Below are 56872 nucleotides of genomic sequence, written 5' to 3'. Positions count from 1 at the left end.
CCTCGGCCGGCTGCGGCACGGCGTGCAGCGAGCCGTCCTCGATGCCGTCCATGGTGGCCGCGAGCAGCCGGGCCCCGGAGAGCGAGAGCCGGGTGAGCAGCTCGCCGCTGGTGTCGGTCGGGCGGATCTCCTCGGTGATCACGCCGTAGACCGGGCCGGAGTCCAGGCCCTGCTCGATCAGGAAGGTGGACGCGCCGGTGACCTCGTCGCCGGCCAGCACCGCGTGCTGGACCGGGGCCGCGCCGCGCCAGGCGGGCAGCAGCGAGAAGTGCAGGTTGACCCAGCCGCGCTCGGGGATCTCCAGGGTGCCGGGGCGCAGCAGGGCGCCGTAGGCGACCACCGGGCAGCAGTCGGGGGCGAGTTCGGTGAGGCGGGCGACGAAGTCCGGGTCGCTGGGCTTCACCGGCTTGAGGACCTCGATCCCGGCCTCCTCGGCGCGCTGGGCGACGGGGCTGGCGACCAGCTTGCGCCCGCGCCCGGCCGGAGCGTCGGGGCGGGTGACCACCGCGACGACCTCGTGCCGGTCCGAGGCGAGCAGGGCCTCCAGGGCGGGAACGGCGACCTCGGGGGTGCCGGCGAAGACGAGACGCATCAAGTGCCTTTCTACAAGCGGAATTCAGGAAACCAGCGGAAGTCAGCGGGCGGAGCCGAAGGTGCTGTGCGGCGAGACCTTGACCACCGGGGCCGGCCCGCCGCCCCAGTCCGCCTCCCGGATCGCCTTCAGCGCGGCCTTGCGCTGCTCACGGTCGAGCCGGTCGATGAAGACGATGCCGTCCAGGTGGTCGGTCTCGTGCTGGATGCACCGGGCGAGCAGCTGGGTGCCTTCCAGGGTCACCGGATCGCCGTACATGTTGAAGCCCTTGGCCACCACGCCGTACGCGCGCCTGGTGTCGTAGCGCAGACCGGGCAGCGACAGGCAGCCCTCGGGGCCGTCCTGCTCCTCCTCGCTCAGCGACAGGTCCGGGTTGATCAGGTGCCCGGTGACACCGTCCACGTGGTACGTGAACACCCGCAGGGACACCCCGAGTTGGGGCGCGGCGAGGCCTGCGCCAGGGGCGTCCAGCATGGTGTCGGTGAGGTCGGCGACCAGCTTGCGCAGTTCCTTGTCGAAGGTGGTCACCGGCTTGGCGGTGGACCGCAGGACGGGGTCTCCGAAGAGACGGATCGGCTGGATCGCCACGGGGTACGGGCTCCTGTCCGTAGGGGCGCGGGCTGCGGTCGGCCGCTGGTTCACCCGCCAGTCTATGCAACCCGCGCGGCCGCCCGCCGAGGGCTTCCCGGCGCCCGGATCCGCGGCCGGTACGGCCCGACTGTGCCGAGCCGCGTTACCCCGGCCCCCGCTTCGGCGTTGGTCAAGAGAGATTGACCGGGGCCGGGCGCACGGGACACCGCGCCCGGCCGAGCTGAACCGTACGGAAGGTGGCACGTAGGCCATGGCCGAGCAGATCAACCACGACGCCCGGGCGCGGGCGAGCCTGCACCTGCTGGTGCGGGACATCGAGCGGGTGAGGCGGCAGGTCGACGCGCTGCGGACGCTCACCGCTCAACTGGGCAACGTCTACCGTCCGCGCCGACCGAGCACCTCGGCCGGCTTCGTGGTGTACGGGCGGGCGCCGGCGCCGACCGTGCGCCTGGCGCAGGAGCTGCGGGAGAGCGTGGAGACGCTGGTGGCGGCGGCGGTCGAGTTCGACCGGGCGCTGGGCTTCTCCTGGGACTCGGTGGGCTCCGCCCTCGGGGTCACCAAGCAGGCGGTGCACCGGCGCTACGGCATGCGTCGCCCGACCAGCGAGCTCCTCGCCGCGAGCGGCGCCGTCCCGGGCCAGAGCCGCCCGGACCGCTCCGAGGAGCTGCCCACCGGCGCCGAGCGCACCGGTCTGGCCACGACCGTCCCGGCGGCCCGCCAGGGCGGCCTGGACCGCAGCGCCCTGGAGCGCACCACGATCGACCGCACCGCCCTGGAGCGCACCCCCCTGGAGCGCACCACGATCGACCGCACCCCGCTGGACCGCACCACGATCGACCACGCCACGACCGACCGCGCCACGACCGCCGACCGCCCCCAGGCGGACCGAACCGGCATCCCGCTGCGCGGCTGACCGAACCGCCGCAGCCGGGCCGTCCGGGGCGGGGTGGCCCACTCACCCCGCCCCACCGGCCCCGGCCCCGGCCGTCCTCGCCCCGGCCCGCCCGTGCCCCGGGCCCAACAGCCCCCTCAGCCGATGTCCGTCGGATCCACCCGCACCCGCACCGCCTCCGCCGTCCGCAGCGCGATCCGCGCGATCTGCGCCGCCTTGAGCGCCGCCGCCAGCGCGGCCCCCTGCCCGGGCGCCACCCGCAGCAGCGCGCGCTCCTGCTCCTCCCCCCGCAGCGCCGGCACCGGCACCGGGCCGAGCACGTCCGCCCCCTCCGGCAGCCGGATCAGGTTCAGCAGGTCCGCGACCGCCGCCGGGCTCCCGCTCACCGAGGCCATCCGGGACACCGGCGGGAAGTGCAGCTGCGCCCGTTCGTCCCGCTCCATCCCGGCGTGCCCCAGCGGGTCCCAGCGCACCAGCGCCTGCACCGGCCGGGCCGAGGGCTCGGCGACCACGACCACCGTCCCGCCCTCCGTCGAGGGCCGCACCAGCGCGGCCGCCGCGAGCCAGAGCCGCAGCGCCTCCTCCCCCGCCCGCAGGTCGGGCCGGCTGAGCAGCGCCCAGCCGTCCAGCAGCAGCGCGGCCCCGTACCCGCCGCCGCCCTCGACCACCGGCTCCGCGCCGGGTGTGGAGATCACCAGGGAGGGCTCGTCCGGCACGGTGGTGAGCACCGCCTCCCGGCCCGAGGTCCGCACCGGGATGCGCGGGAACGCCTTGCCCAGCTCCTCCGCCGTCCGCCGGGCCCCGACCACCTGGGCCCGCAGCCGGAAGGACCCGCACTCGGGGCAGTGCCAGTCGTTCTCCGGCTCCCCGCACCAGCCGCAGCACAGCGAGGCGTCCGCCGAGGGCGCCTCCAGCGGCCCCTCGCAGCGCCGGCAGCGGGCGGGGGTGCGGCAGCGCCCGCAGGCCAGCCGGGGCACGTAGCCGCGCCGGGGCACCTGGATGAGCACCGGGTGCCCGGCGGCCAGCGCCTCCCGGGCGGCCTCCCAGGCCACCGAGGGCAGCCGGGCGGCCTGGGCGGCGGCGTCCCGGTGCTGGTCCTGGTCGGTGACGGTCCGCACCCTGGGCGCGACCTGCCGCACCGTCTCGCGGTCCGCGACCAGCGGGCGCGCCCAGCCGGTGCTGACCAGCTGCGCGCCCTCCACCGTCACCGCGTGCCCGCCGAGCAGCACCGCCGCGCCCTCCTCGGCGGCGCGCAGCAGCGCCACCTCGCGCACGTGCGGGTGCGGGGCGCGCGGGTCGCTGTGGCTGCCGTCCCCGTCCGACCAGACGACGACCAGCCCGAGGTCCCGGACCGGCGCGAACATGGTGGCCCTCGTCCCGACCACGGCGTGCACCGAGCCCCGGCTCACCGCGAGCCAGCGCCGGTAGCGCTCGCGCGGGCCGAGGTCGGCCTCCAGCGCCACGTGCATCCCGGCGCCGAGCAGTTCGGTCAGCGCCTGGTCGACCCGGGCCACCGAGCGCCCCTCCGGGAGCACGACCAGCGCCCCGCGCCCGCTCGCCAGCGTCGCGGCCACCGCCCGCGCGATCTCGTACGGCCAGCCGGGCCCGGGCAGCGCCGACCAGACGGCGCGCGGCGAGCCGCCCGCGGCGAGCGAGGCGAGGAAGTCGGGCCCGGCCGGGTAGCGCTGCCAGCCGCCGGGGGCCGGGGCGGCCGGGCGCGGCAGCGGCGGCGGGGAGGGTTCGGCCTCGGCCTTGGCGTGCCGGGGCGGGATCGCCAGTTGGAGCACGTCGGCCAGCGTCCCGGCGTACCGGTCGGCGACGGTCCGGCACAGCCGCAGCAGCTGCGGGGTGAGCACCGGTTCGGGCGAGAGCACCTGGGCCAGCGGGGCGAGCGGGCCGGCGAAGTCGCTCTTCTCCAGCCGGGCGACGATGAACCCGTCGTGCAGTTCCCCGCCCTCGCGCTGGCCCTTGACCACCCGCGCCCCGAACCGCACCCGGACCCGGACGCCGGGCTGGGCCTCCTCGGCCATGTCGGCCGGCACCTCGTAGTCGAAGAACTTGTCGATGGTGAGCACGCCCTTGTCCACCACGACCCGGGCCACCGGCAGGTGCTCGGCCCGCTTGGCCCCGCGCCAGGTGCGCGGCTTGGCCCGCTTGACCGTCTCCCGGATGAACGCCAGCTGCTCCGGCTCGGCGGCCCCGTTCTCCCCTGTGCTGCTCATCGCCACCAAGTACTACCAGGTCACACCGACAATGCACGAAGCGGCGCCCGCCCCCGTACGGAGGCGGGCGCCGCTCGGGGCGCTCCGGGACGTCAGTCCTGGACGGCGGCCTTCAGCTGCTCGACCCGGTCGGTGCGCTCCCAGGTGAAGTCCGGCAGCTCACGGCCGAAGTGGCCGTACGCGGCGGTCTGGGAGTAGATCGGGCGCAGCAGGTCCAGGTCGCGGATGATCGCGGCCGGACGCAGGTCGAAGACCTCGGAGACGGCCTTCTGGATGCTGAGGACCGGCACGGTCTCGGTGCCGAAGGTCTCCACGAACAGGCCGACCGGCTCGGCCTTGCCGATCGCGTACGCGACCTGCACCTCGGCGCGGCGGGCGAGGCCGGCGGCGACGATGTTCTTCGCCACCCAGCGCATCGCGTACGCGGCCGAGCGGTCCACCTTGGACGGGTCCTTGCCGGAGAAGGCGCCGCCGCCGTGGCGGGCCATGCCGCCGTAGGTGTCGATGATGATCTTGCGGCCGGTGAGGCCGGCGTCGCCCATCGGGCCGCCGATCTCGAAGCGGCCGGTCGGGTTGACCAGCAGGCGGTAGCCCTCGGTGGTCAGCTTGATGCCCTGCTCGGCCAGCGCCTTCAGCTCCGGCTCGACCACGAACTCGCGGATGTCCGGGGTGAGCAGCGACTCCAGGTCGATGTCGCTGGCGTGCTGGGTGGAGACGACCACGGTGTCTAGGCGGACGGCCTTGTCGCCGTCGTACTCGATGGTGACCTGGGTCTTGCCGTCGGGGCGCAGGTACGGGATGGTCCCGTTCTTGCGCACCTCGGTCAGGCGGCGGGAGAGGCGGTGCGCCAGGGTGATCGGCAGCGGCATGAGCTCGGGCGTCTCGTCGGACGCGTAGCCGAACATCAGGCCCTGGTCACCGGCGCCCTGCTTGTCCAGGTCGTCCTCGTCGCCCTCGACACGGGCCTCGTACGCGGTGTCGACACCCTGCGCGATGTCGGGCGACTGGGCCCCGATGGACACCGAGACGCCGCAGGAGGCGCCGTCGAAGCCCTTCTTGGAGCTGTCGTACCCGATCTCCAGGATCTTGTCCCGGACGAGCTGGGCGATCGGCGCGTACGCCTTGGTGGTCACCTCGCCGGCCACGTGCACCTGGCCGGTGGTGATGAGCGTCTCCACGGCGACCCGGGACGTCGGGTCCTCCCGCAGGAGAGCGTCAAGGATGGTGTCGCTGATCTGGTCAGCGATCTTGTCGGGGTGTCCCTCGGTGACGGACTCCGAGGTGAACAGGCGGCGAGACACAGCGCTCCCTGGGGTTGCAGCGGCTGCTGACTGAAGTGCCCCGGGGGAACCGGGGAACTCCGGAAAGACTTGATTCCTGGAGTCTAACGGTCTGGTTCCACCGAACGTCACCCGCTTCCGGAATTCCTGATCGCTGCCTGACCGGTTCCGATCAGTTGCCGCCCGTTTCCAACCGCTTTGCGACCAGGTCCCAGACCACGTCCGCGAGCGCCTCCTTCGGGCCCACCGGAACGGCCGTCTCACTGCCGTCGGAGCCCAGAACCACGGCCTCGTTGACGTCCGTGCCGAAGGCCTTGCCGTCGCCCACCTCGTTCACGACGAGCAGGTCGCAGCCCTTGCGGGCGAGCTTGGCCCGGCCGTTGGCGAGCACGTCGTCGGTCTCCGCCGCGAAACCCACCACGAGTTGACCCGAACGGGCCCGGTGGGCCGACAGCTCGGCCAGGATGTCGGGATTGCGGACCAGCGCGACCGGCGGCTGGTCGACCCCCTCGACCTTCTTGATCTTGCCGGTGGCGTACTCGGCGGGCCGGAAGTCGGCCACCGCCGCGGCCATCACCACGGCGTCCGCGTCCCGGACCGCCTCCAGCGCCGCCTCGCGCAGCTCCAGGGCGGTCGAGACGTGCACCACGTCCACCCCGGCCGGGTCCGCCAGCTCGGCGTTGGCCGAGAGCAACGTCACCCTGGCACCCCGCGCCGCGGCCGTCACGGCGAGCGCGTAGCCCTGCTTGCCGGAGGAACGGTTGCCCAGGTAGCGCACCGGGTCCAGCGGCTCCCGGGTGCCGCCGGCCGAGACCACCACGTGCCGGCCGGCCAGGTCGGTCGGCACCGCCCCGCCGCGGCGCAGCACGGCCCGGCAGGCGTCGAAGACCGCCGAGGGCTCGGGCAGCCGGCCCTTCCCGGTGTCCTTGCCGGTCAGCCGCCCGACGGCCGGCTCCAGCACGATGACGCCCCGGCGGCGCAGCGTGGCCACGTTGTCCCGGGTGGCCGGGTGCTCCCACATCTCGGTGTGCATCGCGGGCGCGACCACGACCGGGCAGCGGGCGGTGAGCAGGGTGTTGGTCAGCAGGTCGTCGGCGAGGCCGTGGGCGGCCTTGGCGATCAGGTCGGCGGTGGCCGGGGCGACCACGACCAGGTCGGCCTGCTGCCCGATCCGCACGTGCGGCACCTCGTGCACGCGCTCCCAGGTCTCGGTGGCGGCCGGGCGCCCGGACAGCGCCGCCCAGGTCGCCTCGCCGACGAAGTGCAGCGCGGCCGCGGTCGGCACCACGGTGACCTGGTGGCCGGACTCGGTGAAGCGGCGCAGCAGCTCGCACGCCTTGTACGCGGCGATCCCGCCGCTCACGCCGAGGACCACGCGGGGGGCGTCCGCACTCACAGCCATCAACCGGCCTTTCTCCGCATCGGGTGTCCGCATCGGGAACGCGCCCACCCTACGGCCCCTCAGCCGGCGCCCGCGCGCCGCCCTCCCCGCCACGGAACGCCGAACGGCCACGGAAATGCCGAAGGGCCCGGCGGAAACGATTCCGCCGGGCCCTTCCGGAGTTCAGCGACCGCCTCAGGCAGCCTCGACCGCCTCGGCGGTCAGCATGCCCGCGTTGATCTCGCGCAGCGCGATCGACAGCGGCTTCTCGTGCACGTGGGTGTCGACCAGCGGGCCGACGTACTCCAGCAGGCCCTCGCCGAGCTGGGAGTAGTACGCGTTGATCTGACGCGCGCGCTTGGCGGCGTAGATCACGAGGCTGTACTTGGAGTCGGTGGCCTCGAGCAGCTCGTCGATCGGCGGGTTGATGATGCCCTCGGGCGCGGTCATCGAAGAGGACACGCTAAAACCTTCCGAAAGGATGGAAAAGACAGACAGGTCAGGCTACACCGAGCAAGGCTAGCAGTTCGGCCGCTACCTGCTCGACGGAGGTGTTGACAAGGGTCGTGTCGAACTCGGGCTCCGCCGCGAGCTCGACCCTGGCCGCCTCCAGCCGCTTCTCGATCACGTCCGGCGACTCGGTGCCCCGGCCGGTCAGCCGGCGGACCAGCTCGTCCCAGCTCGGCGGGGCCAGGAAGACCAGCTGCGCCTCGGGCATCGACCCGCGCACCTGCCGGGCGCCCTGGAGGTCGATCTCCAGCAGCACCGGCTCGCCGCGCTCCAGCTTCTCCAGCACGGCCGCACGCGGGGTCCCGTAACGGTTCCCGGCGAACTCGGCCCACTCCAGCAGTTCGCCGTTGGCGACCAGCTTGTCGAACTCGTCGTTGTCGACGAAGTGGTACTGGACCCCGTCCTTCTCGCCGGGCCTCGGGTGGCGGGTCGTCGCCGACACCGAGAGCCAGACCTCGGGGTACATCTTCCTCATATGAGCGACGACCGTGCTCTTGCCGACCCCCGAAGGGCCGGAGAGCACGGTCAGCCGCGGACGCTCACTCATGCACCGATTATCCCGGATCGCGGGGGATCCTGGGACCACGGGGCACGCTCAGGCGGCGCCACCGCCGAACTCCCGCTCCAGGGAAGCGATCTGGTTCGTGCCGAGGCCGCGGACGCGCCGGCTCTCGCTGATGCCGAGGCGCTCCATGATCTGCTTGGCGCGGACCTTGCCGACGCCCGGAAGAGACTCCAGCAGTGCCGAGACCTTCATCTTGCCGATGACGTCGTTGTCGGCCTTGCCGGCCTTGATCACCTCGTGCAGGGAGGCGCCGGAGTGCTTGAGCCGGTTCTTCACCTCGGCGCGCTCCCGGCGAGCCTCGGCGGCCTTGGCGAGCGCGGCGGTGCGCTGTTCAGGGGTAAGGGGCGGAAGAGCCACGCCGTTCACCTCAGGGTGTGGATGGATGGATTGAGCTAGGACTGGTTCGGTACCGAGGACACCGTCCGCAAGGGGAACCACAAGGCCCTGACCTGCGGGAGCCACGGAAATCGCGACTCGCCGATGACCTATCGCCGGACACTACCCGGATTGCGGCGCCACGTCAGGAAAAGAACACGAAAAGTCCTGGTCAGCCAAGGCCGACCAGGACTTTCCAGGGCAAAATGACCGCGATTGCGAGACTTTGGCGGGGCCGATGTGACGGCGCTCACGTCCGTTCCGCGGCCACCGCGCGGGGCTGCGGACACTCCGCAGGGTCACCGCGCGGCTACCTGAAGGGCGGGTTCCGCTTCTTGACGCCCCGCCGCCCGACCGCCCCCGCCGCCCGACCGCGTCCGCTACTGGACCGCGTCCGCTAGGCGACCGCGTCCGCGAACTCCCCGACGAAGCGCTCCGCCGCCTCCCGCAGCGCCGGCACCGAGGGGCCGTGCCTGAGGACGTCCCGGCTGACGCTCGGCACCACGTTGATCACCGAGGCGCCGAACACCCGCGGCAGGTCCGCCATGGTCGCGCCCTGGGCGCCGATCCCCGGAGCCAGCAGCGGGCCGTTGACGGCCAGGTCCACGCCCGCGTCGGCCAGCGTCGCGCCGACCACCGCGCCGAAGGAGCCGAGCGGCGCCGCGCCCTCGTTCTCGGCCGCCAGCCGGCGCAGCACCGTGGCCGCGACCGGCTCGCCGTCCGCGCCCACCGCGCGCTGCACCTCGGCGCCCTCCGGGTTGGAGGTGAGCGCCAGCGCGAACACGCCGCAGCCCTGCTCCCGGGCCAGGTCCAGGGCCGGGCGCAGCGAGCCGAAGCCCAGGTACGGGCTGACCGTCAGCGCGTCCGAGAACAGCGGGCTGCCCGGCGACAGGAAGGCCTCGGCGTACGCGGCCATGGTGGAGCCGATGTCCCCGCGCTTGGCGTCCATCAGGACCAGCGCACCCGCCGCCCGGGCCTCCTCGACGGTCCGCTCCAGGACCGCGACGCCCTTGCTGCCGAACCGCTCGAAGAAGGCGGCCTGCGGCTTGAGCACGGCCACCCGGTCGGCCAGCGCCTCGACCACGGTGCGGCTGAAGGTCTCCAGCCCGGCGAGGTCGTCGCCGAGCCCCCAGGCGGCGAGCAGGGAGGCGTGCGGGTCGATGCCGACGCAGAGCTGGCCGCGGGTGTCGAGGGCCCGGCGCAGCCGGGCGCCGAACGGGGCGAGAGTCATGTCGTCCTTTCCAGAACGGGTTCCAGAACCGATGGGGGTGTTCACGAGCTGCGCACGGCGCTGCCGACGGCGTCGGCCAGGCTGCGGAAGCCGCCCGCGCGGACCCTGGCGGACAGGCCCCGGTGGATCCGCCGGCACCAGAACGGTCCCTCGTAGATGAAGGCGCTGTAGCCCTGGACCAGGTCGGCGCCGTGGACGATCCGCTGCCAGGCGTCCTCGGCGGTCTCGATGCCGCCGACCGAGACCAGGGTCAGCCGGCCCCCGGTGCGGGCGCGCAGCCGCTGGAGCACCTCCAGGGCGCGGGCCTTGAGCGGGGCGCCGGACAGGCCGCCCATGCCGATCTCCTCGACCCGCCCGGCGTCGGTGCGCAGGCCCTCGCGGCCGATCGTGGTGTTGGTGGCGATGATGCCGTCCAGGCCCAGCTCCAGGGCGAGGTCGGCGACCGCGTCGACGTCCTCGTCGGCCAGGTCCGGGGCGATCTTGACCAGCAGCGGCACGTGGTGCGCGGTGGTGCGGTCGGCGGCCTCGCGGACGGCGGCGAGCAGTGGCCGCAGGTGGTCCACGGCCTGGAGGTTGCGCAGCCCGGGGGTGTTCGGCGAGCTGACGTTGACCACCAGGTAGTCGGCGTACCTGGCCAGCCGCTCGGTGGACTTCACGTAGTCGGCGACCGCGTCGGCCTCCTCGACCACCTTGGTCTTGCCGATGTTGACGCCGATCACCGGGGTGGAGCTGGTGTGCGGGCGGGCCGCCAGGCGGGCGGCGACCCGGGCCGAGCCCTGGTTGTTGAAGCCCATCCGGTTGATCAGCGCGCGGTCCTCGACCAGGCGGAACAGCCGGGGCGCCGGGTTGCCGGGCTGGGGCTCGCCGGTGATGGTGCCGATCTCGACGTAGTCGAAGCCGAGCATCGACAGGCCGTCGATGCCGACGCCGTTCTTGTCGAAGCCGGCCGCCAGCCCGAACGGGCCGGGCAGGTCGAGCCCGAGGGCGCGGGTGCGCAGGGCCCGGTCGCGCGGGGCGAGCACCAGCCGCACCAGGGTGCGCAGGCCGGGCACCGAGGAGCCGAGGCGGATCCAGAAGAAGGCGAGGTGGTGGGCCTTCTCGGGGTCCATCTTCTTGAAGACCAGGTCGAACAGAAGCTTGTACAAGGGTGGTTCAACTCCCGGAGCGGAGACCGTACGTACGGGGGCATGGAAGTGGGGGGCACCCGACTGGTTTCGGTGCCCCCCACTGCGATGGTGCTACTTGCGGCCGGCGTTGATCCGCTCGGCGTGCTCCTGGAGCGACATCACCCCGACCTCGTCGCGCAGCAGCCGGTCGATGCCCTGGACGGCCGCGCCCATCGCCTGGACGGTGGTCAGGCAGGGCACCGCGCGGGCCACGGCCGCGGTGCGGATCTCGTAGCCGTCGAGACGGCCGCCGGTGCCGTACGGCGTGTTGATGATGAGGTCGACCTCACCGTCGTGGATCAGCTGGACGATGGTCCGCTCGCCGTTCGGGCCCTCGCCCTCGCTGTGCTTGCGCACCAGCGTGGACGGGATGCCGCCGCGCTGCAGCACCTCGGCGGTGCCGGCGGTGGCGAGCAGCTCGAAGCCGAGGCCGACCAGCGCCCGGGCCGGGAAGACCAGGTTGCGCTTGTCGCGGTTGGCGACCGAGACGAAGACCTTGCCCTTGGTCGGCAGCGCGCCGTAGGCACCGGTCTGCGCCTTCGCGTACGCGGTGCCGAAGACCTTGTCGATGCCCATGACCTCACCGGTCGAGCGCATCTCCGGGCCGAGCACGGTGTCCACCCCGCGGCCGTGGATGTCGCGGAAGCGGCTCCACGGCATCACGGCCTCCTTGACCGCGATCGGCGCGTCGGCGGGCAGCGTGCCGCCGTCGCCCTCGGCCGGGAGCAGGCCCTCGGCGCGCAGCTCGGCGATGGTGGCGCCGAGCGAGATCCGGGCGGCGGCCTTGGCCAGCGGCACGGCGGTCGCCTTGGAGGTGAACGGGACGGTCCGGGAGGCGCGCGGGTTGGCCTCCAGGACGTAGAGGATGTCCCCGGCCAGCGCGAACTGGATGTTGATCAGACCGCGGACGCCGACACCGCGCGCGATGGCCTCGGTGGAGGTGCGCAGGCGCTTGATGTCGAAGCCGCCGAGGGTGATCGGGGGCAGCGCGCAGGCGGAGTCGCCGGAGTGGATGCCGGCCTCCTCGATGTGCTCCATGACGCCGCCGAGGTAGAGCTCGGTGCCGTCGTAGAGCGCGTCGACGTCGATCTCCACCGCGTCGTCCAGGAAGCGGTCGATGAGCACCGGGTGCTCGGAGATCAGGCCGGCGTGCCGCTCCAGGTACGAGGCGAGCGAGGCCTCGTCGTAGACGATCTCCATGCCGCGGCCGCCGAGCACGTAGGACGGGCGGGCGAGCACCGGGTAGCCGATCTCGTCGGCGATCGCCTTGGCCTCCGCGAAGGAGAAGGCGGTGCCGTGCTTGGGCGCCGGCAGGCCGGCGTCGCGCAGGACGCGGCCGAAGGCGCCGCGCTCCTCGGCGAGGTCGATCGCCTCGGGCTGGGTGCCGACGATCGGCACGCCGTTGTCCTTGAGCGCCTGGGCCAGGCCCAGCGGGGTCTGGCCGCCGAGCTGCACGATCACCCCGGCGAGCGGGCCGGCCTGCTGCTCGGCGTGGACGATCTCCAGCACGTCCTCCAGGGTGAGCGGCTCGAAGTAGAGCCGGTCGGAGGTGTCGTAGTCGGTGGAGACGGTCTCCGGGTTGCAGTTGACCATGACGGTCTCGTACCCGGCGTCGGCGAGCGCGAAGGAGGCGTGCACGCAGGAGTAGTCGAACTCGATGCCCTGGCCGATGCGGTTCGGGCCGGAGCCCAGGATGATCACGGCGGGCTTGGTGCGCGGGGCGACCTCGTTCTCCTCGTCGTAGGACGAGTAGAAGTACGGGGTCTTGGCGGCGAACTCGGCGGCGCAGGTGTCGACGGTCTTGAACACCGGGCGGATGCCGAGGGCGTGGCGCACCTCGCGGACCACGTCCGGCCGCAGGCCGCGGATCTCGCCGATCTGCTGGTCGGAGAAGCCGTGCCGCTTGGCGTGGCGCAGCAGCTCGGGGGTGAGCTCCTCCGCCGCGGCGAGCTCGGCCGCGATCTCGTCCAGCAGGAAGAGCTGGTCGACGAACCACGGGTCGATCTTGGTGGCCTCGAAGACCTCCTCCGGGGTGGCGCCGGCCCGGACGGCCTCCATCACGGTGTTGATCCGGCCGTCGGTCGGCACGACCGCCTTGGCCAGCAGCTCGGCCTTGTCCCCCACCGGGCCGGCCCAGGAGAACTGGGAGCCCTTCTTCTCCAGCGAGCGCAGGGCCTTCTGGAGCGCCTCGGGGAAGTTGCGGCCGAGGGCCATGGCCTCGCCGACGGACTTCATGGTGGTGGTCAGCGTGGCGTCGGCGCTCGGGAACTTCTCGAACGCGAACCGCGGGACCTTCACCACGACGTAGTCGAGGCTCGGCTCGAAGGAGGCCGGGGTCTCCTCGGTGATGTCGTTGGGGATCTCGTCCAGGGTGTAGCCGACGGCCAGCTTGGCGGCGATCTTGGCGATCGGGAAGCCGGTGGCCTTGGAGGCGAGCGCCGAGGAGCGGGAGACGCGCGGGTTCATCTCGATGACGATGACCCGGCCGTCCTCGGGGTTGACCGCGAACTGGATGTTGCAGCCGCCGGTGTCGACGCCGACCTCGCGGATCACGGCGATGCCGATGTCGCGCAGGATCTGGTACTCGCGGTCGGTGAGGGTCATCGCCGGGGCGACGGTGATCGAGTCACCGGTGTGCACGCCCATCGGGTCGAAGTTCTCGATGGAGCAGACGACCACGACGTTGTCGTGCTTGTCGCGCATCAGCTCCAGCTCGTACTCCTTCCAGCCGAGGATGGACTCCTCCAGGAGCACCTCGGTGGTCGGCGAGAGGGTCAGGCCCTGGCCGGCGATGCGGCGCAGGTCCTCCTCGTTGTGGGCGAAGCCGGAGCCGGCGCCGCCCATGGTGAAGGAGGGGCGCACGACGACCGGGTAGCCGCCGAGCGTGTCGACGCCGGCCAGCACCTCGTCCATGGTGTGGCAGATGACCGAGCGGGCGGACTCGCCGTGGCCGATCTTGGCGTTGACGGCCTCGACGACGCCCTTGAACAGGTCGCGGTCCTCGCCCTTGTTGATCGCCTCGACGTCGGCGCCGATCAGCTCGACGCCGTACTTCTCCAGCGTGCCCGCCGCGTGCAGCGAGATCGCCGTGTTCAGCGCGGTCTGGCCGCCCAGGGTCGGCAGCAGCGCGTCGGGGCGCTCCTTGGCGATGATCTTCTCGACGAACTCCGGGGTGATCGGCTCGACGTAGGTGGCGTCGGCGATCTCCGGGTCGGTCATGATCGTGGCCGGGTTGGAGTTGACCAGCACGACCCGCAGGCCCTCGGCCTTGAGGACCCGGCAGGCCTGCGTACCCGAGTAGTCGAACTCGGCGGCCTGGCCGATCACGATCGGGCCGGAGCCGATCACCAGGACGGACTTGATGTCAGTGCGCTTAGGCACGCTGGCCCTCCATGAGCTTCACGAAGCGGTCGAACAGGTAGGCGGCGTCGTGCGGACCGGCGGCCGCTTCGGGGTGGTACTGCACGCTGAAGGCCGGGACGTCGAGCGCCTGGAGGCCCTCGACCACGTCGTCGTTGAGGCAGACGTGGGAGACCTCGACCCGCCCGTAGGGGGTGTCGCTCACCTTGTCCAGCGGGGCGTCCACGGCGAAGCCGTGGTTGTGGGCGGTCACCTCGACCTTGCCGGTGGTGCGGTCCTGCACCGGCTGGTTGATGCCGCGGTGGCCGTACTTGAGCTTGTAGGTGCCGAAGCCCAGGGCGCGGCCGAGGATCTGGTTGCCGAAGCAGATCCCGAAGAACGGGGTGGCGCGCTCCAGCACGCCCTGCGCGACGGCGACCTGGTGGTCGGCGGTGGCCGGGTCGCCCGGGCCGTTGGAGAAGAACACGCCGTCCGGGTCGACGGCGTAGACGTCCTCCAGGGTGGCGTCGGCCGGCAGGACGTGCACCTCGATGCCGCGCTCGGCCATCCGCTGCGGGGTCATCGCCTTGATGCCGAGGTCCAGCGCGGCGACGGTGAACCTCTTCTCGCCGATCGCGGGCACCACGTACGGCTCGGTGGTGGCGACCTCGGCGCACAGGTCGGCGCCCTTCATCTCGGGCGACTGCTGCACCCGGGCGAGCAGGGCGGCCGGGTCGGCCAGCGCCTCGCCGGAGAAGATGCCGCAGCGCATCGCGCCGCGCTCGCGCAGGTGGCGGGTCAGCGCGCGGGTGTCGATGCCGCTGATGCCGACGACGCCCTGCGCGACCAGCTCCTCGTCGAGCGAGCGGCGGGAGCGCCAGTTGGAGGCGACCCGGGCGGGGTCGCGCACCACGTAGCCGGCGACCCAGATCCGCTTGGACTCGTCGTCCTCGTCGTTCCAGCCGGTGTTGCCGATCTGCGGGGCGGTCATCACGACCACCTGGCGGTGGTACGACGGGTCGGTGAGGGTCTCCTGGTAGCCGGACATGCCGGTGTTGAAGACCGCCTCGCCGAAGGTCTCGCCGAGGGCGCCGTAGGCCTGTCCGCGGAAGGTCCGGCCGTCCTCCAGGACGAGCACGGCAGGCACTCGTTCCCGCCGTTGGCGCTGCGTGGTGGGGGCAGGTGCGGTCATTGCGCGGCCTCTTCCGTCTTCGTCTTCGTACGTGTTGCGAGTTGGGCGACCGCCTCGACCCAGGCGGCGTGCTCATCGGGGTGGTCGGCCCGGAAGCCGGAGTCCAGCTCGATGGTGCCCATGGGGGTCCCCCCGGCCGAAGGCTGGGGGAGCGTCCAGGTGACGACGAGCAGTCCGGAGGGGACGACCTTGCCGGCGATCCCGGAGTCGGTGCGGGCGCCGGTCAGGTGCCCGGCCGGGATCCAGAAGTCCTCGGCGCCGGGGCGCTGCACCAGCAGGCCGTCCTCGCCGAGGGTGAGGTCGGCGCGGCTGCGGGTGCCCAGGCCGTGGGCGACGACCCGGTCGAGCCAGTTCCCGGCGGTGGTCGTGCCGTGGTACCGGCCGCTGGTCTCCAGGATGGTGCGCCCGGCACGGGCCGGCACGGCCGGCAGCGGCGGGATGCCGGACTGCAGGGTGCGCCGCCAGTTCCAGCCCTGGCGCATCAGCCAGTAGACGAGGCCGATCACGATCAGCAGGCCGACGGACCAGCCGATGTAACCGGGCCAGTTGGTGACCCTGGCCTGCTCCTGGGCGAGCGCGGCGTGGTCCATCACCGCGTGCCGTCCTGCTCGGCGAGCTCACCGGCCAGCACGGTGGCGCGGCCCCGCAGGAAGGTGGCGTGCACCCGTCCGGGCAGGTCCAGGCCCTTGTAAGGGGTGTTGCGGCTGCGGGTGGCGAAGCTGTCCGGGTTCACGGCACCACGGTACGCGGGATCGAACAGCACCAGGTTGGCCGGCTCACCCACCGAGATCGGCCGGCCCTGGCCGCTGAGACGGCCGATCCGGGCCGGGCGGTGCGACATCCGGTCCGCGACGCCCTCCCAGTTCAGCAGGCCGGTGTCGACCATGGTCTGCTGCACGACCGACAGCGCGGTCTCCAGGCCGACCATGCCCATCGCGGCCACGGCCCACTCGCAGTCCTTGTCCTCGGCCGGGTGCGGCGCGTGGTCGGTGGCGACGGCGTCGATGGTGCCGTCGGCCAGCGCCTCGCGCAGCGCCTGGACGTCCGCGGCGGTGCGCAGCGGCGGGTTCACCTTGTACACCGGGTCGTAGCTGCGGACCATCTCGTCGGTGAGCAGCAGGTGGTGCGGGGTCACCTCGGCGGTGACGTCCCAGCCCTTGGACTTGGCCCAGCGGACGATCTCGACCGAGCCGGCCGTGGAGAGGTGGCAGACGTGCAGCCGGGAGCCGACGTGCGCGGCGAGCAGCACGTCGCGGGCGATGATCGACTCCTCGGCGACGGCCGGCCAGCCGCCGAGCCCGAGCTCGCCGGAGACCTGGCCCTCGTTCATCTGGGCGCCCTCGGTCAGCCGCGGCTCCTGGGCGTGCTGGGCGACGACGCCGTCGAAGGCCTTGACGTACTCCAGGGCGCGGCGCATCAGCACCGCGTCGTCCACGCACTTGCCGTCGTCGGAGAAGACCCGGACGCCGGCGGCCGACTCGTGCATCGCGCCGAGTTCGGCGATCTTCTTGCCCTCCAGACCGACGGTGACGGCGCCGACCGGCTGCACGTCGCAGTAGCCGGCCTCCTGGCCGAGCCGCCAGACCTGCTCGACCACGCCGGCGGTGTCGGCCACCGGGGTGGTGTTGGCCATCGCGTGGACGGCGGTGAAGCCGCCCATCGCCGCGGCCTGGGTGCCGGTGAGCACGGTCTCGGCGTCCTCGCGTCCGGGCTCGCGCAGGTGGGTGTGCAGGTCGACCAGGCCGGGCAGGACGATCAGGCCGCCGGCGTCGATCTCGATGTCCGCCTCGACCGTCAGGCCGGTGCCGATCTCCTTGATCACGCCGTCGGCGAGGTGGAGGTCCTGCGGGGCGCCGCCCAGGATCTCGGCGTTGCGGATCAGGTAGCTGACCGTGTCGCTGGTTCGCTCGCTGCGCTCGTTCACTGGGCGGTCTCCACGGAGTCGGTACGGGGGGCGTCGGCGGGGGCGTCGGCGAAGACGGCGCCGCCGAGGAGCAGGTAGAGGACGGCCATCCGGACGGAGACGCCGTTGGCGACCTGCTCGACCGCGGTGCAGCGCGGCGAGTCGGCGACCTCGGCGGTGATCTCCATGCCGCGGACCATCGGGCCGGGGTGCATCACGATCGCGTGGTCCGGCAGCTGGGCCATCCGGCGGCCGTTCATGCCGTAGCGACGGCTGTACTCGCGCTCGGTCGGGAAGAACGCGGCGTTCATCCGCTCGCGCTGCACCCGCAGCATCATCAGCGCGTCCGTCTTGGGCAGCACGCTGTCCAGGTCGTAGCTGATCTCGCAGGCCCAGTTCTCGATCCCGATCGGCAGCAGCGTGGGCGGGGCGACGAAGGTGACCTGCGCGCCGAGGGTGTTCAGCAGGTGGACGTTGGAGCGGGCGACCCGGCTGTGCAGGACGTCGCCGACGATGGTGACCCGGCGCCCGTCCAGCCCTCGCCGAAGGGCGTTCGCCGCCGGTCCCGGGTTGAGGTGGCGGCGCATGGTGAAGGCGTCGAGCAGCGCCTGGGTGGGGTGCTCGTGGGTGCCGTCACCGGCGTTGATCACACTGCCGTGCAGCCAGTCGGACTGGGCCAGCCGGGCCGGCGCGCCGGAGGCGTGGTGGCGGATGACCACCGCGTCGGCGCCCATCGCCTGGAGGGTCAGCGCGGTGTCCTTGAGGCTCTCGCCCTTGGAGACCGAGGAGCCCTTGGCGGAGAAGTTGATGACGTCGGCCGAGAGTCGCTTCTCGGCGACCTCGAAGGAGGTCTTCGTCCGGGTGGAGTCCTCGAAGAAGAGGTTGACGACGGTGCGGCCGCGCAGCGTGGGCAGCTTCTTGACGGCCCGGCCGGAGAGCTGGGCCAGCTCCTCGGCGGTGTCCAGGATCAGCAGCGCGTCGTCGCGGCTGAGATCGGCGGCGGAGACGAGGTGGCGCTTCACGCGGGCTACTCCGGGAGGTGCGGTTCGGACGGCTGGGGGGCCAGGGCCTGCGTCGAGCGCGCGGTGAAGTCGCGGTCGCCGACCAGGACGGCGTCCACGCCGTCGCTGTCGGACAGGCGCACCTGCACGGCCTCGCGCAGCGAGGTGGGGAGGTTCTTGCCCACGTAGTCGGCGCGGATCGGCAGCTCGCGGTGGCCTCGGTCGACCAGGACGGCGAGCTGCACGGCGCGCGGGCGGCCGATGTCGTTCAGCGCGTCGAGCGCGGCGCGGATGGTGCGCCCGGAGAAGAGCACGTCGTCGACCAGGACGACGAGCTTGCCGTCGATGCCGCCGGGCGGGATCTCGGTGTGCTCCAGGGCGCGGGCGGGCTTCAGCCGCAGGTCGTCCCGGTACATGGTGATGTCCAGGGTGCCCAGCGGGATCTCGCGCCCGGTGATCTGGGCCAGCCGGCCGTGCAGGCGGCGGGCGAGGTGGACGCCCCTGGTGTGGATGCCGAGCAGCACGACGTCCTCGGCGCCCTTGGCGCGTTCGACGATCTCGTGCGCTATCCGGGTGACGACCCGGGCGATGTCCGTGCCGTCCAGCACCTGGTGCGGCGGCCGGGGCGTCGGTTCATGGTGTGTGGTCATGCCGAAGCGGACCTCCTTCCCCGCCTCACGGGACGGGTCTTAAAGGATGTCTGGGACAGCCCCCGCCGACCGGGCGCGGGCTTCGGGTCATCCTACCAGCGCGCGGGACGGCAAACAGACGTCCATCATTCCGCTTCCGGGGGTTAACACTCCGGACGCGCCGACGATGCGGGCCATTCGCACGACTGCCCCATTCGGCTTGACGCAACTACTTTACTCTACGTAACCTCACAGTGAGTTACGAGACGGACGTCGGACCCACCGGTAACGGCGTCGGCAATCGCCCGTGACCCACCACTGAACGCGAAGCAATCTCGTCCGGGGAGATCAATGTCCAGCGACTACGCGAAGCAACTCGGAGGCAAGCTCCGAGCGATCCGCACTCAGCAGGGTCTCTCCCTGCACGGTGTCGAGGAGAAGTCCCAGGGCCGCTGGAAGGCAGTCGTCGTCGGCTCGTACGAGCGTGGTGACCGTGCGGTCACCGTGCAGCGTCTGGCCGAGCTGGCGGAGTTCTACGGCGTCCCGGTGCAGGAGCTGCTGCCCGGCGGCACGCCGGGCGGTGCGGCCGAGCCGCCGCCGCGCCTGGTCCTCGACCTGGAGAGACTGACCCAGGTCCCTTCCGAGAAGGCCGGCCCGCTGCAGCGCTACGCGGCGACCATCCAGAGCCAGCGCGGCGACTACAACGGGAAGGTGCTGTCGATCCGTCAGGACGACCTGCGCACCCTGGCCGTCATCTACGACCAGTCGCCGTCGATCCTCACCGAGCAGCTGATCTCCTGGGGCGTGCTGAACCCCGACGCGCGCCGTGCGGTGCGCGAGGAGGACGCGGGCTGAGGCTCACCGCACCGGCTCCCGCCAGCGGATCCAGGCACGGCCCAGCACTCGTTCCGGTAGTGCCGACAAGCAGAAACGTCACGGCGCGGCTCCCTCGTCCGGGGGGCCGCGCCGCGGTGTCCGGCGGCGTTCCCGGGTGGCGGCCTCAGCAGACCGTGCCCAGGCTGTAGCCGGGCTGCGCCGCCACGCCGTCCAGCCGGACCGGCCGGTCCGCCGGCGCCCAGTCCTGCCCGCCGCTCGACCAGGCCCAGGAGGCCTGCAGGTACTCCCCGCAGGACGCCGCCGAGCCCTGCGAGCCGTGCAGCACCGCGACCCCCGGCAGCTCCAGGGCCAGCCCGGTGCAGAGCACCGCGCAGACCAGCTCCAGGTCCTCGTCGTTGATCCGGACCACGCCGTCCTCCCACTGGAGCACCCGCGCCGCGGCGGTCAGCGCCCCGCCGGGCGCGTCCACCCGCAGGCGCAGCTCGTACACGCCGGCGCCCGCGCCGACCAGCATCCGCCGGAAGACCTCGCCCCCGCGCTGGTAGGCGGCGCGCACCCAGGCGGTGTGCTCCTCGTCGGGCGCGCCCGCGCCCCCGTACAGGCCCCCGTCGAGCAGCAGGTCGGCGTGGCAGAGCGTCAGCCCGTTCTCCCGGGCGCGCACCAGTCGGGGCAGGAAGTCCCCGGCCAGCTCCTCGCCCTGGTAGGCGAGCAGCTGGGTCTGCAGCGCCGGGTTGGCCAGGTAGCGGTCACGCGCGGCGGGCTCGGCCGGGTCCAGCCCGTGCAGCACGCAGAACTCCTCGAAGTCCTGCGGGTGGAACATCCGGGCCCGGACGCTGTCGAACCGCTCCAGCGCCTCGGCCAGCAGGTCGGCGGTGTCGGCCAGGTAGCGCTCGTGGTCGGGGGCGTCGCAGACCCCCCAGGCGCGGGCCCGGGCGAAGTCCGCGGCGTTGGTGAGCACCCCGATGACGAACGCCTGCTCGGCGCCCTCCGCCCGCCGCGGCCGGTGCGACGCCCGCACCACGGGCCGCGAGCCGCCGGCGGTGCAGTCGGAGTTACGGCGGGCGCGACCCTTTTGACTCATCGATGGCTCCTGGCTTCGGCGTCGGCGGTGAGGGTGACGGTCAAGCGGCGGGCTCGCCGCTTGACCGTCTTCATCCCCATCCGCGCGCGCCGCACACGTACGGCGTGTCACAGGAATGTAACCACCGGTAATGCGGAGCCCGGGGGGTCAGGCCTGCCGGGGCGCCCGGGCCAGCTGACGGGACTGCGCGACCAGGCGGCCGGACTCGTCCCAGACCTCCGCGTCCTCCTCGAAGTAGCCGCCGGCCAGGTTGCGCGTCGCGTGGGTGACCCGCAGCCAGCCGGGCACCGGCCTGGCGCGCAGGTGCACGGTCAGCTCGACGGTGGGGGCCCAGCCCGGCAGGCCGAGGTCGAAGGTGACCGGCGGCAGCGCGTCGGCGACCAGCAGGAGCAGCAGCGGGTCGGGCTCGCGGCCGTCGGCGAGCCGGAACCAGCCCTGGATCCGCCCGTTGCCGGAGGGCTGCCCGAGCGCCCAGCCGATGGTGGCCGGGTCCAGCCGGAGGTCGAACCGCTCCAGCAGGGCGGCCTGGGCGATCAGCTCCTTGGGCGCGTGTTCGACGCCGACGCACTGGTCCGGCGGCGGCAGCTGCGGCGGCCGCGCGCTGGTGCGCACCTCGCCGTCGGCGGCGGCGAGGTCGCCGTGGCTGGCCACCACGCGCAGCCGCTCGACGCCGTCCTGGCTGAGCGAGGCGGTGCCGGTGGACAGGCCGCGGCCGGTGCGCAGCACCTCGGTGCGGACGGTGGCCGGGCCGGGGGTGGAGGCGGACAGGTAGTAACCACTGATCGACACCGGGTCCGGGTGGGTGCCGTGCTCCAGCGACAGCGCGTGTCCGGCCACGGCGAGCAGCAGTCCGCCGTTCACCCCGCCGCCGATCTGCCAGCCGGCGCCGAGCTCGGCCTCGTAGCGGCCGGCCTCCTCGGGGTGCCTGGTCAGGGCGATGCCCTGGTCGAACTCGCTGCGGATCGCCGTGGTCATGTGGGGGGACCTGCCCTTCGCGCGTGCTTCCGGACGTCAAGTTACTGACGAGTAGGAACCACCCTACGCCGCCCGGGTGAAACGCGGAACGGCCGCCGGACACCTGTTCGGGTCCGACGGCCGTCCGGGAGGTCGATCCGCCTACCGGCGGATGCCCGGCTTCAGCTCCAGGAAGCGGGCGAGCATGCCGTTGACGAAGGCCGGGGAGTCGTCCGTGGAGAACTCCTTGGCGATCTCGACGGCCTCGTCCAGGACGACGGCGTCCGGGACGCCGTCCTCCCAGATCAGCTCGTACGCGCCGAGCCGCAGGACGTTGCGGTCCACGATCGGCATCCGGTCGAGCGTCCAGCCCACGGCGTACTGCTCGATCAGGTCGTCGATGCGACGCGCGTGCTGGACGTACCCCTCGATGAGCTCCATGGTGTACTCACCGACCTGCGGGGTGCCCTCGTCGGGCTTGGGCTCGCGGGCGCGGGCCACCCAGTCGGCGAGGACCTGCTGCGGGTCGACCCCGCGGTGGTCGGCCTCGAAGAGGATCTGGAAGGCCCGGGTACGGGCCTTGCTGCGTGCGGCCGACACGGACTTACTTCACCCGGCCGAGGTAGCTGCCGTCGCGGGTGTCGACCTTGACCTTCTCACCGGTGGTGACGAAGAGCGGCACGGCGATCTCGGCACCGGTCTCCAGGGTGGCCGGCTTGGAGCCGCCGGTGGAGCGGTCGCCCTGGACGCCCGGCTCGGTGTGGGCGATGGTCAGCTCGACCGCGGCCGGGAGCTCGATGTACAGGACGGCGCCCTCGTTGGTGGCGACCAGGGCCTCGAAGCCCTCCAGCAGGTACTTGGCGGCGTCGCCGACGACCGACGGCTCGACGGTCAGCTGGTCGTAGGTGTCCATGTCCATGAACACGAAGTTCTCGCCGTCCTTGTACGAGAACTGCATGCCGCGCTTGTCGACGTTCGCGGTCTCGACCTTGGTGCCCGCGTTGAAGGTCTTGTCGACGACCTTGCCGGTCAGGACCTCCTTGAGCTTGGTACGCACGAAGGCCGGGCCCTTGCCGGGCTTGACGTGCTGGAACTCGACGACGGACCAGAGCTTGCCGCCCTCCAGCTTGAGGACCATGCCGTTCTTGAGATCGTTCGTGGAAGCCACGGGCGCACTAACTCCTGTATAGCTGTCAAGGAACCAAGGGTTTGCGTCCTGCCGCCCGCGGCCCCCGGGGGCCGCGGTCACAGGGCGAGGAGCTCCTTGGTGGTGATGGTGAGCAGCTCGGGCCCGCCCTCCTCGAGGGGGCGCACGACGAGCGTGTCCTCGATCCGGACGCCGCCCTTGCCCGGGAGGTGGACTCCTGGGCCGACGGTGACCGGCACGCGGCTGTCCAGTTTACCCATGTCCGCCGGGCCGAGGCGCGGCGCCTCCCGCATCTCCAGCCCGATGCCGTGGCCCACCGGGTGCGGAGAGGCCTCGGCGTGGCCGGCCGCCTCCAGGACCTGCCGGGCCGCCCGGTCGGGTACGCACTGCTCCACGCCCGGTCCGAGTGCCTCCCGCCCGGCCCGCTGGGCCCGGAAGACCAGCCGGTGCAGCTCCACCTGCCAGGGCGCCGGCGCGGCGCCGATCACGAAGGTGCGGGCGGTGGAGACGCCGTAGCCGCGGTACTGGGCGCCCATCACCACGGTCAGGAAGTCGCCCTCCTCCACCCGGCGGTCGGTCGGCTGGTGGGCGGCCTGGCCGGAGTGGCTGCCGGTGCCGACCGAGACCGGGAAGGCCGCCCGGTCGGCGCCGTGGTCGATCATCCGGCGCTCCAGCTCCATCGCCAGGTGCCGCTCGGTGCGGCCGACCAGGATCGACTCCAGCAGCTCGCCCAGCGCCTGGTCGGCGATCTCCGCGGCGATCCGCAGGTCCGCGATCTCGCGCTCGTCCTTGACCACCCGCAGCCGCTCGACCGTCTGGCCGAGGTCCACCAGCCGGGCCCCCTCGGTCAGGCCGGCCACCGCCCGGTGCCGGGTGACGGTCAGGTCGTGCTCCTCCACGGCCAGGCCCGACACCCCGGACCGCGCGGCGGCGGTCGCGGCGGCCAGTGCGGTGTCCGAGCCGGCCGCCACCGGCAGCCTGGTGACGTCCGGAGCGATCAGGTGCTCCCCGGAGTCGTCCGGCGGCAGGTCGTCCGGCAGCGCGAGCAGGGCGCGCTCCCTGGTCAGCAGCAGGCTCGCCCCGCAGGGCGCGCAGCCCGTCAGGTACCGCACGTTCGCCGCGCGGGTGATCAGCGCCGCATCGGCCCCGGCCGCACTGCAGTGCTCCCTCACCCGCTCCCGCCGCCCCGCGTACGCATCCGCCATGCGTCGAGCCTACGAACCCCCGGCCCGAAGCGCCCGCCGAGCACCCCCGGCCGAACCCCCGGTGCTCCTTGCGCGCCCCCCGCGCGACCGCGCCGTCACCTCCGGGCGCGCGCCGTGCGCCCCGCCCCCGCCCGGGGCCGTGCCGCGGCCCCGGGGACGACCCGCGGGACGGGTGCTCAGGCCTCCTGGCCCGGCGTCCAGCGCTGCTCGACCCGGGCGAGCTTCCAGTACCCGATCGCGATCGCCCAGACCAGCACGAACAGCCCGGCGATGCCGTAGCCGACGTTGTCCAGCGAGATGTCCGCGATGAACCCGGAGACCGGGTCGGTCAGGTCGAGCTTCTCGTGCAGCACCCCGACCAGCTCGATGGTGCCGATGACGAAGGCGACCGCGATCGACAGACCGGTGATGGTCAGGTTGTAGTACACCTTCCGGACCGGGTTGGCGAAGGCCCACTGGTACGCGAAGTTCATGAACGTCCCGTCCAGGGTGTCGAACAGGCTCATCCCGGCCGCGAACAGCAGCGGCAGGCAGACGATCGCGTACCAGGGCAGCCCGGAGGCCGCGCCCGAGCCGGCCATCACCATCAGGGTGACCTCGGTCGCGGTGTCGAAGCCCAGGCCCAGCACCATGCCCACCGGGAACATCTGCCCCGGTCGGGTGATCGACCGGGTCGCCCGGTTCAGCACCCGGGCCATGAAGCCGCGCGAGTCGAGGTGCGCCTCAAGCTCCCGCTCGTCGAACTGCCCGGCCCGCATCGCCCGGAACACCTTGAGGATGCCGAGCAGTGCCGCCAGGTTGAGCGCGCCGATCAGGTAGAGGAAGACGCCCGAGGTGGTCGTCCCGATCATGCCGAGCCACTTGTGGGTGGTCGACTCGTCGTCCATCAGCGTGTTCGCCAGCTGCGCGCCGCCCGCCACCAGGGCGGCCATCACGACCACCATCGAGGAGTGCCCGAGGGCGAACCAGAACCCCACCGAGACCGGCCGCTTGCCGTCCGCCATCAGCTTGCGGGTGGTGTTGTCGATCACCGCGATGTGGTCGGCGTCGAAGGCGTGCCGCATGCCGAGGGTGTACGCGGTGATACCCAGGCCCACCCCGAAGGCCTGGGTACCGACCGCGTACCGCTCGGGTGCGACCAGGAAGACGAGCGTCCCGAAGGCCACCACGTGCATGGCCAGGATCACCCCCATCAACCCGGCCGTACGGATGGTGTCCTCGCGCCGCCACCGGAAGCTCGGCAGCGCGGAGGGGGCCGTCTTCGCCCCGGTGGCGACGGTTTCGGGCAGGGTCATCTGCGGATCACGCTCCAGCACCTCGTGGAAAACCTCGTGAGATGCCGTGGCCGGTCTCCTGGCTGACGGGACGCCCGTACCCGCCTTCCCAGGCGCGCGGGGCGCCCAGTGGCTTCATGGGTACGGACGACGTTCCTCCGTGGGCGGAGGAACGACCCGATCACAGTGGCGAGGGCCGCTCCGGGCTGGGATCCCTGAGGATCCGTCACCGGTCTTCCCGAGCACCACGGCGGGGAACACCGTAGGGGCCGGGCCCCACGGGTGCAAGGCTGCGCACCTGCGCAGGTGTCCAGGATCACAGGGCGCCGCCTGCAAGAATGTCCGCATGCATCTCGTACCGGCCGACCGCGCGGGCCACCGCACCATCGACGGGCACCGGGTCTGCGAGGCCATCGCCGCGATCGGCGAGCCCGCGCACGTCCGGTCCTGGGCCGAGCGGTTCTCGCTGCTCGCCGACCCCGGGCGGCTCGCCCTGCTGCTCGCCCTCCACCGGGCCGGCCCGCTCGCCGTCACCGACCTCGCGGTCGCCACCGGCATGCGCGACCCCGCCGTCTCCCAGGCCCTGCGGCTGCTCCGCACGGCCGGCGTGGTGACCGGCGACCGGGACGGACGGGTGGTGCGCTACCGGCTCGTGGACGAGGCCATGCGCCCCCTCCTCGACGAGTGCACCGCCGCCGAGCACCACGAGCCCACCGCGGCCGCCGGCTGACACCCGCAAACCCCGGCCGGGACCGGGCCCGACCAGTACGATCATGGTGTGCCGTCCCATCCCCACGTCTGGCCCGCCGACCGCTGGAACACCCGACCGGTCAGGGCCCGCGTGCTGGCGGTCGCCCGCACCCTCACCTCGGCCACCCGGGTCCTGGACGTCCTCACCCTGCTGAGCCCGGACGGCATCGAGCGGTACTTCACCGTCAACCCCGGCTCCGCCTTCGCCGACCGCGCCCTGGACGAGTACCTGCGCGGCCTGCCCGGCTTCACCGTGCTGGACTGGGAGGACGCCGTCCGCCGCCGCTTCGACCTGGCCGTCGCCTGCGCCGTCCACTCCTCCATGCACCGCCTGGACGCCCGCCTCGTCGTCCTCCCGCACGGCGCCGGCTACAACCGCCTGGTCACCGAGTCGACCGGCGACACGGTCACCGCCGCCGGCCTGTCCCGCAACGAACTCACCCACCGCGGACGGGTGTTCGTGGACGTCCTCGGCCTTTCCCACCCCGAGCAGCTGGACCGGCTGCGGGACTCCTGCCCCGAGGCGCTGGACGTCGCCCGGGTCGTCGGCGACCCGTGCTTCGACCGGATGCTCGGCAGCCGGCGCTCCCGCGACGGCTACCGCGCCGCGCTCGGCGCCACCTGCGGCCGACGGCTCGTCGTCGTCAGCTCCACCTGGAGCGAGCACTCGTTATTCGGCCGCCGCCCCGACCTCCCCCAGCGGCTGGTCCGCCGGCTCCCCGCCGACGAGTACACGGTGGCCGTCGTCCTGCACCCCAACGTCTGGAGCCGCCACGACCCCGAGGCGCTGCTCGACGGCGCCCGCCGGATGGGCCTGCGCCTGATCCCGCCCCACCAGGGCTGGCAGGCCGCGCTCGTCGCCGCCGACTGCGTGATCGGCGACCACGGCTCGGTCACCGTCTACGGCGCCGCCCTGGAGCGCCCCACCGTGCTCGTCGCCACCGGCGCCGCCGAACTCGACCCGCGCTCCCCCGGCTACGCCTTCGGCCAGGCCGCGCCCGTCCTCGACCCGGACGGGGACCTCGCCGCCCAGCTCGAACTGGCCCTGGCCCAGGACCCGGCCGGCCTGAGCGGCGTCACCGGCCGCTCACTCGCCCACCGCGGCGAGTCCGCCCGGCTGCTGCGCCCGCTGCTCTACTCCTTCCTGGACGGACTGGACGAACCCGGGGACGAGCCGGCCCTGCCGCCCTACCCCAGGCCGCTCCCCGCGACCACCGAGGGGCCCACCGCGTACGACGTCGAGGGCAGCAGCGACGGCACCGAGGTCAGCCTCCGGCGCTACCCCTTCGCCCCGGACGGCCACCCCCCGCGCGGCTTCCACGCCCTCACCGACGAGCACCCGGGCGACGCCCTGCGCTACACCGCCGAGGTCCTCGCCCGCACCGAGGCCCACGCCGAACGCCCGGCCACCCGCTGGCTCGCCGACACCGCCGCCGAACTCCCCGGCCTGGCCGTCGCGGTGGCCGCCCTCGGCCCGGCCCGCCACCTGCTGCGGCTGCGCACCGGCCTGCTGCTGGAGGCCCGCGCCGAACCGGACTGGGACCGCCCCGACCCCGGCATCGACCCGCTGCTGCTCGGCTCCGCCGTCGCCACCTGGCTCGCCGACGGCGGCGAGCCGGCCGGCCTCGCCGAGCACGGGCTCACCGTCCGCACCGGCGAGCACCGCGCCCGGGTGTCGTTCCGTACCAGGTCGTAGCCGTACCGGTCCCTCGGCCCGTCCCGGGTCCTGGCCGTACCGGGGTCCTACTCCGACAGCTCCCGCAGCCGCGCCCGGCTGCGCTCGGCCAGCTCCGCGTCGTCCAGCTCCTCGGCGAGGGAGACGATCAGGGTGTGCGCCTGCGCCTCCTTGGCGTACTGGCTGCGCTCCCTGGCCTGCCGGGCGCAGTCGTCCGCGTGGGCGACGGCGAGGTCCAGCTGTCCGAGGGCCCGGTGCGCCCTGGCGCGGACCAGCGGCAGCTTCATCAGCATGTCGTCGTCCCCGGTCCGCCCGGCGTGAGCCGTGGCCTCGGCCAGCAGGGCCAGCGCCTGCTCCGGACGGCCGTCGGCGATCAGCGCCTGCGCCAGGTTGTAGCTCTGGACGATCTCGCCGTGGTCGTCGCCCCGGTTCTCCGCCAGGGCCAGGGTGAACCGCCGCACCGCGTCGGCCGGGCGCCCGTCGGCCAGGCAGAGCAGCCCGTCCGTCTCGTAGAGCACCCCCACCACCTGGCGCTCGGTCACCAGCGGCACCTGCTCGGTGGCGAGCGCCAACTGCTCGGCGGCGAGCCGGTACTCGCCGCGGTCGACGTGGGCGCGGGCGAGCTGGTTGCGCATCCGCACCACGGCCGCCGGCCGGTTGTCCCACTGGGCCGACTCGACGCCGAGCCGGTGGGTGGCGATCCAGTCCTGGTACAGCTTGCGGCCGTGGTAGAGCGGCCAGAGCGACTCGCAGAGCCGCCACACCTCGCCGTGCCAGCCCTGCTCGGCCGCCTCCGCCACCACCGCGCGGAAGTTGGCGCGTTCGGCGTACAGCCACTCCAGGGCCGCGGCCCCGGAGGCGAAGCGGGGCAGCTCGTCACCGCTCGGGTCCTGGAGGCGCAGGCGATTCCCGGCCATCGCGCGGTCGGCGGCCGACGCCCGGCCCCGGTAGTACGCCACGACCTCGGCGAGGAGGGGCCCGCGGTCCGGCAGCTCCCGGGTCCGGCCGTAGGCGTGCAGCCGCACCACGTCGTGGGCCCGGAAACGGTCCTCGCGGTCGCCGTCCACCACCTCGTCCAGCAGGTGGGCGCCGCGCAGCTCCCCGATCGCCCGCTCGGCCCGCTCGACGCCGACCGCGCGCGCCAGTTCGGCGGACACGAAGGGGCCGGGGTGCACGCCGACCAGGTGGTAGAGCGCCCGGCCCTGAGCCGACAGCCGTTCGTAGACCAGGTCGTAGGTCGCGCCGAGATCGCTCTCCTCGTCCTCCAGCATCGCCAACCTGCCCTCGCGGTCGTGGAGTTCGGCCACCACCCGGCCGACCGGCAGGTTGTCCCGGTCCAGCAGCTGGCTGCCGACCGCGTTCAGCGCGAGCGGCAGCCCGCCGCACAGCTCGACCAGTTCCGCCAGCTCCCCGTCGGTGCCCCGCCCGGAGCCGACCCAGCCGCGCACCAGCTCGGCGCCCGCCGTCGCGCTCAGCGGCCCGAGCCGGCGCACCTCGGCGCCGTCCACCGCAGCGCGGGCAACCGCCGCCGGCTCGCGACCACCACCAGCCCGCCGGACGGGAGCAGCGCGCGGACCTCCGCGGCGTGCTCGACGTTGTCCAGGAAGAACAGGCACCGGCGCCCGGCGGTGGCGGTGCGGAACGCCGTGAACCGCTCGGCCTCCACGGCCGGGGGCTCGGTGCCGAGGGCGCGCAGGAAGCCGGCCAGCAGTTCGGGGAGGTCCACCCCGCCCTGGTGCCGGTAGGCCTTCAGGTCGGCGTAGAGGTCCCCGCCCGGGAAGTGCTCCCGGTGGTCCTCGGTGAACTTGGCGATCAGTTCGGTCTTCCCGACCCCGCCGAGGCCGGTGAACACCACGACCCCGAGCCCGTCCTCCTCGACCCGGCGCAGCGCGGCGGCCAGTGCGGCGATCTCCGGCTCGCGGTTGACGAACGGGCCGTGCGGCGCGCGCACCTGACGGGGCCTCGGCACCTCCCGCGGCTGGTGGAGGTGGAGCGTCCCGATGTTCCCGGCCTGCACCAGGTGGCCGCCCACCGTGGCGCCTGACACGGTGTTGGCCACCTCGTGCCGTTCCATCCGCCTGCTCCCTCCGGCCGGTCGGCCCCAGCCTACGGGCTGGGCGCCGCACCGGTGGGGCACTCGGATGTCACCGGGGGGTGATCTCGCCCATCTCCGCCCAGCCGTCCATGCCGGGGATCTCGGTCGACACGATCCGCGGCTTGGCGGCCACCGCGTAGGACAGGTCCTCCATGGCCTTGGCGAAGTGCGCGGACTCCACGTGCTCCCGGCCCGCGTCGCCGTCGCGGAACGCCTCGACCAGGACGAACTCGTTGGGGTCCTCGACGCTGCGGGACCACTCGAAGAAGATGTTGCCGGGCTCGTCGCGGGTGGCCCGGGTGAACTCGTCGACCAGGTCGAGCCAGCCGTCGACGCGCTCGGGGCGGACCGGGAACTTGACCGTGATGAAGATCATGGGACTTCCTTTCGCTGCACGTTCACACGTGGCAGTACCGGTAGGGACAGGCTGCTCGGCGAGCACGCCGACCATCGTCGCAGGTCAGAAAGGTCGTATGCGACACGGGGGCAGCGTCGGCACGCGGCGGCGCGGCACGGCCGGGCCCGGTCAGGCCGCCTGGCAGGCCGGGCACCAGAAGAGGTTGCGGGCGGCGTGCTCCTCCGTCCGCACGTCGGTGCCGCAGACCAGGCAGGGCATCGCGGCCCGCCGGTAGACGTACACCTCGCCGCCGTGGTCGTCCACCCGCGGCGGGCGGCCCATCGCCTCGGGGGTGTGCTCGGGACGGACGGTGTCGATCCGGCCGGCCGTGACGCCCTCGCGCATCAGGGCGACCAGGTCGGCCCAGATCGCGTCCCACTCCCGGCGGGTGAGGTCGCGCCCGGCCCGGTGCGGGTCGATGCCGTGCCGGAACAGCACCTCGGCCCGGTAGACGTTGCCCACCCCGGCCAGCACCTTCTGGTCCATCAGCAGCGCCGCGACGGTCGTCCGGCTGCCCGATATCCGGCGCCAGGCGGTGTCCGGGTCGGCGTCGGCGCGCAGCGGGTCGGGGCCCAGCCGGGCGGCGACGGCGGCCTTCTGCTCCCCGGTGACGAGCGCGCAGGTGTTGGGACCGCGCAGGTCGGCGTAGCCGTCCTCGTTCTCCAGCCGCAGCCGGACCAGCCCGACCGGCTCGGGCGCCGGGCCGGTGCCGAGGGTGAACCCGCCGTACAGGCCGAGGTGGACGTGCACCCAGCCGCCCTCCTCGAAGCCGAGGAACAGGTGCTTGCCGGTGGCCTCCGCCCCGGTGAGCAGCTGCCCGTCGATCACCTTGGCCTCGTCGGCGAACCGGCCCTGCGGGCTGGAGACCCGCACCGGGCGGCCGCCGAAGGCCGTCCGGCTCTCGATGGCGAGGCGGTGGATGATGTGGCCTTCGGGCACGGGCGTCGGCTCCTCCGGGCGCGGCGACAGGGACCCGTCCATCATCGCAGCCGGCACCGACAGCCCCGCGACACCGCAGCTCAGCGGACCGGGATGCCCATCAGCCGGGCCAGGATGACCCGGTCCAGCTCGGCGGCCGTCCCGGCGACGTCCAGGTAGGAGTTGTCGATGATCGGCAGCCCGGAGTTGTACCAGCCGGCCATCCGCCCGTGGATGCGGGCCACCTCCTCGTCCCCGAGGCGGCGGTTGCCGCTGCGCCGGGCGTTGCGGCGCAGCACGGAGTCCAGGCTGGGCAGCAGCACGACCGGGATCATGCCGGGGCCGATGTGGCGCTTCCAGCCGCCGAGGCCGATCGCGGGGCGGTCCGGGAAGACGGCGTCGTCGATGATGCAGGAGATCCCGTTGGCCAGGTAGTTGCGGCAGGCGAAGCCGCAGGTGCGGCGGGCCAGCCGGTACTGCGCCTCGGAGGCGTTGTTCCAGCCGGACTGCGGGTTGGCGAACCCGGACTGCACCCACTCGCGGACGTCGTCCAGGCTGATGTGCGCGGTCGGGCCGGGCCGCCGCTCGGCCCAGTGGCGGGCGACAGTGGTCTTGCCCGCCCCGGCCGGTCCGATCAGCAGGACGGCGATCGGCCCGGCGGGCGCGTGGTGCTGCGGCGGGTGGGCGGGCAGCTGGACGGGCGCGCCGGACGGCAGCACGAAGTGCCCGGTGCCCCCGGCGGGCACCGGTGCGCTCGGCACCGGACCAGCCGGCGCGGCCGCGGGGTCCGGAGCCGGACGGGCGGCGGGCCCGGGAGCCGCCGGGGCGGTGGGCGCCGGACGGACCGGCGGCGGAGACGGCGGGGAGACCGGCGCCCCCGACGACGTCCCCCGGGTACCGCCCACCGGCGGCACCGGCGGGGCGACAGGACGCGGCGGGACCTGCCCACCTCCGGCGTACTGCGTCACGACACCTCCCGACACCTCTCAGCGGGGACACTACACGGCGGCCCGGCGGCGGGCACAGTCCGCCGCCGGGCCACCGCCGGTACCCTCAGCGGGCGGTGAGCTGCTCGGCCAGCGCGCGCAGCGCCAGCTCGTAGGAGCCGAGCCCGAAGCCGGCGATGGTGCCGGAGGCCACCGCGGCGATCACCGACGTGTGCCGGAAGGTCTCCCGGGCGTACGGGTTGGAGATGTGAACCTCGATCAGCGGCGCGGTGCGCTGGGCCGCCGCGTCCCGCATGGCGTACGAGTAGTGCGTGAACGCACCGGGGTTGATCACCACCGGCACCCGCCCGTCGGCCGCCTCGTGCAGCCACTCCACCATCCGCTGCTCGGAGTTGGTCTCGTGCACCTCGACCTCGAAGCCGAACTCCCTGCCCAGCGCGGTGCAGCGCTCGACCAGTCCGGCGTACGAGGTGGCGCCGTAGACGTCCGGCTCGCGGCTGCCCAGCCGGCCCAGGTTGGGGCCGTTGAGCACCATCACCCTGGTCACGCCGAGACCTCCGCGTACGCGGCGACCAGCAGCGACGGGTCGGGGCCCTCCAGCACGGAGGTCTTGCCCAGGCCGTCCAGCACGATGAAGCGGATCAGGTCGCCGCGCGACTTCTTGTCGATCTTCATCGCGTCCAGCAGCTTCGGCCAGGCGTCCGCCCGGTAGCTCAGCGGCAGGCCGACCGAGGCCAGCACGGTGCGGTGCCGGTCGGCCGTCTCGTCGTCCAACCGACCGGCCAGGCGGCCGAGTTCGGCGGCGAAGACCATGCCGATGGAGATCGCGGCGCCGTGCCGCCACTTGTACCGCTCGTTGCGCTCGATGGCGTGGCCGAGGGTGTGGCCGTAGTTGAGGATCTCGCGACGCCCGGACTCCTTGAGGTCCCCGGAGACCACGTCGGCCTTGACCTGGATGGCCCGGCGGATCAGCTCGACGGTGTGCGGGCCGGCCGGCGTCTTGGCGCCCTCCGGGTCGGCCTCGATCAGGTCGAGGATGGCCGGGTCGGCGATGAAGCCGCACTTGATGACCTCGGCCAAGCCGGAGACGTAGTCGTGCCGGGGCACGGTCTCCAGGGTGTCGAGGTCGGCCAGCACGCCCACCGGCGGGTGGAAGGCGCCGACCATGTTCTTGCCCTCGGCGATGTTGATGCCGGTCTTGCCGCCGACGGCCGCGTCGACCATGCCGAGCAGCGTGGTGGGCATGGAGATCCAGCGGACCCCGCGCAGCCAGGTGGCGGCGACGAAGCCGGCCAGGTCGGTGGTGGCGCCGCCGCCGAGGCCGACGACGACGTCGCTGCGGGTGAAGCCGGTCTGCCCGAGCACCGACCAGCAGTACGCGGCGACCTCGGCGCTCTTGGCGTCCTCGGCGTTGGGCACCTGGAGCGCGATGGCCTCGTAGCCCTCGCCGAGCAGGTCCTCGCGGATCGCGTCGGCGGTGGCGGCCAGCGCCTCCGGGTGGATGATCGCGACCCGCTTGGCCCGGGCGCCGATCAGCGGCGCCAGCTCACCGAGCAGCTGGTGCCCGATCAGCACGTCGTACGGGTCGTGGCCGGCGCTGCCGCCGACGTGGATCCTGACGGTGGTGTCAGTCATGGGGGGTCTTCAGCTCCAGTGCTTCCAGTACGGCGTCCGCGACCTGCTCCGGGCTGCGCCCGGCGGTGTCGACCACGGCGGTGGCCACCTCCAGGTAGAGGGGGCGGCGGGCTTCCATCAGCTCCCGCCAGCGGGCCCGTGGGTTGACGGCCAGCAGCGGGCGCGGGGCGTCCAGGCCGACCCGCTTGACCGCGTCGGCGAGCGGGACCTCCAGGAAGACCACCGGCAGCTCGCGCAGCAGCGCGCGGGTGGCCTCGGCCGTCACCGCGCCGCCGCCGAGCGCCAGGACCCCGTCGTGCCCCTCGACGGCCGCGCGGACGGCCGCCGTCTCCAGCGCGCGGAAGTGCGGCTCGCCCTCGTCGACGAAGATGTCGGGGATGGGCTTGCCGGCCGTCGCCTCGACGTCGGCGTCGGTGTCCCGGAAGCCGACGCCCAGGCGCTCGGCCAGGACCCGCCCGACGGTGGACTTGCCACTGCCGGGCGGGCCGACCAGCACCACGACGGGGGTCGTCATCGGATGATCAGGTGGTCGAGGTAGCCCTGCACGTTGCGGCGGGTCTCGGAGACGTGGTCCCCGCCGAACTTCTCGGTCACCGCGTCCGCCAGCACCAGCGCGACCATCGCCTCGGCGACGATGCCGGCGGCCGGCACCGCGCAGACGTCCGAGCGCTGGTGGTGCGCCTTGGCCGGCTCGCCGGTGCGCACGTCCAGGGTCTGCAGCGCCCGCGGCACGGTGGCGATCGGCTTCATCGCGGCGCGCACCCGCAGCACCTCGCCGGTGGACAGGCCGCCCTCGGTGCCGCCGGAGCGGCCGGAGGTGCGCTTGACGCCCTCGGCGGTCGGGACGATCTCGTCGTGGGCCTTGGAGCCCGGCACCCGGGCCAGGTCGAAGCCGTCGCCGACCTCGACGCCCTTGATCGCCTGGATGCCCATCAGCGCGGCGGCCAGCCGCGCGTCCAGCCGGCGGTCCCAGTGCACGTGCGAGCCGAGGCCCACCGGCACGCCGTACGCCAGCACCTCGACCACGCCGCCCAGCGTGTCGCCGTCCTTGTGGGCCTGGTCGATCTCGGCGACCATCGCCTTCGAGGCGTCGGCGTCCAGGCAGCGCACCGGGTCCTCGTCCAGCCGGGCCTCGTCCGAGGGCAGCGGCACCACGCCGGCCGGCGCCTTGGCGGCGGCCAGCTCGACCACGTGGCTGACGATCTCGATCCCGGCCACCTCGCGCAGGTACGCGCGGGCGACGGCGCCCAGCGCGACCCGGGCGGCCGTCTCCCGGGCGCTGGCGCGCTCCAGGATCGGCCGGGCCTCCTCGATCGAGTACTTCTGCATGCCGGCCAGGTCGGCGTGGCCGGGGCGGGGCCGGGTGAGCGCCTCGTTGCGGGCCAGGCCCGCCAGCACCTCGGGGTCGACCGGGTCGGCCGACATGACCTGCTCCCACTTCGGCCACTCGGTGTTGCCGACCATGACCGCGACCGGGCTGCCCATGGTCAGACCGTGCCGGACGCCGCCGAGGAAGGTCACCTCGTCCTGCTCGAACTTCATCCGCGCCCCGCGGCCGTAACCGAGCCGGCGGCGCGCCAGCGCGTCGGCCACCACGTCGGTGGTGACCGGTACACCGGCGGGCAGGCCTTCCAGCGTCGCGACGAGTGCGGGGCCGTGCGACTCCCCCGCCGTCAGCCAGCGCAACGTACCCAACGGAGCTCCTTCATCAGCGGACCGGACCTCGGCACCGCCGGGGCCCGCCCGGGCGTGCCTTGTGCCTGAATCCTTTCATGCCCCAGCAGCACCTGGGGGCACAGTCCGCGTGACGGACGGCAACCGGCCACCATCCGGCCGGGAAGCTGCCGGGAACCTGCCGGGATTCTGCCGGAGGACGGGCCGGGTGCCGGGGCTCAGTGCCCGGCGAGCGCCTTCTCCCCTGCCTCGCGCATCGCCGCCAGCGGCCCGGGCGTGCGCCCGGTGAAGGCCTCGCTCTGCAGCACCGCCTGGTGCACCAGCAGGTCCAGCCCGCCCAGGACGGTCGCCCCGCGCCCGGCGCAGGCGGCGGCCAGCGCCGTCGGCCACGGGTGGTAGAGCACGTCGAACAGCGCGCCCGGCTCGGCGGGCAGCGCGTCGGCGAAGCCGTCGGTCGCGCCGACCGGCGTGGTGGAGACGGTCAGCGGCCGGGCCAGCGCCTCGGCGCCGCGCTCCCAGTCCGCGGTGCGGACGGCCACGCCGAGCCGGTCGCCCAGCTCGGCCATCTCCCGGGCCCGCTCGGCACTGCGCACGTAGACCGTCACCTCGCCGGTGCAGATCTGGGCCAGCGCGGCCAGCGCCGAGGAGGCGGTGGCCCCGGCGCCCAGCACGGCCGCCTCGGGCACCTCGGTGATGCCGCGCTCGCGCAGCGCGTTGACCAGCCCGGGGACGTCGGTGTTGTCCCCGGTGCGCCGACCGTCGGCGGTGAACACCACGGTGTTCACCGCGTCCACCGAGCGGGCCGTCGCGCTGACCTCGTCGAGCAGCGGGATGACCGCCCGCTTCAGCGGCATGGTGAGCGACAGCCCGGCCCACTCGGCCTCGTCCAGGGCGGCGACGAACCCGGGCAGCCCGGCCTCGTCCACCTCGAAGCGGTCGTAGCGCCAGCCGTCGAGCCCGAGCGCCGCGAAGGCCGCCCGGTGCAGGTCCGGCGAGAGCGAGTGGGCGATCGGCGAGCCGAGTACGGCTGCCCGGTGCTTGCTGGTCAACGCTGCCTCTCCGCGAACTGTCTTCCGGCCGTGGCTACTTGGTGGTGCAGTGGCCGCGCGCCTCGTCGAAGTTCTGCCCGGCCGACTGGCAGTACTCCTTGACGTTGGCGTAGTGCTCCTTGCTCGTCTCGGCGAACCGGGTGTTGGTCGGGGACATCGCGATGAAGTACAGCCACTTGCCGTCCGCCGGGTGCAGCACCGCGTTGAGCGCCTCGTCGCCGGGGTTGGAGATCGGACCGGGCGGCAGGCCCGGGTTCACGTAGGTGTTGTACTTGTTGGACGCGTCGTCCATGTCCTTCTTGTTGAGGTCCTTGCGGCCCAACGAGTACTGGAGCGTGGTGTCCATGCCGAGCCGGTGGTTGATCTCGCCGCCGGCGGCCAGCCGGTTCTGGATGGTCTTGGCCATCTTGGCGAAGTCGCCGGCGTTGTTGCCCTCGCGCTGGAGGATGCTCGCCTCGATGAGCACCTCGTAGCCGGTCTTCAGCCCCACCGAGGCGGCCTGGGAGTCCAGGCCGGCGTACTTCTCGGTGGCGTTCTTGACCATCTGCTTGAGCAGGTCCTCGGGCTTCATGCCCTCGGCGATGTTGTAGCGGGTCGGCCACAGGAAGCCCTCGACGTTGCCGTTCGCGTACGGCGGCAGGCCGAGCTCGTTCACCTGGGCCTTGGCGACGCCCGCCGTGGTGCCCGGCTGCAGCTTCAGCTTGGTGTCGATCAGGCTGTAGATCTCGGTGGAGTTCTTGCCCTCCGGCACCACGATCGCGGCGCCGCCCGCCTGGGCGAGCAGCTCCTTGAGCGCGGCGGCGGCCGGCATCTCCTTCTTCAGCCCGTAGTAGCCGTACTGGATGGTGCCGCACTTGGGCTCGGCCTTGCAGGCCTCGGAGAACGCGTCGACGCTCTTGACCACGCCGGCGTTCTTCAGCGCCAGACCGATCTGCCCACCGACCGCGCCCTTCTTGACCTCCACCTGGACGGAGCCGGTGCCCTCGCCGGTGAAGTCCGGCGCCGGGCCGAAGTGGTCCTGGTAGAAGCCGTAGCCCCACCAGCCGGCCCCGCCCATGGCGCCGAGCAGCACCAGCGCGACCAGCAGGCAGGCGCCGCCGTTGCGGCGGCCCGACTTCTTGCCCTTCTCCTTGCGCTTCTTCTGGGCCTCGCGGGAGTCGTCCTGCTCCCCGAGGAAGCCGGCGTCCCCGGCCTCGGCGTGCTCGTCGAGGTAGCCGTCGTCCTGGTGGCGGCCGTCCTCGTGGCCGTCCCACTCGTCCTTGGCACCCTCACGGGCGGCGCCGACCGGGTCGGCCCCGGCCTCCAGGGCGGCGGCCTCGGCCTCCCAGTCGATCCCGTCCGGGCCGGGGCCAGAGGCCGGCACGGGCTCCGGGGCCGGCTGCCGGCGCCGGCTCCGCTGCCCCGGGGCCTGCTGGGGCGATTGCGGCTGGGGCGCCTGCTGCTGCATCGGCGCCTGCTGCTGGGGGGCCTGGCCCTGCTGCTGCGCGTGGCCCTGCTGCTGACCCCCGGGGAAACCCTGCTGCTCGTAGCCCTGCTGCTCGTACCCCTGCTGTTCGTAGCCCTGCTGCTGCATCGGCGCCTGCTGCTGGGGCATCTGCTGCTGCGCGTACCCCTGCTGCATCGGCTGCTGAGCCTGCTGCTGCCCGTACCCCTGCTGGGGGTAGCCCTGCTGCGCCGTCTGCTGCGGGTAACCCTGCTGGACGTAACCCTGCTGCTGGTAGCCCTGCTGCTGCGCCATCATCTGCTGCTGCATCTGCGGCGTCATCTGCTGCTGCGCGTACCCCTGCTGCACGTCCCCGTACGGCTGCTGGGCCGACTGGCCCTGCTGCGGGTACTGCTGCTGCCACTGGCCGTCCTGCTGGCCGGGGACCGGCTGCCGGCCGTCGTACCCGGGATCACCGGGGTGCCACGGCTCGCCCTGGGGGCCGTAGCCCCCGCCCAGATCGGTCATCGATCCCCTTAACCGACGGTGACGGCCGGAGGATCGAACCGGCCGTCCCGGGACGACGCGGTCCCGGCTGAATCTCGAACCGGCGTGCTAGCGCAGCGCCTGGAGGGAGACGTTACCGTACCGCAGCCTTACCCCCGGCCGGGCGGACGCACCGTCGGTGAGCGACCTCACCGACGGCACACACCACCGCTACGGCGTCCCCGCACCGGCGCCGGAAGGCGCACCGGCCCCCGCCCCGGGGGCCGCCGGGCCGGAGCTCGGCGCGGACGCCGAGGCGCTCTGCCTGGCCGCCGCCCGGTTGGCGTTGAACTCCGCCACGTTGCGCTGCTGCACGTCGAAGCTGTCGGTGAACCGGGTGTCCCCGGGCTTCACGGTGACGAAGTACAGCCAGTCCCCCGGCGTCGGGTCCAGCGCCGCCATGATCGCCTGCCGCCCGGGGTTGGAGATCGGGCTCGGCGGCAGCCCGGGGTGCAGGTAGGTGTTGTACGGGGAGTCCAGCCGGGTGTCGGTCACCGAGGTGTTCAGGGTCGACCGGCCGAGCGCGTAGTTGATGGTGGAGTCCAGCTGCAGGGGCATGCCCTTGGCCAGCCGGTTGTAGATCACCCGGGCCACCTTGCCCATGTCCGCGGTGTTGTCGGCCTCGCCCTGGACCATGCTGGCCACGGTGACCAGCCCGTACAGGGTCTGCCCGAGGTTCTGCGCGACGACGCTGGCGTCGTCCCGGCCGAACTCCTTGCCGGCCCGGTCCACCATCTGCTTCAGCAGGTCGAAGGCGGTGGTGCCGTCGGTGACGCTGTACGTCGCCGGGAACAGGTAGCCCTCCGGGCTGCCGTTGGTGAAGTCCGGCAGGCCGAGCTCGGCGCCCTGCTCCTGGGCGGTCTTCTGGGTGGTGCCCTCGGGCAGGTTCAGCTTCTTGTCGATGGCCGCGTAGATCTGGTAGCCGCGCCAGCCCTCGGGGATGGTCAGGCCGTTGGCGTTGGCCGGGTCGATCAGGATCGCCAGCGCCGCCACGGCCGACATCTTCTGCTTCAGCGTGTACGTCCCTGGCTGGATCCGCCCGGCCGCCGCCGCGCTGCCCCTCGCGGCCCGGGTGAAGGCCAGCGAGCTGGCCACCACCCCGTTGCGGACCAGCGCCGACGCGATCTGGGAGAGGCCGGCGCCCTCCGGCACCGAGACCTGCACGCTGCCGGTGCCCTGCCCGGCGAAGTCGGCGGCGGCCGGGGGTTTGCGCTGCGACTGGAACCAGGTGTACCCGGTCAGCCCGATCCCGCCGAACACCGCGACCAGGGCGAAGGCGGTGAGCCCGCAGGCCAGCCCGTTGCGCCGTCGGTGCGGATCCGGCGCATCGGAGCGCGGGCGGGGCGCGGACGGCGGGCGGCCCTCCGGCTCCAGCACCGGCGCACCCAGGTGTCCGGGTGTGAGCCCCGGGTGGAAGTCCTGGTCGGTCATGGCTCGCGCCCCCTCGGCGGTCCCGGATCGGTGCGGATTCTCTCCGGTCCGGACTGGATCGATGCGAATCGATCCAAAACGGACACGGAAACGAACGAAGAAGGGGTCCGTGCGGACGCGTCCGCACGGACCCCTCAACGGGACGTTAGATCACACCGGTCAGCCGGTCGCCTCGACGCTCTCACCGGGCGGGCGTCCGCTCACCCGTTCGGACTCAAGGGCGGTCTGGAGGATCACCACCGCGGCGGCCTGGTCGACCACCGAGCGGCCCTTCTTCGCCTTGACCCCCGAGGCGCGCAGCCCGTGGGTCGCGGTGACGGTCGACATCCGCTCGTCCACCAGCCGCACCGGCACCGGGTAGAGCCGGTTCGCCAGCCGGGCCGCGTACGCCCGGACCTTCTCCGCCGCCGGGCCCTCCTTGCCGCTGAGCGAGCGCGGCAGCCCGACGATCACCTCCATCGCGCCGTACTCGTCGACGATGGCGGCGATCCTGGCCTGTGACTTCACCCCGGCCGGGACGGTCTCCACGGGGGTGGCGAGCACCCCGTCGGGGTCGCAGGACGCGACCCCGATCCGGGCGTCCCCGACGTCGACGGCGATCCGCCGCCCCCGCCGGAAGGGCCTCTCCTCCTGCTCCATCAGCTGGCGCGCTCCGCGACCAGGCCGCGCACCGCGGCGATGGCCTCGCCGACCGCGGCCGGGTTGGAGCCGCCGCCCTGGGCGACGTCGTCCTTGCCGCCACCGCCGCCGCCGAGGGTCTTGGCGGCGGTCCGGACCAGCTCGCCGGCCTTGATGCCGCGGCCGCGGGCGTCCTCGTTGGTGGCGATCACGGTCAGCGGACGGTCGTTGGCCACGGTGAAGGCGGCGACCACGGCCGGGCGCGAGCCGAGGCGGCCGCGCACGTCCAGGACCAGCTTGCGCAGCTCGTCCGCGCCCACGCCGTCGGCGACCTGCGCGGCGACCACGGCGACGCCGTGCACGTCCTCGGCCGAGTCGGCCAGGCCAGCCGCGGCGGCCAGCACCTTCTCGGCGCGGAAGCGCTCGATCTCCTTCTCGGCGTCCTTGAGCTTGGCGAGCATGCCCGAGATCTTCTCCGGCAGCTCCTCCGGGCGGCCCTTGACCAGCTCGGTGAGCTGGGAGACCACGGTGTGCTCACGGGCCAGGAAGCGGTACGCGTCGGTGCCGACCAGCGCCTCGACGCGGCGCACGCCGGAGCCGATCGAGGACTCGCCGAGCAGCTTCACCAGGCCCAGCTGGGCGGTGTTGCCGACGTGGGTGCCACCGCACAGCTCCTTGGAGAAGTCGCCGATGGTGACGACCCGGACCTCGTCGCCGTACTTCTCGCCGAACATCGCGATGGCGCCGGCCTTGCGGGCCTGGTCCATCGTCATGACCTCGGCGCTGACCTCCAGCTCGCGGCCCAGCACGTCGTTGATCTTCTGCTCGACGTCGACCAGCACGCTGCCGGGAACGGCGGCGGGCGAACCGAAGTCGAAGCGGAAGCGGCCGGGGGCGTTCTCGGAGCCGGCCTGGGCGGCCGTCGGGCCGAGCGCGTCGCGCAGCGCCTGGTGGGTCAGGTGGGTGGCCGAGTGGGCGCGGGCGATCGCCCGGCGGCGCTCGGTGTCGATCGTGGCGTACGCCGAGGCGCCCAGCACGACCTCGCCGAACAGCACCCCGCCGGAGTGCACGATGACGCCCGGGACGGGCTGCTGCACGTCGCGGATCTCCACCACCGCGCCGGACTCGAGCCGGATCCGGCCCTGGTCGGCGAGCTGGCCGCCGCCCTCGGCGTAGAACGGGGTGCGGTCGAGGATGATCTCGACCTCGTCGCCCTCGGAGGCGGCCGGCGCCGGGACGCCGTCCACCAGCAGGCCGACCACGGTGGCCTCGCCCTGGGTGAGGCTGTAGCCGGTGAAGACGCTGGCGCCGGACTTGTCGGCGACCTCGCGGTACGCGGCGACGTCGGCGTGGCCCATCTTCTTGGCCTTGGCGTCCGCCTTGGCGCGGTCCCGCTGCTCCTGCATCAGGCGGCGGAAGCCGGCCTCGTCCACCTGGAGGCCCTGCTCCTCGGCCATCTCCAGGGTGAGGTCGATCGGGAAGCCGTAGGTGTCGTGCAGCTTGAAGGCCTGGTCGCCGGAGAGGACGGCGCCGCCGGCCTGCTTGGTCTCGGTGACCGCGGCGTCCAGCAGGCTGGTGCCGGCCTTCAGGGTCTGCAGGAAGGCCGCCTCCTCGCCGACGACGACCGTCTCGATGCGCTTGCGGTCGGTCTCCAGCTCCGGGTACTGCGGGGCCATCGCCTTGATCGCGATGTCCGTGAGGTCCTTGGCCACCACGCCGGTGGCGCCCAGCAGGCGCATGTTGCGGATGGCGCGGCGCAGGATGCGGCGCAGCACGTAGCCGCGGCCCTCGTTGCCCGGGGTGACGCCGTCGCCGATCAGCATCAGCGCGGTGCGGATGTGGTCGGTGACCACGCGCAGCGAGACGTCCGACTTGTGGTCGGCGCCGTAGGTGTGGCCGGTGAGCTCGGCGGCGCGGTCGAGGATCATCCGGCTGGTGTCGATCTCGAAGAGGTTGTCGACGCCCTGCAGGATGGCGGCGAGGCGCTCCAGGCCGAGGCCGGTGTCGATGTTCTTGCTCGGCAGGTCGCCGAGGATCTCGAAGCCGTCCTTCCCGTCGCCGTGGCCGCGCTCGTACTGCATGAAGACCAGGTTCCAGATCTCCAGGTAGCGCTCGCCGTTGACGGCCGGGCCGCCCTCCTCGCCGTACGCGGGGCCGCGGTCGTAGTTGATCTCCGAGCACGGGCCGCACGGGCCGGGGACGCCCATCGACCAGAAGTTGTCCTTCATGCCCAGGCGCTGGATGCGCTCCGAGGGCACGCCGATGACGTCACGCCAGATCTGCTCGGCCTCGTCGTCGTCCTTGTAGACGGTGATCCAGAGCTTCTCCTTCTCCAGGCCGTAGCCGCCGTCCGCGACGGGAGTGGTGAGCAGCTCCCACGCGAACTTGATGGCTCCTTCCTTGAAATAGTCGCCGAAGGAGAAGTTGCCGCACATCTGGAAGAAGGAGCCGTGCCGGGTGGTCTTCCCGACCTCCTCGATGTCCAGGGTGCGCACGCACTTCTGGACGCTGGTGGCGCGCGAGAACTGCGGCTTGACCTCGCCCAGGAAGTAGGGCTTGAACGGCACCATGCCGGCGTTGACGAGCAGCAGGGTGGGGTCGTCGGCGACCAGGGACGCCGACGGAACGACGGTGTGGCCGCGCTCCTCGAAGAAGCGCAGCCAGCGGCGGCGGATCTCAGCCGACTCCATTAGTGGTCCTTCCGGTTCGGGGTGCCGCCCCGCGGCGGCAGCGCGCGGCGGGGCGTTTCTTCAGTGGTCTGGGGGGTGGTGCCGGCACCGTCGGGTACCGAGCGGGTGCGGGACGACGGAGGCAGGGCGGCGGCCGGGCTACCGGGCGCCGCCGAGATAGCTCGGTACTGCGGCTCGCCGCGCAGCACCCGGCGGGCGCTGCGGGGCTCCAGCACGGCGGTGCCGTGCAGCCCCAGGTCGTCCTTCAGCTGCTCCTCGCGCTCGGCCATGCCGGCCTTCACGTCCTGCGCGAACTGCTTGGCCAGGTCGCCCAGGTGCAGGGCGCCCCGGGCGGCGGTGCCGGAGAGGCTGTCCGGGGTGAGCCGGTGCACGGCCTCGTTGGCCTTGTTCATGGCCCAGACGGTGGCACCGGCGCCGACCGCCATCCAGAAGATGCGTCGCACCATGCCGTCAGCCCCTCACCGCGCGCCGGACCCGGGAGAACAGGCCGTTCCTGGGCGCCGTCGCGGCGCGCACCTCGGCCCGGACCAGCCGGGCCAGCTCCTCGCGCTCGCCCGCCTGCGCCGGCACCGGCGGCAGGCCGCCCTGCTGCCGGGCGACGGCCTTGCGCACGCCGTAGCTGAACGCGGCGACCTTCACCAGCGGTCCGCCCAGGGTGGCGGCCACAGTGGAGGAGAGCGCGTTGGCGTTGGCGGCGGCGTCCTGCACGTTGGCGGTGATCTCGTCCACCCGCTCCAGTTGCTCGTTGGCGCTGCGCACGGCGGCGCCCGCGTCGGTCAGCAGCGGGACGGCCTGCTCGGTGACCGCGGAGACCAGGACGGCGGCCTCCTTCAGCACCCGCGAGAGGCGGACCAGCACCACGGCGAGCAGGGTGACCAGGACCGCCCAGAACACGGCGACGAGCAATCCGGCCAGCTCTCCCACGGACACCTTTGCGCGCTCCCTCGCCTTGCAACTATTCAGACGGAACCCTATCGCGCCCACGCCCGATTCCCGGACCGGGTTCTCCGCCCGGCGATCCGGTCGGGTGTGCGATCCGCGCGCGTAACCGACCGGCCGGTCACCTCGTTCTGCCTGGCAGGCCGTCGCCCGTACGGCCCGACGCACGTCCGGACCGCGACGGTCCGGCCTGGAGCACGGGGAGCAGCCTTTGGCCGGGGACTGGAGAGCACAGCCCGGGGAGCCCGGGGCGGGGCCGTGGGAGCCGGAGCCCGGACGGCTGCCGGCCGAGGTGACCGGCTTCGTCGGGCGGCGGGCCGAACTGGCCGAACTGGCCGGCCTGCTGGCCTCGGCCCGGCTGGTGACCGTCACCGGGCCGGGCGGCGTGGGCAAGAGCCGGCTGGCCCTGCGCGCGGCGGCCCGGGCGGCCGACGCGTTCCCGGACGGCACCTGGCTGGTGGACGTGGCCCCGGTGCAGGACCCGCTGCTGCTCGGCCACGCCGTCCTGGAGGCGCTGCGGCTCTCCGACGGCACCGCCCGTCCGCCGCTGGACGTCCTGATCGAGCGGCTGGACGGCCTGTGCCCGCTGCTGGTGCTGGACGGCTGCGAGCACCTGGTGGAGGCCTGCGCCGAGCTGGCCGACGCGCTGCTGCGGGCGCTGCCCGGCCTGCGGCTGCTGGCCACCAGCCGCACCGCGCTGCGGGCCTCGGGCGAGCACCTGCTGACCCTCGCCCCGCTGCCGACCGCCCCACCGCGCCCGGGCGCGCTGCCGGACGCGGTACGGCTGTTCGCCGACCGGGCCCGGGCGGTGCTGCCGTCGTTCGAGGTGACGGAGGCGAACGCGGAGGCGGTCGCGCTGCTCTGCCGACGGCTGGACGGGCTGCCGCTGGCCGTGGAGCTGGCCGCCGGCCGGCTGCGCGCGCTGTCGGTGGAGCAGGTCACCGCCCGGCTCGACGACCGCTTCCGGCTGCTCACCGGCGGCTCCCGGACGGCCCTGCCCCGGCACCGGACGCTGCGCACGACGATCGGCTGGAGCCATGAGCTGTGCACGGTGCAGGAACGTTTACTCTGGGCCCGCCTGTCGGTCTTCGCCGGCGGTTTCGACCTGGAGGCCGCCGAGTACGTCTGCGCCGGCGAGGGCATCGAGCCCGAGGAGACGCTCGACCTGCTCGACGAGCTGGTCGCCAAGTCCGTGGTGCTCCGCGAGGACAGCCCCTTCGGCGTGCGCTTCCGGCTGCTGGACACCCTGCGCGAGTACGGCGGCCAGTGGCTGCGCGCCGCCGGTGAGGAGCCCCGGCTGCTGCGCCGCCACCGGGACTGGTACCTCGGTGTCGCCACCTGGGGCGAGGTCGAGTGGTTCGGCCCCCGGCAGGCGGAGACCGCCGAGCGCACGGAGCTCGCCCACAGCAACCTCCGCGCCGCGCTGGAGTTCTGCCTCACCGAGCCCGGCGAGGAGCAGATCGCCCTGCTGCTGGCCGGGGCGCTCTGGTTCTACTGGGTCGGCTGCGGCCACCTCGGCGAGGGCCGGCACTGGCTGGACCGCGCGCTCGCCCTGGACCGCGAGCCCACCGAGGCCCGGGCCAAGGCGCTCTGGGTGACCGGCTACATGGCCACCCTCCAGGGCGACCTCGGCACCGCCCGCCCGGCGCTGGAGGAGTGCCGCCGCCAGGCCCTGAACACCGGCGACGACCGGGCCCTGGCCTACGCCGTCCACCGCCAGGGCTGCGTCGCCCTGGTCGGCGACGACCCCGACCGGGCCGCCGAGCTGTTCGAGGAGGCGCTCTGGCACTACCGGACGATCGGCGAGCTCAACAGCAACGTGGTGATGGCCATGCTGGAGCTGGGCCTGGCCTACCTCTTCCAGGGGGACCTCGACAGCGGCGAGCTCTGGTTCGGCCAGGCCCGCGAGCTGTGCGAGGAGCACGGCGAGCAGTGGGCCTACGCGTACGTGCTCTACGCGATGGCCTACTCGCACTGGCTGGACGGCGCGGTGCAGCCCGCCCGCGCGCTGGCCCGGGAGTGCGTGCGGCTGAACCACCTCTTCCACGACCTGCTGGGCATCGTGCTGGGCATCGACCTGCTGGCGCTGCTGGAGACCGAGCCGAGCGGCCCGGGCACGGTGGGCGACCTGCGCGAGGCCCGGGTGCTCCAGGGCGCGGCGCACCGGATCTGGCGCACGGTCGGCAACCCGTTCCTGGGCTCGCGGAACTTCTTCGGCCCGCACCAGGAGTGCGCCGAGCGGGCCCTGGCCGGGCTGACCGCCCAGGAGTACGAGGACTGCTACCAGGCCGGCGCCCTGCTGGACCTGGACGCGGCGGTCACCCGGGCGCTCGGCGGCGGGGGCGCGGCGGAGGGCCCGGAACCGGCGCCGGGCCCCCGCGCGGTGCCGCCCGCACCCGCCCCCTCGCCGGTGCGGAATAGTTGAAACTTGCCGATTGCTTGAGGAGGCAAGTAACTGCCCGGAAGGAGCACCATGGCCGTCCACAACACCGCCGACGAGTACCGCATGGCGAAGTTCTACTTCGATTCCAAGGCGTACACCGACGCGGCCCGCATGCTCGAAGGCGTGCTGGCCGAGGAGCCGGCCAACCTCTCCGTCCGGCTGCTGCTGGCCCGCAGCTACTTCCACTCCGCGCAGCTGCGCCGCGCCGAGGCCGAACTGCTGCGGATCCTGGAGGCCGACCCGGCCGAGGACTACGCCCGGCTGATGCTCGGCCGCACCCTGGAGCGCCAGGGCCGCGCCGCGGAGGCCCGCCCGCACCTGCGGCTGGCCGCCGCGATGACCGGCGAGTCCGTCTGACGCGGCAGCCGGAACGGGGCGAGCCCCCGCCGCCTCGAAAGGCGACGGGGGCTCGCTCGCGGTATCGCGAAGAGCGGAACCGGGTCAGCGCGAGTAGTACTCGACGACCAGCTGCTCGTCACAGATCACCGGGACCTCCTTGCGCTGCGGCGCACGGTCCAGGCGGAAGGCCAGGGCCTTCAGGTTGACCTCGAGGTACTTCGGGGTCTGGCCCTCACCCGCGTAGCCACCCTCACGGGCGACCTGGAAGGGGACCTTCTCCTTGCTGCGCTCGCGGACGGTCACCACGTAGCCCGGCTTCATCTGGAACGACGGCTTGTTGACCTTGCCGCCGTTGACCTCGATGTGGCCGTGGACGACCATCTGGCGGGCCTGGTAGATGGTGCGGGCGATGCCCGAACGCAGCACCAGGGAGTCCAGACGGGTCTCCAGGTCGGCGACGAGCGCCTCACCGGTCTTGCCCTCGGCCTTCTTCGCGCGGTCGAACGCGCGGGCCATCTGCTTCTCGCTCAGGTCGTACTGGGCGCGCAGACGCTGCTTCTCGAGCAGACGGACCTTGTAGTCCGAGTTCTGCTTGCGACCACGGCCGTGCTGGCCGGGCGGGTACGGGCGGGCCTCGAAGTACTTGACGGACTTCGGGGTCAGCGGCACACCGAGGGCGCGCGCGATCTTGACCTTGGGGCGCTTCTGGTTCGCCATGAACCAAACCTTCCTTGCTTACGAATACGGCTTCACCAGGTGTTGACGGAGGTCGCATGTCGCGACCCGGAGAAAACCCCGCCGCCTGCGCGATGGGATCAGCCGCTCTCCGGAGCCGGGCACGGAAGTGCTGGTCACACGGACCGGCCCAGGATCCTGGGCCGCCCGCGACACCGATGACGGTGCGCGACGCTCCTGGTGCGGGCCTCCCGGAGGAGGCCTACCGCCGATGCCCCGCTGGTGCGGCCGGTCGGTGGGGTATCCCCCGCCGCCGTCCCGGGACATGGCACTCCGACCGAGTATACCGGTCGATCACCCGCCCTATTCCCCGGGCTGCTCCTCGGCCCCCGGCTCCGGCTTCTCCGGCGCCTTCCCGGCCGGCTTCGCGGCCTTCTTCTCCGTCCTGCGCTCCCCCCGCAGCCGCCCGCGCGTCCACTCCACCACGTCCGCGTAACGGGCCTCGCCGCCGCGCCTGGTCGGCTGGTAGTACTCCTTGCCGTGCACGGCGTCCGGCGCGTACTGCTGGGCCGCGATGCCCTCCGGCAGGTCGTGCGGGTACCGGTAGCCCTTGCCGTGGCCGAGCTTGCCCGCGCCGCCGTAGTGGGAGTCCCGCAGGTGCGCCGGGACGGCGCCCGCCAGGCCCTGCCGGACGTCCGCCAGGGCCGCGTCGATCGCCAGGTAGGCCGCGTTGGACTTGGGCGCCAGGGCCAGCGCGATGGCCGCCTGGGAGAGGATGATCCGGGCCTCCGGGAACCCGATCAGGGCCACCGCCTGGGCCGCCGCCACCGCCGTCTGCAGCGCCGTCGGGTCCGCCAGGCCGACGTCCTCGCTGGCCGAGATCATCAGCCGGCGGGCGATGAAGCGCGGGTCCTCCCCCGCCTCGATCATCCGGGCCAGGTAGTGCAGGGTGGCGTCCACGTCGCTGCCGCGGATGGACTTGATCAGCGCGCTCGCCACGTCGTAGTGCTGGTCGCCGTCCTTGTCGTAGCGCACCGCCGCCTGGTTGACCGCCGTCTCGGTGGTGGCCAGCGTGATGCTCGGCTCGCCCTTCTCCAGCGCCGCCCCGGCCGCCGCCTCCAGCGTGGTGAGCGCCCGCCGGGCGTCCCCGCCGGCCAGCCGCACCAGGTGGTCCTCGGCCTCCGCGGTCAGCTCCAGCGCGCCCTCCAGGCCGCGCTCGTCGGCCACCGCGCGGCGCAGCAGCGCCCGGATGTCCTCGTCGGTCAGCGACTCCAGGGTGAGCAGCAGCGAGCGGGACAGCAGCGGGGAGATCACCGAGAAGTACGGGTTCTCCGTCGTCGCCGCGATCAGGGTCACCCAGCGGTTCTCCACCGCCGGCAGCAGCGAGTCCTGCTGGGCCTTGGAGAAGCGGTGGATCTCGTCCAGGAAGAGCACCGTCTCCCGGCCGGACATCCCGACCGCCCGCCGGGCGCCGTCGATGACGGCCCGGACCTCCTTGACCCCGGCGGTGATCGCGGACAGCTCCACGAAGCGGCCCTCGACGGCCTGGCTGATCACGTGCGCCAGGGTGGTCTTGCCGGTGCCGGGCGGCCCCCAGAGGATCACCGAGCTGGTCGCCGCCGGCCCGCGGGAGCCCGCGACCAGCCGGCGCAGCGGCGAGCCGGGCTTCAGCAGCTGCCGCTGCCCGGCCACCTCGTCCAGGGTGCGCGGACGCATCCGTACGGCCAGCGGCGCCCGGCCGGGCTCCCTGGTCTGGCGTTCCTCGGCTGCGGCGGTGAAGAGGTCCGGTTCGTCCACACCGGAAGCCTATGCGAGCCCGCCGACAGCCCGTCCCGCGGCGGACGGCCGGGTCCGCGGAACGGGCTTCGGGGCTCACGGCTCCCCGGCCGCACGGCCGCCGCGGCTCGCGGCTACCGCGGCGGACGGCGGTCCAGCAGGACGACCTCGAACTCCTCCAGCGACCGCACCGTCACGCCGACCGCGGCGGTGACCCGGGACCGCGCCTCGGCCTGCGGGCTGCGGGAGGCCGCGAAGGTGGCCTCATCCTGGAAGATCGTCCCCACCGAGGCCCGGCCGCGGTCCCGCTGGATCAGCAGGGCCCCGCCCACGAAGCCGTCCATCCGCTCCAGGTTGGGCAGCGCCTGCTCCCGGAACGCCGCGACCAGCCGGTCCGCCGAGGAGGGGTCGAACTCGGCCCGGACCAGCCGGAACCGGGCCCCCGGCCCGCCCTCCCCGGGCGGCGCGAAGGCCGCCGCCTCCCAGACGTCGACGGCCGCCGTGCCGGCGAAGGGGGCGAGCAGCTCGCCGCGCCGCGCGCCCAGCTTCGCGTCGCTGTCCCGCTCGGCCTGCGCGGTGTCCCACCAGGAGCCCATGGTGAAGACCCCCAGCTCGCGGTTGGCGAAGAGCCCGTAGCCCCGGTAGCCGTGCTCGCCGGAGAGCAGGCCGACGGCCTCCGCGCTGAAACCGTCGAGGGTCCGGCCGAGGCGGGCCGGGTCGCCGGTGAAGTAGCCGGTGCGCACGAACATGGGCGGGTCTCCTGACGTCCGGCGGGCGCCCGGGTCGGGCGCCCGCGCCGTGGTGGGCACGTCCATCGCACGACCCGGCCCGGGTGCCGGCAACGCCACGCGTCCGTTCGGACGACCCGACGGCCCCGCTAGTCGAGCCCGGCGGCGTGGTCCGGGACGTACTTCTGGAGGTCGCGCGGGGGCCGTTCGTAGCCGCGCGACGCGGGGCGGGGCGGCAGCTCGATCTGCGGCGCCCTGATCTCGCGGTACGGCAGGGTGGACAGCAGGTGGGCGATCATGTTGATCCGGGCCCGGCGCTTGTCGTCGCTCTCCACCACGTGCCAGGGCGAGTCCGGGGTGTCGGTGTGGAGGAACATCTCGTCCTTGGCCCGCGAGTAGTCCTCCCAGCGGGTGATCGACTCGACGTCCATCGGGGAGAGCTTCCAGCGCTTCATCGGGTCCTCCAGCCGGTCCCGGAAGCGCCGTTCCTGCTCGGTGTCGCTCACCGAGAACCAGTACTTGCGCAGCAGGATCCCCGACTCGGTCAGCATCCGCTCGAAGGTCGGGCACTGGTGCAGGAACTGCCAGTACTCCTCGTCGGTGCAGAAGCCCATCACCCGCTCGACGCCCGCGCGGTTGTACCAGCTGCGGTCGAACAGCACGATCTCCCCGGCGGCCGGGAGGTGCTCGACGTAGCGCTGGAAGTACCACTGGGTCTTCTGCCGCTCGGTCGGCGTGGGCAGCGCCGCGACCCGGGCGATGCGGGGGTTCAGGTACTCCGTCACCCGCTTGATCGCTCCGCCCTTGCCGGCGGCGTCGCGGCCCTCGAAGACCACCACCAGCCGGGCGCCCTCGACCCGCACCCACTCCTGGAGCTTCACCAGCTCCTCCTGGAGCCGCAGCAGCTCCCGCTCGTACGGCTTCCTGGCCAGTCTCCCCGGCTTCCCGGTCCGCTGCTGCTCGGCCACCCTCGGGTCCTCCGTCCGGCTGAACGCTGATGCGCACTCACCGTAGGCGCCGACGGCCGTACCCGCGGGTCGGCGGGGCCGTGGCGACCGGGGCCGGTCTCGTGGACCGGCCCTGGGGAGAGGTGCCCGAGGGAGCGGCGCCCGGGGGTCGGGCCGGACGGGTCGAACAGGTCGGACGGGCGGACGACTCAGGCGACTCAGGCGGCTCAGACCGCGACGAACGGCTCGGGGTACCGGCAGAGCCCGCGCGGGCCGCCGTCGTAGGCCGCCAGCGGCAGCGCCTGGAAGTACGCCTCCGGCACCTCGAACGGGCCGGTGACCTCGTGCCGACCGGCCGGCGCGAAGCCGAACCGCCCGTAGTACCCCGGATCGCCGAGGACGACCACGAGCTTCTCGCCCGCCTTCTCGGCCGCCGTCAGCGCGGCCCGGACGACCAGCTCGCCGACGCCCCGGCGCTGCCACTCGGGCGCCACCGCGACCGGCGCGAGCGCCAGTCCCCTGCCGTCGCCGACCCGCAGCCGGGTCAGCAGCGCGTGCCCGATCACCAGCCCGGCCTCGTCGACCGCCACCATGGACAGCCCGGGCAGCCAGGCCGGGTCGCGGCGCAGCGCGTCCACCAGGTCCGCCTCGTCCGGGCCGGGGAACGCGGCCATGTGGACGCGTCTGGTGGCCGGGGCGTCCTCCGGACATTCGACTCTCGTTGTGACCTGCATCGGGTCAACCCTCCCTGTGTCACACACCGTTGTGGACCGGCCCCGGACGGCGGCTGGGCCGTCCGGGGCCGTTGCAGGTTAGCGGATGACGCGGTGTCAGGCCTTGGGCTGGGCCTCGCCCTTGGCGTCCTCGCGGACCTTCGGCTGGGCGTCCACGCCGGCCTCGCGGCGCTGCGCCGGGGTGATCGGGGTCGGCGCGCCGGTCAGCGGGTCGCCGCCGGTGGACGTCTTCGGGAAGGCGATGACGTCGCGGATGGTGTCGTACCCGCCCAGCAGCGTGACGATGCGGTCCAGGCCGAAGGCGACCCCACCGTGCGGCGGCGGGCCGTAGTTGAAGGCGTCCAGCAGGAAGCCGAACTGCGAGGCCGCCTCCTCCTCGGAGAGGCCGATCGCGTCGAACGCCCGCTTCTGCACGTCGCGCTGGTGGATACGGATCGAACCGCCGCCCAGCTCCGAGCCGTTGAGGACCAGGTCGTAGGCGTTGGAGAGCGCCGAGCCCGGGTCGGTGTCGAAGGTGGCCAGCGACTCCGCGGTCGGGGCGGTGAACGGGTGGTGCACCGCGTGCCAGCCCTGGAACTGGCCCTTGTCGTCCTCGATCGGCTCGAACATCGGGAAGTCGACGACCCAGAGGAAGGCCCACCGGGACTCGTCGATCAGCTGGCAGCGGCGGCCGATCTCCAGACGGGCGGCGCCGAGCAGCTCCTGCGAGGCGCGCTCCTTGCCGGCCGCGAAGAAGATCGCGTCGCCGTTCTTGGCGCCCGCGGCGGCGGCGAGGCCGGCCAGGTGCTCCTCGGAGAGGTTCTTGGCGACCGGGCCGCGCAGCTCGCCGGTCTCGGCGTCGATGAGGACGTACGCCAGACCGCGGGCACCGCGCGCCTTGGCCCAGTCCTGCCAGGCGTCCAGCTGCTTGCGCGGCTGCGAGGCGCCGCCGGGCATGACCACGGCGCCGACGTACGGGGCCTGGAAGACGCGGAAGTCGGTGCCCTTGAAGTACTCGGTCAGGTCGGTGAGTTCCTGGCCGAAGCGGACGTCCGGCTTGTCCGAGCCGTAGCGGCCCATGGCCTCCGCGTAGGTCATCCGCGGCAGCGGGTTGGGGATCTCGTACCCGTGCACCTCGCGCCAGACGGCGCCGATGATCTTCTCGCCGAGGGCCAGGATGTCCTCCTGGTCGACGAACGAGGCCTCGATGTCCAGCTGGGTGAACTCCGGCTGCCGGTCGGCGCGGAAGTCCTCGTCGCGGAAGCAGCGGGCGATCTGGTAGTAGCGCTCCATGCCGGCCACCATCAGCAGCTGCTTGAACAGCTGGGGCGACTGCGGCAGGGCGTACCAGTGGCCGGGCTGGAGGCGGACCGGGACCAGGAAGTCGCGGGCGCCCTCGGGGGTGGAGCGGGTGAGGTACGGCGTCTCGATGTCGAGGTAGTCGTTCTCCTCCATCACCCGGCGGATGATGTTGTTGACCTTGGAGCGCAGGCGCAGGCCCTTGGCCGGGCCCTCACGGCGCAGGTCCAGGTAGCGGTAGCGCAGCCGGACCTCCTCGTTGACCGTGCCGGGCTCGTACTCGGCGACCGGGAACGGCAGCGGGGCGGCCTCGGAGAGCACCTCGATCCCGCTGACGACGACCTCGACGGCGCCGGTCGGGATGTCCGGGTTCTCGTTGCCCTCGGGGCGGACCCGGACGTCGCCGACGACCTTGACGCAGTACTCGGCGCGCAGGCCGTGCACCGAGTCGAGGTCGCGGACCACGATCTGCACGGTGCCGGAGGCGTCGCGCAGGTCGATGAAGGCGACGCCGCCGTGGTCGCGGCGGCGGGCGACCCAGCCGGCCAGGGTGACGGTGGTGCCTGCGTGCTCCGGGCGGAGCGTGCCCGCGTCGTGCGTGCGGATCACAGCTGCTTCTCCTTCAGGGTGGTGACGAGTGCGTCGAGGGCGACGGGGGTCTGCTCGCCGGTGGTGAGGTCCTTGAGCTGGACGACACCCTCGGCGAGGTCCCGGTCCCCGGCGATCAGGGCGAAGCGGGCGCCGGACCGGTCGGCGGACTTCATCGCGTTCTTGATGCTCTTGACGCCGAAGGCGAGGTCGGTGGCGACGCCGGCCCGGCGAAGCTCGACCACCTTGGCGAACAGGACGTTCTTGGCCTCCTCGCCGAGCGCGACGGCGTAGACGGAGGTGGCGGCCGGCAGGTCGAGGGTGACGCCCTCGGCCTCCAGCGCCAGGTAGCTGCGGTCCACGCCGAGCGCCCAGCCGACGGACGGCAGCGCCGGGCCGCCGATCATCTCGGACAGGCCGTCGTAGCGGCCGCCGCCGCCGATCGCGGACTGCGCGCCGAGGCCGTTGTGCACGAACTCGAAGGTGGTGCGGGTGTAGTAGTCCAGGCCGCGCACCAGCTTGGGGTCGTCCACGAAGGCCACGCCCGCCGCGGTGAGCAGCTCGCGGACCTTCTCGTCGTACGCCTTGCAGGACTCGCACAGGTAGTCGCGCAGCATCGGGGCGTCGACCAGCTGGGCCTGCACCGACTCGCGCTTGTCGTCGAGGACGCGCAGCGGGTTGATCTCGGCGCGGCGGCGGGTGTCCTCGTCCAGGTCCAGCCCGGCGAGGAACTCGATCAGCGCGGCGCGGTAGACCGGGCGGCACTCCTTGTCGCCGAGGCTGTTGAGCAGCAGCGAGTAGTCGCGCAGGCCCAGCGAGCGGAAGGCGTCGTCGGCCAGGATGATCAGCTCGGCGTCCAGCGCCGGGTCCTCGGCCCCGATCGCCTCGGCGCCGACCTGGGAGAACTGGCGGTAGCGGCCCTTCTGGGCGCGCTCGTAGCGGTAGTACGAGCCGGAGTACCAGAGCTTGACCGGCAGGTTGCCCTGCTTGTGCAGGTTGGCCTGGAGCGCGGCGCGCAGCACCGAGGCAGTGCCCTCGGGGCGCAGCGCGAGCTCGTCGCCGCCCTTGGTGGTGAGGGTGTACATCTCCTTGGTGACGATGTCGGTGGACTCGCCGACACCGCGGGAGAACAGCTTCACGTCCTCGAAGACCGGGGTCTCGACGTAGCCGTAGCCGGCCCGGCGGGCGGGGGCGGCGATGCGCTCGCGGATCGCCAGGAACGTCGCGGAGCTGGGGGGCAGCAGGTCGTAGGTGCCCTTGGGGGCGGTGAAGGTGCTCAACTTCTCTTCCGTCACATTCCTCGTCGCGGGAAAGCCGGGGCGCCGGCCGCCCCCGCTGCCTGTCGGAGGTAGGGGTTGGTGGCGCGCTCGCGGCCGATGGTGGTCTGACCGCCGTGGCCGGAGAGGACCACGGTGGAGTCGTCGAGGGGCAGGCACACCCGGGCCAGCGATTCCATGATCGCCTCGCTGTCCCCGCCCGGGAGGTCGGTGCGCCCGATGGAGCCGGCGAACAGCAGGTCGCCCGAGAACAGCACCGGGGGGAGGTCCTCGGCACCGGGCGTCCGGAAGGTCACCGACCCCCCGGTATGGCCCGGGGCGTGGTCCACGGTGAGCTTCAGGCCGGCCAGCTCCAGCACGCCGCCGTCGGTGAGCTCGCGCACGTCGTCGGGCTCGCCGACGGTGAGCTCGCCCATCAGCTGGGTGCCCAGGGAGCGGCCGAGCGCCCTCTCCGGGTCGGACATCATGTACCGGTCCTCGGGGTGGATCCAGGCCGGGACGCCGCGGGCGCCGCAGACCGGGACCACCGAGGCCACGTGGTCGATGTGGCCGTGGGTGAGCAGCACGGCGACGGGCTTCAGCCGGTGCTCGCGGACCATCTCCTCGACGCCGCGGGCCGCCTGGTGGCCGGGGTCGACGATGACGCACTCCTCGCCCGCCGCCGGAGCGACCAGGTAGCAGTTGGTGCCCCAGGCTCCTGCGGGGAATCCGGCGATGAACACGCGCGTCCTTCGGGTGTGTGCGGCGGTCGGCTGCGGCGCCCACCGGTCTTGGTGCAGCCAGTGACGATGTACGTGCAGCCTACCGGCGCCGCGGGTGCGGTAGCGAACCAGATAGGGGTGGCGGGGCGCGGCGGCCTGACAGGTTCACCGCGTTCTTACGGGCCCGGTCCCTACACTTGGCCGCCGAGGGATGCGATGATCCGCTCCGGAATCCATCCACTTTTCCCGCACATCCGTAGGAGACACGGCCGGTGGTCAGCAGCGAACAGCGGCGGCGGCAGCTCGCCCGCGAGAAGTACGAGCGCCAGTTGGAGCGCCGGGTCGCGGCCCAGGCCGCGCGCAAGCGGCGGAACACGATCCTGGGCGCCTCGCTCGCCGTCGTGGTGCTGGCCGGCGGTGGCGCCCTGATCGCCACCGGCGCGTTCAGCTCGGACGACAAGGGCGACACGAAGACCTCGGCCGCGGACCGCCCCCAGGCCGCGCCGACCGGCACCGACGAGCCGACCACCCCGACCCGCAAGCCGGTCGAGGGCTGCGCGGCCCCGGCGCCGGGCGCGCCCAACGGCAAGCAGTGGCAGGCCGAGCCGCCCATGACGATCGACCCCAGCGGCTCGTACACGATGACGCTGGACAGCAACTGCGGCAAGGTGACGGTCGCGCTGGACGCCGCCAAGGCCCCGCACACCGTGAACTCCTTCGCGTTCCTGGCCGGCGAGCAGTACTTCGACCACACCAAGTGCCACCGCCTCACCACCGACGGCATCTTCGTGCTCCAGTGCGGCGACCCGACCGCCAGCGCGACCGTTCCCGGCGGCACCGGCGGCCCCGGCTACAAGTTCGCGGACGAGAACCTGACCGGCGCGACCTACCCGGCCGGCACCGTGGCGATGGCCAACTCCGGCCCGGGCACCAACGGCAGCCAGTTCTTCCTGGTCTACAAGGACACCAAGCTGCCGCCGAACTACACCCCGTTCGGCAAGGTCACCGGCGGCCTGGACGCGGTCCAGAAGATCGCCGCCGCGGGCACCCTGGAGGGCTCGCCGGACGGCCACCCGATGGCCGACGTCACCTTCAACTCCGTTACGGTGGCGAAGGGTTGACCTACCCCGGGGCCGGGGGGGGGGGGGGGGGGGGGGGGGGGGGGGGGGGGGGGGGGGGGGGGGGGGGGGGGGGGGCGGGGGGGGGGCCCCGGGGGGGCCCCGGCGGGCGCG

General features: G+C 73.2%; 53 protein-coding genes and 1 riboswitch (1 of these 54 running past the window's edge). Of the genes, 7 read left to right on the top strand and 46 right to left on the bottom strand.

Annotated elements, in window-relative coordinates; translation table 11 throughout:
* A protein-coding gene (gene fmt, locus ACFY0X_RS09090; RefSeq protein ID WP_387750976.1) for a methionyl-tRNA formyltransferase crosses the window boundary here: on the bottom strand, positions 1 to 592 show its 5' portion. It extends 347 nt beyond the left edge of the window; only the first 592 of its 939 coding nucleotides appear in the window; it begins with the start codon at positions 590 to 592; its stop codon lies off the left edge, out of view.
* Between the two features lie 42 nt (positions 593 to 634).
* Positions 635 to 1180 carry a peptide deformylase gene (gene def / locus ACFY0X_RS09085; RefSeq protein ID WP_387750973.1) on the bottom strand — a complete coding sequence of 182 codons (546 nt, stop codon included), beginning with the start codon at positions 1178 to 1180 and terminating at the stop codon, positions 635 to 637.
* 253 nt (positions 1181 to 1433) lie between these two features.
* Between def and ACFY0X_RS09080 the strand changes: the two genes are divergently transcribed.
* On the top strand, positions 1434 to 2096 hold the full coding sequence (locus tag ACFY0X_RS09080; RefSeq protein WP_387750970.1) for a hypothetical protein: 663 nt from the start codon (positions 1434 to 1436) through the stop codon (positions 2094 to 2096).
* Between the two features lie 116 nt (positions 2097 to 2212).
* On the opposite strand, the gene ACFY0X_RS09075 is transcribed toward ACFY0X_RS09080, so the two are convergent.
* The 14 genes from ACFY0X_RS09075 to pyrR all read right to left on the bottom strand — a co-directional run bounded on the left by ACFY0X_RS09075 (position 2213) and on the right by pyrR (position 18890).
* On the bottom strand, positions 2213 to 4297 hold the full coding sequence (locus ACFY0X_RS09075; protein WP_387750968.1) for a primosomal protein N': 2085 nt from the start codon (positions 4295 to 4297) through the stop codon (positions 2213 to 2215).
* A 92-nt stretch (positions 4298 to 4389) separates the two neighbouring features.
* The gene (gene metK / locus ACFY0X_RS09070) at positions 4390 to 5598 is read right to left on the bottom strand and encodes a methionine adenosyltransferase (RefSeq protein ID WP_387750966.1); all 1209 of its coding nucleotides are present in this window, start codon (positions 5596 to 5598) and stop codon (positions 4390 to 4392) included.
* 151 nt (positions 5599 to 5749) lie between these two features.
* Positions 5750 to 6979: a bifunctional phosphopantothenoylcysteine decarboxylase/phosphopantothenate--cysteine ligase CoaBC gene (gene coaBC / locus ACFY0X_RS09065; protein ID WP_387750963.1), complete on the bottom strand. Its 1230-nt coding sequence runs from the start codon at positions 6977 to 6979 to the stop codon at positions 5750 to 5752.
* Positions 6980 to 7153: 174 nt separating this feature from the next.
* Positions 7154 to 7420, bottom strand: a complete 267-nt coding sequence (gene rpoZ, locus ACFY0X_RS09060) for a DNA-directed RNA polymerase subunit omega (protein WP_030056185.1) — start codon at positions 7418 to 7420, stop codon at positions 7154 to 7156.
* A gap of 37 nt (positions 7421 to 7457) precedes the next feature.
* Positions 7458 to 8015 carry a guanylate kinase gene (gmk, locus tag ACFY0X_RS09055; protein ID WP_387750960.1) on the bottom strand — a complete coding sequence of 186 codons (558 nt, stop codon included), beginning with the start codon at positions 8013 to 8015 and terminating at the stop codon, positions 7458 to 7460.
* Positions 8016 to 8063: 48 nt separating this feature from the next.
* A complete protein-coding gene (gene mihF, locus ACFY0X_RS09050; protein ID WP_030056187.1) occupies positions 8064 to 8390 on the bottom strand; it encodes an integration host factor, actinobacterial type in 327 nt (108 codons plus the stop codon).
* Between the two features lie 415 nt (positions 8391 to 8805).
* On the bottom strand, positions 8806 to 9639 hold the full coding sequence (gene pyrF / locus ACFY0X_RS09045; RefSeq protein ID WP_387750957.1) for an orotidine-5'-phosphate decarboxylase: 834 nt from the start codon (positions 9637 to 9639) through the stop codon (positions 8806 to 8808).
* Between the two features lie 41 nt (positions 9640 to 9680).
* Entirely contained in the window at positions 9681 to 10784 is a 1104-nt protein-coding gene (locus ACFY0X_RS09040) for a quinone-dependent dihydroorotate dehydrogenase (RefSeq protein WP_387750954.1), read from the bottom strand.
* 93 nt (positions 10785 to 10877) lie between these two features.
* Entirely contained in the window at positions 10878 to 14186 is a 3309-nt protein-coding gene (gene carB / locus ACFY0X_RS09035; protein ID WP_387750951.1) for a carbamoyl-phosphate synthase large subunit, read from the bottom strand.
* Positions 14179 to 15336, bottom strand: a complete 1158-nt coding sequence (carA, locus tag ACFY0X_RS09030) for a glutamine-hydrolyzing carbamoyl-phosphate synthase small subunit (RefSeq protein ID WP_387750948.1) — start codon at positions 15334 to 15336, stop codon at positions 14179 to 14181. Before carA ends, carB begins: the two co-directional genes overlap by 8 nt.
* Positions 15333 to 15926 (bottom strand): hypothetical protein, encoded by a 594-nt coding sequence (locus ACFY0X_RS09025; protein ID WP_387751919.1) that lies wholly within the window; start codon positions 15924 to 15926, stop codon positions 15333 to 15335. Before ACFY0X_RS09025 ends, carA begins: the two co-directional genes overlap by 4 nt.
* The gene (locus ACFY0X_RS09020; protein ID WP_387750945.1) at positions 15926 to 17260 is read right to left on the bottom strand and encodes a dihydroorotase; all 1335 of its coding nucleotides are present in this window, start codon (positions 17258 to 17260) and stop codon (positions 15926 to 15928) included. The genes ACFY0X_RS09025 and ACFY0X_RS09020 overlap by 1 nt, the downstream gene beginning before the upstream one ends.
* The gene (locus ACFY0X_RS09015) at positions 17257 to 18261 is read right to left on the bottom strand and encodes an aspartate carbamoyltransferase catalytic subunit (RefSeq protein WP_387750942.1); all 1005 of its coding nucleotides are present in this window, start codon (positions 18259 to 18261) and stop codon (positions 17257 to 17259) included. The genes ACFY0X_RS09020 and ACFY0X_RS09015 overlap by 4 nt, the downstream gene beginning before the upstream one ends.
* A 5-nt stretch (positions 18262 to 18266) precedes the next feature.
* On the bottom strand, positions 18267 to 18890 hold the full coding sequence (gene pyrR, locus ACFY0X_RS09010; protein ID WP_387750939.1) for a bifunctional pyr operon transcriptional regulator/uracil phosphoribosyltransferase PyrR: 624 nt from the start codon (positions 18888 to 18890) through the stop codon (positions 18267 to 18269).
* Between the two features lie 330 nt (positions 18891 to 19220).
* Between pyrR and ACFY0X_RS09005 the strand changes: the two genes are divergently transcribed.
* Positions 19221 to 19724, top strand: a complete 504-nt coding sequence (locus tag ACFY0X_RS09005) for a transcriptional regulator (protein ID WP_030240641.1) — start codon at positions 19221 to 19223, stop codon at positions 19722 to 19724.
* A gap of 145 nt (positions 19725 to 19869) precedes the next feature.
* On the opposite strand, the gene ACFY0X_RS09000 is transcribed toward ACFY0X_RS09005, so the two are convergent.
* The 6 genes from ACFY0X_RS09000 to ACFY0X_RS08975 form a co-directional block, all read right to left on the bottom strand.
* Complete coding sequence (locus ACFY0X_RS09000; protein ID WP_387750936.1) at positions 19870 to 20787, bottom strand: hypothetical protein; 918 nt, start codon at positions 20785 to 20787, stop codon at positions 19870 to 19872.
* 147 nt (positions 20788 to 20934) lie between these two features.
* Positions 20935 to 21762, bottom strand: coding sequence for a thioesterase family protein (locus ACFY0X_RS08995; RefSeq protein ID WP_387750933.1), 828 nt, complete (start codon positions 21760 to 21762; stop codon positions 20935 to 20937).
* A gap of 141 nt (positions 21763 to 21903) precedes the next feature.
* Positions 21904 to 22341: a transcription antitermination factor NusB gene (gene nusB / locus ACFY0X_RS08990; protein ID WP_316520206.1), complete on the bottom strand. Its 438-nt coding sequence runs from the start codon at positions 22339 to 22341 to the stop codon at positions 21904 to 21906.
* A gap of 4 nt (positions 22342 to 22345) precedes the next feature.
* Positions 22346 to 22909, bottom strand: coding sequence for an elongation factor P (efp, locus tag ACFY0X_RS08985; protein WP_387750929.1), 564 nt, complete (start codon positions 22907 to 22909; stop codon positions 22346 to 22348).
* A gap of 77 nt (positions 22910 to 22986) precedes the next feature.
* Complete coding sequence (locus ACFY0X_RS08980; protein ID WP_387750926.1) at positions 22987 to 24093, bottom strand: M24 family metallopeptidase; 1107 nt, start codon at positions 24091 to 24093, stop codon at positions 22987 to 22989.
* Positions 24094 to 24269: 176 nt separating this feature from the next.
* Positions 24270 to 25388 (bottom strand): HoxN/HupN/NixA family nickel/cobalt transporter, encoded by a 1119-nt coding sequence (locus ACFY0X_RS08975; protein ID WP_387750923.1) that lies wholly within the window; start codon positions 25386 to 25388, stop codon positions 24270 to 24272.
* Between the two features lie 30 nt (positions 25389 to 25418).
* Positions 25419 to 25632, bottom strand: a riboswitch (cobalamin riboswitch).
* Between the two features lie 81 nt (positions 25633 to 25713).
* On the opposite strand from ACFY0X_RS08975, the gene ACFY0X_RS08970 reads away from it, so the two are divergent.
* Together ACFY0X_RS08970 and ACFY0X_RS08965 are read left to right on the top strand one after the other, a co-directional pair.
* A complete protein-coding gene (locus tag ACFY0X_RS08970) occupies positions 25714 to 26097 on the top strand; it encodes an ArsR/SmtB family transcription factor (protein ID WP_387750920.1) in 384 nt (127 codons plus the stop codon).
* Positions 26098 to 26145: 48 nt separating this feature from the next.
* Complete coding sequence (locus ACFY0X_RS08965; protein ID WP_387750917.1) at positions 26146 to 27813, top strand: hypothetical protein; 1668 nt, start codon at positions 26146 to 26148, stop codon at positions 27811 to 27813.
* Between the two features lie 47 nt (positions 27814 to 27860).
* Here the strand turns inward: ACFY0X_RS08965 and ACFY0X_RS08960 are convergent, their stop codons facing one another.
* The 16 genes from ACFY0X_RS08960 to ACFY0X_RS08885 form a co-directional block, all read right to left on the bottom strand.
* On the bottom strand, positions 27861 to 29300 hold the full coding sequence (locus ACFY0X_RS08960) for a hypothetical protein (protein ID WP_387750915.1): 1440 nt from the start codon (positions 29298 to 29300) through the stop codon (positions 27861 to 27863).
* Positions 29264 to 29866, bottom strand: coding sequence for an AAA family ATPase (locus ACFY0X_RS08955; RefSeq protein ID WP_387750912.1), 603 nt, complete (start codon positions 29864 to 29866; stop codon positions 29264 to 29266). Before ACFY0X_RS08955 ends, ACFY0X_RS08960 begins: the two co-directional genes overlap by 37 nt.
* 70 nt (positions 29867 to 29936) lie before the next feature.
* Positions 29937 to 30263: a putative quinol monooxygenase gene (locus ACFY0X_RS08950; protein WP_387750909.1), complete on the bottom strand. Its 327-nt coding sequence runs from the start codon at positions 30261 to 30263 to the stop codon at positions 29937 to 29939.
* A gap of 150 nt (positions 30264 to 30413) precedes the next feature.
* Positions 30414 to 31223, bottom strand: coding sequence for an Fpg/Nei family DNA glycosylase (locus ACFY0X_RS08945; protein WP_387750906.1), 810 nt, complete (start codon positions 31221 to 31223; stop codon positions 30414 to 30416).
* Between the two features lie 80 nt (positions 31224 to 31303).
* The gene (locus tag ACFY0X_RS08940; protein WP_387750903.1) at positions 31304 to 32170 is read right to left on the bottom strand and encodes an AAA family ATPase; all 867 of its coding nucleotides are present in this window, start codon (positions 32168 to 32170) and stop codon (positions 31304 to 31306) included.
* Positions 32171 to 32255: 85 nt separating this feature from the next.
* On the bottom strand, positions 32256 to 32684 hold the full coding sequence (aroQ, locus tag ACFY0X_RS08935; RefSeq protein ID WP_387751916.1) for a type II 3-dehydroquinate dehydratase: 429 nt from the start codon (positions 32682 to 32684) through the stop codon (positions 32256 to 32258).
* Between the two features lie 8 nt (positions 32685 to 32692).
* Positions 32693 to 33784, bottom strand: coding sequence for a 3-dehydroquinate synthase (gene aroB, locus ACFY0X_RS08930; protein WP_387750901.1), 1092 nt, complete (start codon positions 33782 to 33784; stop codon positions 32693 to 32695).
* Positions 33777 to 34298, bottom strand: a complete 522-nt coding sequence (locus ACFY0X_RS08925; RefSeq protein ID WP_387750899.1) for a shikimate kinase — start codon at positions 34296 to 34298, stop codon at positions 33777 to 33779. Before ACFY0X_RS08925 ends, aroB begins: the two co-directional genes overlap by 8 nt.
* Entirely contained in the window at positions 34295 to 35479 is a 1185-nt protein-coding gene (gene aroC, locus ACFY0X_RS08920) for a chorismate synthase (protein WP_387750896.1), read from the bottom strand. The genes ACFY0X_RS08925 and aroC overlap by 4 nt, the downstream gene beginning before the upstream one ends.
* A gap of 197 nt (positions 35480 to 35676) precedes the next feature.
* Complete coding sequence (locus ACFY0X_RS08915; RefSeq protein WP_387750894.1) at positions 35677 to 36507, bottom strand: shikimate dehydrogenase; 831 nt, start codon at positions 36505 to 36507, stop codon at positions 35677 to 35679.
* 34 nt (positions 36508 to 36541) lie between these two features.
* Positions 36542 to 38458 carry an endolytic transglycosylase MltG gene (gene mltG / locus ACFY0X_RS08910; RefSeq protein WP_387750891.1) on the bottom strand — a complete coding sequence of 639 codons (1917 nt, stop codon included), beginning with the start codon at positions 38456 to 38458 and terminating at the stop codon, positions 36542 to 36544.
* A 189-nt stretch (positions 38459 to 38647) separates the two neighbouring features.
* Entirely contained in the window at positions 38648 to 39907 is a 1260-nt protein-coding gene (mltG, locus tag ACFY0X_RS08905; RefSeq protein ID WP_387750889.1) for an endolytic transglycosylase MltG, read from the bottom strand.
* A 159-nt stretch (positions 39908 to 40066) separates the two neighbouring features.
* On the bottom strand, positions 40067 to 40546 hold the full coding sequence (gene ruvX / locus ACFY0X_RS08900) for a Holliday junction resolvase RuvX (protein ID WP_363385052.1): 480 nt from the start codon (positions 40544 to 40546) through the stop codon (positions 40067 to 40069).
* Positions 40546 to 43215: an alanine--tRNA ligase gene (gene alaS / locus ACFY0X_RS08895; protein ID WP_387750886.1), complete on the bottom strand. Its 2670-nt coding sequence runs from the start codon at positions 43213 to 43215 to the stop codon at positions 40546 to 40548. Before alaS ends, ruvX begins: the two co-directional genes overlap by 1 nt.
* Positions 43215 to 43661, bottom strand: a complete 447-nt coding sequence (locus ACFY0X_RS08890) for a DUF6167 family protein (protein WP_387750883.1) — start codon at positions 43659 to 43661, stop codon at positions 43215 to 43217. Before ACFY0X_RS08890 ends, alaS begins: the two co-directional genes overlap by 1 nt.
* Positions 43662 to 43665: 4 nt before the next feature.
* Positions 43666 to 44145, bottom strand: coding sequence for a DUF948 domain-containing protein (locus ACFY0X_RS08885; RefSeq protein WP_387750881.1), 480 nt, complete (start codon positions 44143 to 44145; stop codon positions 43666 to 43668).
* Between the two features lie 220 nt (positions 44146 to 44365).
* On the opposite strand from ACFY0X_RS08885, the gene ACFY0X_RS08880 reads away from it, so the two are divergent.
* Positions 44366 to 46579 carry an ATP-binding protein gene (locus tag ACFY0X_RS08880; protein ID WP_387750878.1) on the top strand — a complete coding sequence of 738 codons (2214 nt, stop codon included), beginning with the start codon at positions 44366 to 44368 and terminating at the stop codon, positions 46577 to 46579.
* Between the two features lie 48 nt (positions 46580 to 46627).
* On the top strand, positions 46628 to 46954 hold the full coding sequence (locus tag ACFY0X_RS08875) for a tetratricopeptide repeat protein (RefSeq protein ID WP_387750875.1): 327 nt from the start codon (positions 46628 to 46630) through the stop codon (positions 46952 to 46954).
* An 84-nt stretch (positions 46955 to 47038) separates the two neighbouring features.
* Here the strand turns inward: ACFY0X_RS08875 and rpsD are convergent, their stop codons facing one another.
* From rpsD to ACFY0X_RS08835, 8 genes are all read right to left on the bottom strand, one after another.
* On the bottom strand, positions 47039 to 47653 hold the full coding sequence (gene rpsD / locus ACFY0X_RS08870) for a 30S ribosomal protein S4 (protein WP_030056230.1): 615 nt from the start codon (positions 47651 to 47653) through the stop codon (positions 47039 to 47041).
* A 321-nt stretch (positions 47654 to 47974) separates the two neighbouring features.
* Positions 47975 to 49408 (bottom strand): replication-associated recombination protein A, encoded by a 1434-nt coding sequence (locus ACFY0X_RS08865; protein WP_387750872.1) that lies wholly within the window; start codon positions 49406 to 49408, stop codon positions 47975 to 47977.
* Positions 49409 to 49521: 113 nt separating this feature from the next.
* On the bottom strand, positions 49522 to 50136 hold the full coding sequence (locus tag ACFY0X_RS08860; RefSeq protein ID WP_387750869.1) for a hypothetical protein: 615 nt from the start codon (positions 50134 to 50136) through the stop codon (positions 49522 to 49524).
* 128 nt (positions 50137 to 50264) lie between these two features.
* Positions 50265 to 51083 carry a polyphosphate kinase 2 gene (gene ppk2, locus ACFY0X_RS08855; protein WP_387750866.1) on the bottom strand — a complete coding sequence of 273 codons (819 nt, stop codon included), beginning with the start codon at positions 51081 to 51083 and terminating at the stop codon, positions 50265 to 50267.
* Positions 51084 to 51289: 206 nt separating this feature from the next.
* Positions 51290 to 51796, bottom strand: coding sequence for a GNAT family N-acetyltransferase (locus ACFY0X_RS08850; RefSeq protein WP_387750863.1), 507 nt, complete (start codon positions 51794 to 51796; stop codon positions 51290 to 51292).
* Between the two features lie 96 nt (positions 51797 to 51892).
* Entirely contained in the window at positions 51893 to 53683 is a 1791-nt protein-coding gene (gene aspS, locus ACFY0X_RS08845; RefSeq protein ID WP_387750861.1) for an aspartate--tRNA ligase, read from the bottom strand.
* A complete protein-coding gene (gene hisS / locus ACFY0X_RS08840) occupies positions 53680 to 54942 on the bottom strand; it encodes a histidine--tRNA ligase (protein WP_387750858.1) in 1263 nt (420 codons plus the stop codon). The genes aspS and hisS overlap by 4 nt, the downstream gene beginning before the upstream one ends.
* An 11-nt stretch (positions 54943 to 54953) precedes the next feature.
* A complete protein-coding gene (locus ACFY0X_RS08835) occupies positions 54954 to 55661 on the bottom strand; it encodes an MBL fold metallo-hydrolase (RefSeq protein ID WP_387750855.1) in 708 nt (235 codons plus the stop codon).
* Positions 55662 to 55912: 251 nt separating this feature from the next.
* Between ACFY0X_RS08835 and ACFY0X_RS08830 the strand changes: the two genes are divergently transcribed.
* Positions 55913 to 56761: a peptidylprolyl isomerase gene (locus ACFY0X_RS08830; RefSeq protein ID WP_387750852.1), complete on the top strand. Its 849-nt coding sequence runs from the start codon at positions 55913 to 55915 to the stop codon at positions 56759 to 56761.
* Positions 56762 to 56872: the final 111 nt, after the last annotated feature.

Source organism: Kitasatospora sp. NPDC001547 (assembly GCF_042894165.1).
In the GTDB taxonomy this organism is placed as follows: domain Bacteria; phylum Actinomycetota; class Actinomycetes; order Streptomycetales; family Streptomycetaceae; genus Kitasatospora.
The sequence above is the reverse complement of the archived record's forward strand: the minus strand, read 5'-3'. Positions and strand labels throughout refer to the sequence as shown.

Excerpts from the sequence above, each read along its gene's own strand:
- ACFY0X_RS09005 (WP_030240641.1), top strand. The coding sequence starts at position 19,221 with ATGTCCAGCGACTACGCGAAGCAACTCGGAGGCAAGCTCCGAGCGATC.
- ruvX (WP_363385052.1), bottom strand. The coding sequence starts at position 40,546 with ATGGAGCAGGAGGAGAGGCCCTTCCGGCGGGGGCGGCGGATCGCCGTC.
- ACFY0X_RS08980 (WP_387750926.1), bottom strand. The coding sequence starts at position 24,093 with ATGGCGGATGCGTACGCGGGGCGGCGGGAGCGGGTGAGGGAGCACTGC.
- gmk (WP_387750960.1), bottom strand. The coding sequence starts at position 8,015 with ATGAGTGAGCGTCCGCGGCTGACCGTGCTCTCCGGCCCTTCGGGGGTC.
- carA (WP_387750948.1), bottom strand. The coding sequence starts at position 15,336 with ATGACCGCACCTGCCCCCACCACGCAGCGCCAACGGCGGGAACGAGTG.
- ACFY0X_RS09025 (WP_387751919.1), bottom strand. The coding sequence starts at position 15,926 with ATGGACCACGCCGCGCTCGCCCAGGAGCAGGCCAGGGTCACCAACTGG.
- ACFY0X_RS09000 (WP_387750936.1), bottom strand. The coding sequence starts at position 20,787 with ATGAGTCAAAAGGGTCGCGCCCGCCGTAACTCCGACTGCACCGCCGGC.
- mltG (WP_387750889.1), bottom strand. The coding sequence starts at position 39,907 with ATGACCGACCAGGACTTCCACCCGGGGCTCACACCCGGACACCTGGGT.
- ACFY0X_RS08860 (WP_387750869.1), bottom strand. The coding sequence starts at position 50,136 with ATGTTCGTGCGCACCGGCTACTTCACCGGCGACCCGGCCCGCCTCGGC.
- ACFY0X_RS08955 (WP_387750912.1), bottom strand. The coding sequence starts at position 29,866 with ATGGAACGGCACGAGGTGGCCAACACCGTGTCAGGCGCCACGGTGGGC.
- ACFY0X_RS08950 (WP_387750909.1), bottom strand. The coding sequence starts at position 30,263 with ATGATCTTCATCACGGTCAAGTTCCCGGTCCGCCCCGAGCGCGTCGAC.
- ACFY0X_RS08850 (WP_387750863.1), bottom strand. The coding sequence starts at position 51,796 with ATGCAGGTCACAACGAGAGTCGAATGTCCGGAGGACGCCCCGGCCACC.
- ACFY0X_RS09075 (WP_387750968.1), bottom strand. The coding sequence starts at position 4,297 with ATGAGCAGCACAGGGGAGAACGGGGCCGCCGAGCCGGAGCAGCTGGCG.
- ACFY0X_RS08890 (WP_387750883.1), bottom strand. The coding sequence starts at position 43,661 with ATGGTGCGACGCATCTTCTGGATGGCGGTCGGCGCCGGTGCCACCGTC.
- pyrR (WP_387750939.1), bottom strand. The coding sequence starts at position 18,890 with ATGACCACACACCATGAACCGACGCCCCGGCCGCCGCACCAGGTGCTG.
- mltG (WP_387750891.1), bottom strand. The coding sequence starts at position 38,458 with ATGACCGATCTGGGCGGGGGCTACGGCCCCCAGGGCGAGCCGTGGCAC.
- ACFY0X_RS09080 (WP_387750970.1), top strand. The coding sequence starts at position 1,434 with ATGGCCGAGCAGATCAACCACGACGCCCGGGCGCGGGCGAGCCTGCAC.
- rpsD (WP_030056230.1), bottom strand. The coding sequence starts at position 47,653 with ATGGCGAACCAGAAGCGCCCCAAGGTCAAGATCGCGCGCGCCCTCGGT.
- ACFY0X_RS08975 (WP_387750923.1), bottom strand. The coding sequence starts at position 25,388 with ATGACCCTGCCCGAAACCGTCGCCACCGGGGCGAAGACGGCCCCCTCC.
- aroQ (WP_387751916.1), bottom strand. The coding sequence starts at position 32,684 with ATGGTGCTCAACGGCCCCAACCTGGGCCGGCTGGGCAGCCGCGAGCCG.
- ACFY0X_RS08875 (WP_387750875.1), top strand. The coding sequence starts at position 46,628 with ATGGCCGTCCACAACACCGCCGACGAGTACCGCATGGCGAAGTTCTAC.
- coaBC (WP_387750963.1), bottom strand. The coding sequence starts at position 6,979 with ATGGCTGTGAGTGCGGACGCCCCCCGCGTGGTCCTCGGCGTGAGCGGC.
- ACFY0X_RS08970 (WP_387750920.1), top strand. The coding sequence starts at position 25,714 with ATGCATCTCGTACCGGCCGACCGCGCGGGCCACCGCACCATCGACGGG.
- ACFY0X_RS08925 (WP_387750899.1), bottom strand. The coding sequence starts at position 34,298 with ATGACGACCCCCGTCGTGGTGCTGGTCGGCCCGCCCGGCAGTGGCAAG.
- ACFY0X_RS08995 (WP_387750933.1), bottom strand. The coding sequence starts at position 21,762 with ATGACCACGGCGATCCGCAGCGAGTTCGACCAGGGCATCGCCCTGACC.
- alaS (WP_387750886.1), bottom strand. The coding sequence starts at position 43,215 with ATGGAGTCGGCTGAGATCCGCCGCCGCTGGCTGCGCTTCTTCGAGGAG.
- pyrF (WP_387750957.1), bottom strand. The coding sequence starts at position 9,639 with ATGACTCTCGCCCCGTTCGGCGCCCGGCTGCGCCGGGCCCTCGACACC.
- aroB (WP_387750901.1), bottom strand. The coding sequence starts at position 33,784 with ATGACTGACACCACCGTCAGGATCCACGTCGGCGGCAGCGCCGGCCAC.